This is a genomic window from Bradyrhizobium sp. BEA-2-5, from assembly GCF_032918025.1.
GTDB lineage: Bacteria > Pseudomonadota > Alphaproteobacteria > Rhizobiales > Xanthobacteraceae > Bradyrhizobium > Bradyrhizobium pachyrhizi.
In genome coordinates this window covers 1150667-1207500 of the sequence record NZ_CP136629.1, presented here as the reverse complement: position 1 = coordinate 1207500, position 56834 = coordinate 1150667, and the positions used below count along the sequence as shown (strand labels likewise).

Sequence of the window (56834 nt, the reverse complement as noted above, 5' to 3'; positions counted from 1 at the left end):
GGTTTCGGGTCTAATACAACGAACTTGACGCCCTATTCAGACTCGCTTTCGCTACGCCTTCGCCTATCGGCTTAAGCTTGCTCGTTAAATTAAGTCGCTGGCCCATAATACAAAAGGTACGATGTCACCCAGAACGTATCTTGGGCTCCATCTGTTTGTAGGTGTCCGGTTTCAGGTCTATTTCACTCCCCTCGTCGGGGTGCTTTTCACCTTTCCCTCACGGTACTAGTTCGCTATCGGTCGCTGAGGAGTACTTAGGCTTGGAGGGTGGTCCCCCCGTGTTCAGACAGGATTGCACGTGTCCCGCCTTACTCGTGGATACATCATCGCATTACTCGTACGGGGCTATCACCCTCTGAGGCCCAGCTTTCCTGACTGGTTCCGATTGTCTCTGATGTATCACTGGCCTGGTCCGCGTTCGCTCGCCACTACTAACGGAGTCTCTGTTGATGTCCTTTCCTCCAGGTACTTAGATGTTTCAGTTCCCTGGGTTCGCTTGAAACCTCCTATGTATTCAGAAGTCTCATACCTTCTCTTGATAACCGGAAATCCAAAACCTTGCGGTCATGGTCCCGATCATTTCTGGTCAAACCCCAAAACCTAAGGTCTTGGAGTTCCGGCTATCGAAGGTGGGTTTCCCCATTCGGAAATCCGCGGATCAAAGCTTCTTCGCAGCTCCCCACGGCTTATCGCAGCGTAGCACGTCCTTCATCGCCTCTCAGCGCCAAGGCATCCACCGAACACCCTTAAGGCACTTGATTGCTCTCATTATCAATGTCCACACACTCGGCAGAATGTTGTCTGCAGAATTGCCTTGCGGCACGCGCCCTCGATGAACGCTATTGCGCAGCCGGACATTGACTAGAAAGACCAGCTTGCTTCGTAAGATCGTTCCGATAGCGAGGCGGTCAAGCTTCGCTAAAAGGATCGTTTTACAACTCGCCCATCCCACTCATCTTGCGATGAGCCGCGATGCGCGAGCGCCGAAAACGATCTGGAGATTAGGAATGGCACCCGCGAATTGCTTCGCAGATCCAAACTCGGATCGATCTCCTCTTTACGATGTCAGAAATCACGCAGCTTACTGTCCATCCGGACTAGCAAGTGCGAAGTGATGTTTCGCGGACGAAATGAACAGAGCTTCCTGCACAAGGCGCATTCTCGAGCTTCAATTCCATCTGGTGGAGCCAGACGGGATCGAACCGACGACCTCATGCTTGCAAAGCACGCGCTCTCCCAGCTGAGCTATGGCCCCGTAACCAGAAGACGAATGCACACTCGATGAAAGTGGTGGGCCTGGGAAGACTTGAACTTCCGACCTCACGCTTATCAAGCGCGCGCTCTAACCAACTGAGCTACAAGCCCCCTAACACGAGAGACATGCCGGCGCGCAACCGACGTGAAGTCGATGCACCGCACAGCGCTCAGCCCCAGGCGCGTGTTCGTCCGCGAAGAAAGAGAAACGAAGACGGCGAAATCCCGCCAATGCAGCTCAACGATCTGGCGATCTGTTGGCCACTGATGTTTCTAAAACGATTCGATAGAAGCAAGCTTCTGAAGAACCATCCTTAGAAAGGAGGTGATCCAGCCGCAGGTTCCCCTACGGCTACCTTGTTACGACTTCACCCCAGTCGCTGACCCTACCGTGGCCGGCTGCCTCCCTTGCGGGTTAGCGCACCGTCTTCAGGTAAAACCAACTCCCATGGTGTGACGGGCGGTGTGTACAAGGCCCGGGAACGTATTCACCGTGGCGTGCTGATCCACGATTACTAGCGATTCCAACTTCATGGGCTCGAGTTGCAGAGCCCAATCCGAACTGAGACGGCTTTTTGAGATTTGCGAAGGGTCGCCCCTTAGCATCCCATTGTCACCGCCATTGTAGCACGTGTGTAGCCCAGCCCGTAAGGGCCATGAGGACTTGACGTCATCCCCACCTTCCTCGCGGCTTATCACCGGCAGTCTCCTTAGAGTGCTCAACTAAATGGTAGCAACTAAGGACGGGGGTTGCGCTCGTTGCGGGACTTAACCCAACATCTCACGACACGAGCTGACGACAGCCATGCAGCACCTGTCTCCGGTCCAGCCGAACTGAAGAACTCCGTCTCTGGAGTCCGCGACCGGCATGTCAAGGGCTGGTAAGGTTCTGCGCGTTGCGTCGAATTAAACCACATGCTCCACCGCTTGTGCGGGCCCCCGTCAATTCCTTTGAGTTTTAATCTTGCGACCGTACTCCCCAGGCGGAATGCTTAAAGCGTTAGCTGCGCCACTAGTGAGTAAACCCACTAACGGCTGGCATTCATCGTTTACGGCGTGGACTACCAGGGTATCTAATCCTGTTTGCTCCCCACGCTTTCGTGCCTCAGCGTCAGTATCGGGCCAGTGAGCCGCCTTCGCCACTGGTGTTCTTGCGAATATCTACGAATTTCACCTCTACACTCGCAGTTCCACTCACCTCTCCCGAACTCAAGATCTTCAGTATCAAAGGCAGTTCTGGAGTTGAGCTCCAGGATTTCACCCCTGACTTAAAGACCCGCCTACGCACCCTTTACGCCCAGTGATTCCGAGCAACGCTAGCCCCCTTCGTATTACCGCGGCTGCTGGCACGAAGTTAGCCGGGGCTTATTCTTGCGGTACCGTCATTATCTTCCCGCACAAAAGAGCTTTACAACCCTAGGGCCTTCATCACTCACGCGGCATGGCTGGATCAGGGTTGCCCCCATTGTCCAATATTCCCCACTGCTGCCTCCCGTAGGAGTTTGGGCCGTGTCTCAGTCCCAATGTGGCTGATCATCCTCTCAGACCAGCTACTGATCGTCGCCTTGGTGAGCCATTACCTCACCAACTAGCTAATCAGACGCGGGCCGATCTTTCGGCGATAAATCTTTCCCCGTAAGGGCTTATCCGGTATTAGCACAAGTTTCCCTGTGTTGTTCCGAACCAAAAGGTACGTTCCCACGCGTTACTCACCCGTCTGCCGCTGACGTATTGCTACGCCCGCTCGACTTGCATGTGTTAAGCCTGCCGCCAGCGTTCGCTCTGAGCCAGGATCAAACTCTCAAGTTGGACTTGAACTTTGAACCGGCTGATCACAACGTTTGACGAGGTCCCACCATTTTTCCGACGACCGAAGCCGCCGAGCTGCCCGCGATTCACATCGCTGGCAACGATGGTGTTTCCTTTAAAACGTGTACCGCCGAAGTCTTTCGTCCGGTCTCGATCAGAAAAGCCGAAACTTTTCAGAAGCGAGACCCGCAAGGACTCCGCCGTCCACGTTTCTCTTTCTTCATCTTCACTTGTCAAACAGCCCGGGATCCGATGACCCCACACCCTTAGAGGGTGGTTCTACCCCTCACCGACCGACAGTGAACCTCAACCGATTTATGTCGGCTGTTGTGTCACTCAACAAGGTGAGGAGCATCAGTGGCGCGTTCGCTCGCCTTGGTCAGTGACCCGGCGGCGCCGCGCTCAGTGGTTGGGGTTATAGTCCCCACCGATCGGGATTGTCAACGCCCATCGTCAACAAATCGTCGCACGCCCAAATCGCTTGTGCAGTGCGAAGAAATTGTCGTGCTTTCCGTGACTTAGGTCGGAGGTAAAAATTCGCCACCCAGCCCTCGCGGCAAAAAACTTTAAAAAAAGTTTGTCGCCGGGGAGCCCGTGAGGCCCTCCAAAACGGGTTCCAGCCGCCGCGAGGCCGGGCGGCGGGTATCGACCTGCTTTCAGGGAAGCTTTTCCACCTCAAATGCCGCACTTGAGCCACAATCCTGCGACGTTCTGGCTATAACGAATGCATTGAACCGCTCGTAACCTGTGGGGGCTGGGGCGGTTTTTCTGGGGGACCAGGCGATTTTCTCCAAGAATACGTCGCCTCTTCCCTTCGCGCGGCCGAGCAACATCGAGAGATCTGCACACCATTGACGTTCGAGATCGCGGCTAGCTAATGGCCATCGGCTTCTCGAATTCGATGCGTGTGGCTCGCCACACTGCCGAGATTCCTCTTCCGGGGATCAAGGTGGGGACGAGGATGAGCTGAGGACGATCGCAGTTGCCGGAATTTGGGGGGATATCGGGTTGAGCCAACGGGCGTCACGCGGAAGCGGCATTGGGCGTGAGACCGGGATCATCGATCTCGGCCACGAGCCGCCGCTGTCCGTCGATGGTTCTGAGGCCGCCGTGATCGACCGCCGCCGCGTCTCGGTGCAATGGTTCAGCGGCACAATTCTGACCGGACTCTGCGGCGCGGCCCTGATCGGCGGCGCCGTTTTCGCATCGCTCGACGGCGAGATGACCTTCGCCAAGGTGCCGGAGCGGGTCGAGGGCGCCTTGCGCGGCGCGTTCGGCGCCGCCGATCGCGCCGCCTCGCTGCACAAGAGCGACCGGCTGCCGCCGCCGAGCGAATCCACCGCCTCGCGCAACATCGTGCGCGTCTCGACGGTCGCCCGCGTCGGCAACCGCGACGTGATGCGGGTGCGCCCGTTCGTCCGCATCGCCGGCAACCTGTCGATGACGACGAGCGACCTGTCGGCGAAGATCCCGCCGTTCAACGCCCAGCGCCTGCTCACCGATGTCGGCTCCGACACGCCGGCGGCGGCCGAGGATCCGAATGCCGCGGCCGAGCCCGACGCCGAGGTCTCGTTCGTCACCAAGGATCTCGGCTCCGTGCTGCCGAAAGCCAAGCTCGCCGCCGTCGTCGCGCTCGACGACGTGCTGATGCGGGTCCGCGACGCCGCCAACTGGCGCGGCTCCGGCAATTCAGTGCGCTACGCTTCACTCGCCAATGCCACGGCTGACGCGAGCGGCGCCGGCCCCGACATGAGGATGGCCTACGCCGCCGAGGCACCTCCGATCCCTATGCCGGCTTCGAGACGCGCGTGGTGCCGGAGAACGTCACGCTGCTCCCCAAGACCAAGGAGCAGATCACCGGCGGCAATCCGGTCGGCGAACGGGTTCACGTCGTCAGGAAGGGCGACAGCATCACCTCGATCCTGCGCGATCAGGGCGCAACGCCCGACGAGGCGAAGGCGATCGCCGCAACGCTCGGTCCGCGCGGCCGCGAGGGCGGCCTGAAGGAAGGCCAGAAGGTACGAATCCTGATGGCGCCGGCCGCTCCCGGACCGAATGTCAGGCTGCAGCCCTATCGCGTGATCGTCGCCAACGAATCGGTCATCGAGGCCGTCGCTGCGCTGTCCGATCTCGGAAAATACGTCGCCGTCGACGTGCAAAGCATGAACACCGTCACCGAGACCGCCGACAATTCCAACGACGATGAGGAGGATGACGGCGGCGGCGTGCGGCTGTACCAGAGCATCTACGAGACGGCGATGCGCAACAAGGTCCCGATGCCCGTCATCGAGGACATGATCAAGATCTACTCCTACGACGTCGATTTCCAGCGCAAGGTGCAGCCCGGGGATTCCTTCGACGTGTTCTACGCCGGCGAGGACGAAGGCGTGACGTCGAGCGAAAAGAACGAGGTGCTGTTCGCCTCCCTCACCGTCGGCGGCGAGACCAAGAAATACTACCGCTACCAGAGCCCCGACGACGGCGTCGTCGACTACTATGACGAGACCGGCAAGAGCGCGAAGAAGTTCCTGGTCAGGAAGCCCGTCAACAACGCCATCATGCGCTCCGGCTTCGGCGGCCGCCGCCACCCGATCCTGGGCTACGTCAAGATGCATACCGGCGTCGACTGGTCCACCGCCTACGGCACGCCGATCTTCGCCTCCGGCAACGGCATGATCGAGAAGGCCGGCCCCGAGGGCGGCTACGGCAAGTACATCCGCATCAAGCACGCCAACGGCTACGAGACAGCCTACGGCCATATGTCGGCCTTCGCCAAGGGCATGGAGCCCGGCAAGAAGGTGCGGCAGGGCCAGGTGATCGGCTTCGTCGGCTCGTCGGGCCTGTCGACCGGCCCGCACGTCCATTACGAGATCCTGGTCAACGGCCGCTTCGTGGACCCGATGCGCGTGAAGCTGCCGCGCGGCCGTTCGCTGGAGGGCCCGATGCTGGCCAGCTTCGAGAAGGAGCGCGACCGGCTCGAGGCCCAGATGTCCAGCCGCGGCAGCTCGCGAATCGTCTCGGACGCCACGAGCTCGACCTCGCAGACGCGCTCCATCACCAATCGCTGATTATTCCCCAGGCCACACGGGCCGTCTGACGACGCCGCTGCGCTCCCTTCGGAAGCTGATTGCCGCGTCCAAACAGGCGCCGCCGGACATCGGCGGCGGCGGCGATTTCCGCCAAAATCCCCCGGAATCCACCAATTTCGCGGAACAAGACGGGAACTCGAATGGCGGTCATCCAGTTGATTCGAAGGTAAAACCTCCAATGGAGGGAGTCATGGAGAACTGGACAAACGCAAAACTGTGTGACGTCGCAAACCTGATCCTCGGCGCGATTCTTTTCCTGTCGCCGTGGCTGTTCACGTTCGACGGCGGAACGGTTTCCGCCAACGCCCACATCGTCGGCATTGCGATGGCGGTCCTTGCGATCGCCGCGCTCGCAGCCTTCGCGGTCTGGGAGGAGTGGCTGAACCTCATCGTCGGACTTTGGGCGCTGGTCTCGCCGTGGGTCCTTGGTTTCCAGGGAATCACCACCGCGATGACCGTGCACGTGGTCATCGGCATCGCAGTCGCGGTCCTTGCGGCGATCGAGCTCTGGGTCATGTCCCAGCATCCGCCCCGGCTCACCACTCACAGCTGACGCTTCGAGCTCATCGATTCCTTACCCGCTGGCCGGGATGGCCGGCGGGTAAGGGCATTTGCCCAATGAGGATATGCAACCATGACCCAACTCACCCGCGACGACGTGCTGAAAGCCGTCAGCCACGCCGACGACGTCACGATTGCGCGAATCATCGCATCCGGGGCAACGATCGCCGAGCTTGCCGAAGCGCAGGCGTGGCTCGCCAATGACGAGCCACTGATGAATGACGGCAGGCCGCTGGCCACGGGCCGTGCCCGCGAGCTGGTCGACATCCTCACAGAGCTCGAATCTGCCGAGGACGACGAACCCTCGCCGCCCATCGCCCCGCCGGAATGAAAGCTTACAGCGCGAGGCTGGCGCAGATCAGGAACACGATCCCGATTGCGGTCAACCCGAACGCGACGGCCGCGAGCGGCAGCAGCATGTCGATCGTCGCATGGGAGCTGTTGATCGTGCTGCCCCAGACCGCGAATTCGCCCCTCCGCCATTCGCCAAACGGAATCGGCCGCGCATGCGGATCGTGCCGATGGTCGTATCTCCGCCAGATCTGCGACAGCAGCCACGGCAGGAGCACCGCGACAAACAGCAACACCGTCACGAACATCAGCGACAGTTCCACCTCGCTCTGGCGGTCGAACAGAATCCAGGCCGACAGCACGAACCATCCGACCAGGCCTGCGGCCGTGCCGTAAACGCGCGGATGAAGGATCGTCATAGACGGGCCGGTTATGGGCAATGAGGTCTCTGCTCATGCAATTCGCCTTCTGCTGAGGGCGACCGGCGGTGTGGCTTTGCAGGATGATGCAACGTGGCGCGCGAATCAGCCATGCGATTCGGGCCGAATACTTCCCTTTGGAGCTGCGCGGGATGTTGCCACGCCAGCCGATCATTCAGGATGAAAACGAACGCTGTCCGCAGGCGGTTTCATTAATTCGGGCCCACAAAACGGGCCGCCAGACAGGAACTCCGTCGCGGGCGGCCCGTCGATTGTCGCGGATGCGGCCTGTCGCCAGGCCGCATCCAGTTTCGCTATCGAAACGCTCAGTTCAGCTTGCGCTTCGAGACCGGGGCCTCGAACTGCACGATCTCGGCGGTTTTGGGCACCTGACCGTTGAAGGTCAGCACGTTGCCCTTCTCCGAGATCACGACATGATCGCCGTCCTTGACCTCGCCGGCGAGGATCATCTCGGCCAGCGGATCCTGCACGCTGCGCTGGATCACCCGCTTCAGCGGGCGGGCGCCGTAAGCCGGATCCCAGCCCTTCTCCGCGAGCCAGTCCCGCGCCTTGGCGTCCAGCGTGAGCTCGATCTTGCGATCCTCGAGCAGCTTGGTCAGCCGTGCGAACTGGATCTCGACGATCCGGCCCATCTCGCTCCGCTGCAAGCGGTGGAACAGGATGATCTCGTCGACGCGGTTGAGGAATTCGGGGCGGAAGTGCGCCCGCACCATTCCCATCACCTGCTCGCGCACGGCCGAGGTGTCCTCGCCCTCCGGCTGGTTCACCAGGAATTCCGAACCGAGATTCGAGGTCATGATGATCAGCGTGTTGCGGAAGTCGACGGTGCGGCCCTGGCCGTCGGTCAGGCGGCCGTCGTCGAGCACCTGCAACAGGACGTTGAAGACATCAGGGTGCGCCTTCTCGATCTCGTCGAACAGCACCACCTGATAGGGCCGGCGCCGCACCGCTTCGGTCAGTGCCCCGCCCTCGTCGTAGCCGACATAGCCGGGAGGCGCGCCGATCAGCCGCGAGACCGAGTGCTTCTCCATGAATTCGGACATGTCGAGGCGGACCATCGCAGTCTCGTCGTTGAACAGGTATTCCGCGAGAGCTTTCGTCAGCTCGGTCTTGCCGACGCCGGTGGGCCCCAGGAACATGAACGAGCCTGTGGGGCGGTTCGGGTCCTGCAAGCCCGCGCGCGAGCGGCGCACGGCGGTCGCGACCGCACGCACGGCCTCGGCCTGGCCGACGACACGCTTGCCGAGCTGCTCCTCCATCTTGAGGAGCTTCTCCTTCTCGCCTTCCAGCATCTTGTCGACGGGCACGCCGGTCCAGCGCGAGACCACCTGCGCGATGTGATTGGCGGTGACCGCCTCCTCCATCATCTCGCCGGAGCCTTCACGCGCCTCGATATCCGCCAGCTGCTTCTCCAGCTCCGGGATCCGGCCGTAGGCCAGCTCACCGGCCTTCTGGAATTCGCCGCGCCGCTGCGCGTTGGCGAGCTCGACACGCAGGCCGTCGAGCTCGGCCTTCAGCTTCTGGGCATCGGAGAGCTTGTTCTTCTCCGCGCTCCAGCGCGCCGTCAGCCCAGCAGACTTCTCCTCGAGCTCGGCAAGGTCCTTCTCCAGGGTCTGGAGCCGGGTCCTGGAGCCGGGATCGCTTTCCTTCTTCAACGCCTCCTGCTCGATCTTGAGCCGGATGATCTCGCGGTCGAGCGAATCCAGCTCTTCCGGCTTGGAATCGACCTGCATCTTCAGCCGCGCCGCGGCCTCGTCCATGAGATCGATCGCCTTGTCCGGCAGGAAGCGGTCGGTGATGTAGCGGTTGGACAGGGTCGTGGCGGCCACGAGCGCGGAATCGGTGATCCGCACGCCGTGGTGCTGCTCGTACTTGTCCTTCAGCCCGCGCAGGATCGAGATGGTATCCTCGACCGAGGGCTCGCTGACGAAGATCGGCTGGAACCGGCGGGCCAGCGCCGCATCCTTCTCGACATGCTTGCGGTACTCGTCGAGCGTGGTCGCACCGATACAGTGCAGCTCACCGCGCGCGAGCGCAGGCTTCAACAGGTTGGACGCGTCCATCGCGCCGTCGGTCTTGCCGGCACCGATCAGCGTGTGCATCTCGTCGATGAAGAGGATGAAGGTGCCTTCGCTTCCGGTCACTTCCTGGAGCACCGCCTTCAGCCGCTCCTCGAACTCACCGCGATATTTCGCGCCGGCGATCAGTGCGCCGAGGTCGAGCGAGAGCAGCTTCTTGTCCTTCAGGCTCTCCGGCACGTCGCCGTTGACGATGCGCAGCGCCAACCCTTCCGCGATCGCGGTCTTGCCGACGCCGGGCTCACCGATCAGGACGGGGTTGTTCTTGGTCCGGCGCGAGAGCACCTGGATGGTGCGACGGATCTCCTCGTCGCGGCCGATGACCGGATCGAGCTTGCCGTCGCGCGCGGCCTGGGTCAGGTCGCGGGCATATTTCTTCAGCGCGTCATACGCGTTCTCGGCGGTCGCCGAATCCGCAGTCCGCCCCTTGCGCAGCGCCTCGATCGCCGCGTTGAGGTTCTGCGGGGTGACGCCGCCCTTATTGAGGATGGTGCCGGCTTCGCTGGACTTCTCCAGCGTGAGGCCGAGCAGCAGCCGCTCGACGGTGACAAAGCTGTCGCCGGCCTTGTCGGCGGCCTTTTCCGCCGCATCGAAGGCACGCGCCAGCTCCGGCGACAGATAGACCTGCCCGGCACCATTGCCCGAGACCTTCGGCAGCTTGTTCAGCGCCTCTTCGGTCGCTTTCAGGATTGCTCTGGAATTGCCGCCCGCACGGTCGATCAGACCGCCGGCGAGTCCCTCATTGTCGTCCAGCAGCACCTTCAACAGATGCAACGGCGAGAACTGCTGGTGACCGTCGCGCATTGCGAGCGACTGGGCAGACTGGATGAATCCGCGCGCGCGCTCGGTGTACTTCTCAATGTTCATTCGTTTTCCCTCGGCCTGCCATCGTCACCCATTCAGGCATGACAACGGCATCTTCATTGGGTTTCCGCGGGCCGCGTTGACGTTCCTCAACCAGCCTCTGGTCGTCGCCATCATTGTTCAGGCTTGCCGCAGATGTGGGCACTTGGTTCCAAAACGGAAGAGCCACAGTCTGCGATTTCACCCGATGAAGCTCAGCGCCGCACGATGGCGACAAGGTAGCGGCAGGGCTGAGCCGTTTCGTTACGGAAGGCGATGTCCGATGGCGGACCAAGCTCGACGCGGTCACCCGCAGCGAGCTCATGGCGCTCCGCCCCTTCCATCAACGTGAGGCGGCCACTGATCATCCAGACAACCTGGCGGACCAGGTGATAGGCGCTGGCGGGGAAGCCGGCTTCCTGCCCCGCAGGCAGTTCGATCTCCACCAGCTCCAGCGGATTGGCCGGATGCAGGAACACCTGCCGCCGCAGATAGGCCGCCTTCGGATCGCGCCAGACCGGCTGATCCTTGGCCCGCTGCAGGCGGGAATTGTGTGAGGCAACCTCGAACAGCGCGGCCATGGTCAGGCCATAGGCCGTGGCGATCCGCGACAGCGTCGCCGCCGTCGGGCTTGCCTCCGCCCGCTCGATCTTGCTCAGCATGGCCTTGGACACGCCGGCCCGCCCGGCGAGTTCCGCCAGCGACCAGCCGCGGCCCTCCCGTTCGGCGCGAACCCGCCGTCCGAGAGCCTCATCGGCCTTGTCCTCTATAATTGACATATCGTCTTATATAGTAGACGATGGCGGTTCGTTCAAGAGGCCCGTCAAGGAACCACCGATGATAATCCGCCCCGCCACCGAGCAGGACATCCCGGCCATCACCGCGATCTTCAACGAGGCGGTCGCCAACTCGAATGCGATCTGGACGGAGAAGCAGGATTCCGACGCCGAGCGGCTGGCTTGGATGACGGCGCGGCAGGCTCTGGGCTATCCCGTGCTGGTGGCCGTCGAGGGGGCGACGGTGCTCGGCTACGGCACATTCGGCGACTTCCGGGCCTTCCCGGGCTACCGCTACAGCGTCGAGCACAGCGTCTATGTCCATGCCGATCATCGCGGCCGCGGCCTCGGCCGGATCATCGTCGACGAACTGATCGCCGTGGCCACCGCGCTCGGCAAGCACGTCATGATCGCCGGTATCGACGGCGGCAATCCCGCCTCGCTGCGGCTGCACGCGCAGGCCGGCTTTGTCGAGGTCGCCCGGATGCCGGAGGTCGGACGCAAGTTCGGCCGCTGGCTCGATCTCGTGTTCATGCAGCGCCTGCTGGACGCTCCTGGAGCGGCGCGCGCCGACTAGTACCTTCCCGCGGGCGGCAGTTCTCCTCGCCCACCAAACAGGCTAGAGCGGGCGAATGGACAACACGCACGCTTCCTCCGCCCGGATCACCGGCATCTACCGCTACCCGGTCAAGGGTCTCACGCCCGAGCCGCTGCCGCACGCAGAGCTCAAGATCGGCGAGACGATTCGCTCCGATCGCCGCTATGCGATCGAGAACGGCCCGAGCGGCTTCGATCCCTCGGTGCCGAAATGGCTGCCGAAGCCGCATTTCCTGATGCTGCAGCGGGACGAGTGGCTGGCGCCGCTGCGCGCCCATTTCGACGATGACAGCCACGTGCTGACGCTGCGCCGGGATGGTGCGATGGTGGCCCAGGGCGACCTTGAGACCGCGGAAGGCCGCGCGGCGATCGAGCGCTATTTCGCCGATCGTCATACCGGCCAGATCAAGGGCCCGCCCAAGGTGCTGGTCAGCCCCGGGCATAGTTTCTCCGACGTGCCGCGCAAGGTGGTCTCGATCATCAATCTGGCCAGCCTGCGGGCGATCGAGGAGATGGTGCAGGCGCCGGTGCATCCGCTGCGCTTCCGCGCCAACCTCTATGTCGAGGGCTGGCCGGCCTGGCATGAAGCCAGCCTGCTCGACCAGACCATTGCGATCGGCAGCGCCCGGGCCAGGGTGGTGAAGCGCATCACCCGCTGCGCCGCTGTCAATGTCGATCCCGATACCGGCGCGCGCGACCTCTCGGTGCCGAACACGCTGATGCAGCGCTTCGGCAATAATGAATGCGGTATCTACGCCGAGATCATCAGCGATGGCGGTGCCGCCATCGGCGACACGATTGCCGCTCAGGGACCTGTAGCGTCGTAGGCCGGGGCGAGGCGCGTGCGCGCCCTGCCCCGCTTTCGAGCGATCAGTTGGTCGGCATCACATACGCATAGATCCGGCCGCGCGAGACCGGCGCTTCGCGGACGCGGTTGCCGCTGTTGCCGGAGATCATGATCGGATTGCCCTGCGCATCGACGCCGGTGATGATGCCGACATGGCCGCCCCGGCGGCCGCGCGACATCACCGCGATGGCACCGACCTGCGGACCGGAGATGCGCGTGCCGTAGCGCGCGAACGAGCTGGCCATGTCGGAGCCGGTGCCCTGATGGCCGGTGTGCTGCAGCACCATGTTCATGAAACGCGCGCACCACAGGCTGCCGCGCCCGGTCGGATTGCCGCCGAGATAGCGCCGCGCCTCGGCGACGATGCCGGACGAGCCGAAGCCGCTTGCCGCAATCACGCCGCCGGTGTTGGGCACGACGTCAGCGCTGCCGGGCAACGGCGCCGCGTTGGTTTCGACGATCCCGCCCGGCTGCGCGAGTGCGCGGCGCTCGGCGCGCGACAGCCGCGCTGCGTGCCGATAGTGATGACGGGCATAGTGACGCGCGTGATGGCCGGGATGGGCCGAATGCGCGTGACGTGGATGATGTGGACGGGCGGATGCCGGAGCGGCGGAGATCACGGCGAGAGTGAGCGAACACAGAGCCAGCGCCAAAACACGAAGCGACCGGCGACACGCAAGCAACTGAACCATACTTCACTAGATCCTCTGTAACGCCCCCCAACTCCCCGTCGCGTTCCCGGGGGAACACGGCGGTGGTTTTGAAAATCGGGATGGCGCGAGGAAGATTTCATGCGGCACTGCGGGAATAATTTCTGGGTCATTCCGCGATGATTCGATGACGAGAAAAGAACCGGAACTGCCGCATTGCGGCCTTGAAAATTAACTGCAAATCTGGAGGCGGCCAACGAGAGGAGAATTTCAATGCCCTACGCCACGACGAAAGATCATGTCCGTCTTTATTTCGAAGAAGCGGGTAGCGGCACGCCGATCATCTTCCTGCACGAGTTCGCGGCCGACTACACCAATTGGGAGCCGCAGATGCGCTACTTCTCGCGCGGCCATCGCTGCATCGCCTACTCGGCGCGCGGCTACACGCCTTCCGATGTGCCGCCGAGCGCCGACGTCTACACCTACACGCATTTCTACACTGATGCGCTCGCGGTGCTCGACCATCTCGGCATCGAGCACGCGCATCTCGTCGGCCTGTCGATGGGCGCCTATTCGTCGCTCCAGATCGGGCTCAACGCCCCGCAGCGCGCGTTGTCGATGACGCTCGCCGGCGTCGGCTCCGGCTCCAGCCTCGAGCATCTCGATGCCTTCCGCGCGCAATGCCGCGCCAATGCCGAGCAGTTCGAGACATCAGGCTCCGCCGAGGTCGCAAAGGTCACGCGCGAGGCGCCGAGCCGAATTTCCTTCCTGGTGAAAGACCCGCGCGGCCACGCCGATTTCTATGCCGCGCTGGCACGGCACGACGCCAAGGGTTCGGCGCGCACGATGCGCGGCTTCCAGGGCGGCAGGCCCTCGATCTACACCATGACCGACGCCATCAAGCGCGCCGCGACGCCGGCGCTGATCCTGTGCGGCGACGAGGACGACAATTGCATCGCCCCCAGCATGTTCCTGAAGCAGCATTTGCCGGCCGCCGGGCTCTCCTTCTTTCCGAAGTCGGGCCACGTGCTCAACCTCGAAGAGCCCGCGCTGTTCAACGAGAGCGTGGAGCGATTCGTCACGCTGGTGGAAGCCGGACGCTGGCCGGTGCGCGATCCGCGGTCGCTGGTGGCGGCGCCGGTTTGACGCGCCACCCACCGATTACTTGCCCCCACCCCGGCTCAGCAGGAACACCGCCTGTTCGCCGAACATGTTCCACACCCACCAGGGCAGGTTCAGCGGCACCGGGCGGCCGTAGAGATCGAGCGCGATGGAGCGCTCCATCTTGACGTTGATCTCGTCGCAGAGCTCTACGAAATCCTTGATGGTACAGAAATGGATGTTGGCGGTGTCGTACCAGGTCGCCGGCAGGTTCTCCGTGCGCGGCATGTGGCCACCGACCAGGAGTTGCAGCCGCATCTTCCAGAAGCCGAAGTTCGGGAACGAGACGATGGCCCGGCGGCCGATGCGCAGCAGGTTCTCCAGCACCACACGCGGCTGCCGCGTCGCCTGCAGCGTCTGCGACAGGATCACGTAGTCGAAGGCGTCGTCGGGATAGTTGACGAGGTCGGTGTCGGCGTCGCCCTGCACCACCGCGAGCCCCTTGGCAACGCAGCGGTTGACGCCTTCGCGCGACAGCTCGATGCCGCGCCCGTCGATGCCGCGGGTCTCAAGCAGCTGAAGCAGGTCGCCCTCGCCGCAGCCGACGTCGAGCACCTTCGAGCCCGGCTTGACCATCTCGGCGACTAGCAGATGATCGGTGCGATAGCCGCCGGTCCGCTCCGGCGCGACGCCCGGCAAGGGCAATGTCTGCTGCATGCTCATGACTGGCCGCCATCCTTCAGTCCGCGCGCCTTGCCTGCGGCCAGCAGGAAGGCGCGGGAGATGTCGAAGAATTCGGGCACGTCGAGCAGGAAGGCGTCGTGGCCGCGATCGGTTTCAATCTCCGCGAACGACACCCGCGCACTCGACGCGTTCAGCGCGTGCACCAGCGCGCGCGATTCCGAGGTCGGGAACAGCCAGTCGCTGGTGAAGGAGACCACGCAGAAGCGGGTCTGGATTCCCGCAAACGCCTTCGCCAGCACGCCGCCATGGTCGGCCGCGATGTCGAAATAGTCCATCGCGCGCGTCAGATAGAGATAGGAGTTGGCGTCGAAGCGCTCGACGAAGGACGAGCCCTGGTAACGCAGATAGCTCTCGACCTGGAAATCCGCGTCGAACGAGAAGGTCGGCAGCTCGCGGTCCTGCATGCGCCGGCCGAACTTGCGATGCAGCGCCGCGTCCGAGAGATAGGTGATGTGCGCCGCCATCCGCGCCACCGCGAGCCCGCGATGCGGATGGATGCCGCGATCGGCATAGCCGCCGCCGTGCCAATCGGGGTCGGCCATCACGGCCTGGCGCCCGAGTTCGTGGAAGGCGATGTTCTGCGCCGAGTGCCGCGTCGCGCAGGCAATCGCCAGCGCGGAGAACACGCGGGCGGGATAGGCCGAGGTCCATTGCAGCACCTGCATGCCGCCCATCGAGCCGCCGACGACGGCAAACAGCGTGTCGATGCCGAGCCGGTCGATCAGCATCGCCTGCGCGCGCACCATGTCGGGGATGGTGATGACGGGGAAATCCAGGCCCCAGACCTTGCCGGTGGCGGGATTGATCGACGCCGGCCCGGTCGAGCCCATGCAGCCGCCGATCACGTTGGAGCAGATGATGAAGTAGTGCTTGGGATCGATGGGCCGGCCGGGACCGACCAGCGTCTCCCACCAGCCGGGCTTGCCGGTGACGGGATGCACATTGGCGACGTGCTGGTCGCCGGTCAGCGCATGGCAGATCAGAACGGCGTTGGAGCGATCGGCGTTGAGTTCGCCATAGGTCTGGTAGGCGATCTGGAACGGGCTGAGATCGACGCCGCAATCGAGCCTGAGCGGCTGGTCCATCCCGAACTTCGCCACCAGTGACGACGGATGGTCGGCCTCATGGGCGCGATCATCGCTCGGGGTTTGTGGGCTCGGTATCGGACGCACGTTGCTCATCTAGGCGACCCTGCCTCCGCGCGGGAGGGCTCGACGGACCTCAGGCCATGAAAAACCCGGCCTGAACGATAGGTTCGGCCGGGATCGGAAGCGTCCCCGGCCTGTTTAGCGAGTTTTTTAACGTGGCTGCAAGCCGGCCGGCTCAAATGACCACGGGACGCAGGGAACGTAGTCCCCACGCCCCCCGCCGTCAAGACAGCCCTTTCCACGGCCGATTGGTTAACCGAATGCGCAAGGCACGCCTGCGACGTTTCTCTTTGCTTTCGCTGCCCGTCTTTCCTAATCAGGGACCCTGTCCGACGCGGCAACGGGCCGCCCCGACGACAAGGTTTGAGAGCATGTCCAACCGACCCCCGTCGCCGCCATCGCTGCAGGAACTGCGCAAGGAGATCGACGCGATCGACGAGAGCATGCATCGCCTGTTGATGCAGCGCGGCGACATCATCGACCGCCTGATCCAGGTGAAGCAGACCCAGGAGGTCGGCTCGGCGTTCCGCCCGGCGCGCGAGGCCGACATGATGCGCCACCTCGTGCAGCGCCATCGCGGCATCCTGCCGCTCGACACGGTCGAGAGCATCTGGCGCGTCATCATCTCGACCTTCACCTATGTGCAGGCGCCGTTCTCCGTGCATGCCGACATCTCGGTGAGCGAGCCTGCAATGCGCGATTCCGCGCGCTTCCATTTCGGCTTTACGGTGCCTTACGTCGCGCATTTCAGCGCGCAGGCCGCGGTCGAAGCGGCGGCGAAATCCAAGGGCGACCTGGCGCTCGTCTCGGCGACCTCCAGCCGCACGCCGTGGTGGCTCTCGCTGGAGGCAGCTGGCGCGCCGAAGATCATCGCGCGGATGCCCTTCGTCGAGCGCGCCGACCATCCCGCCGCGCTGCCGGTGTTCGTGATCTCGCGGGTCGCCGACGACGCAATGGTCACCGAAGTGCAGACCTGGAGCGTGCGCGTCTCCGGCTGGAACGCCGATGTCGCCCGGGCGCTGGCGCCGCTCGCCGAGATCGTCGCGGTCCCCGACACCGCCTTCGACGGCGCGGCGCTCCTGGTCTCGGTCACCGGACACGATTTCGAGGCCATCAAGCTCGCCCTGATCGAGGCGGGGGCCTCGGTACGCTCCACGGCTCTCGTCGGCAGCCACGCAACGCGCTATACGGTGCCCTCTAACGGATCGGCCAGGACCTGAGGTAAGAGCCAGCCGTCTGTCCAGGCTTTTGTTTTGACGCGTTTTCTTCACGCGAACCGGTAGCCACTTCGCTCGAAAACGCTCTGTTCGGAGTTGAAGATGTCCCGCCCCGTGCCGAATCCCGGCATTCTCGATATTGCGCCCTACACCCCCGGCAAGAGCCCGGTGCCGGAGCCGGGCCGCAAGGTGTTCAAGCTCTCGGCCAACGAGACGCCGTTCGGCCCCTCGCCCAAGGCGATCGAGGCGTTCAAGCGCGTGGCGGATCATCTGGAGGACTATCCGGAAGGCACCTCGCGCGTGCTGCGCGAGGCGATCGGCCGTTCTTTCGGGCTCGATCCCAACCGCATCATCTGCGGCGCCGGTTCGGACGAGATCCTCAACCTGCTCGCCCACACCTATCTCAGCCACGGCGACGAGGCGATCTCCACCACGCACGGCTTCCTGGTCTACCCGATCGCGACCATGGCGGTCGGCGCCAAGAACGTCGTCGCGCAGGAGACCAACCTCACCGCTGACGTCGACGCCATCCTGAAGGCCGTGACGCCGCGCACCAAGCTGGTCTGGCTCGCCAACCCCAACAATCCGACCGGCACCTACCTGCCGTTCGACGAGGTCAAGCGGCTGCGCGCCGGCCTGCCCTCGCACGTGCTGCTGGTGCTCGACGCCGCCTATTCCGACTACGTCTCGCGCAACGATTACGAGATGGGAATCGAGCTCGTCGCCACCACCGAGAACACGGTGGTGACGCACACCTTCTCCAAGATCCACGGCCTGGCTGCGCTGCGCATCGGCTGGATGTTCGGCCCCGAGCACATCATCGACGCGATCAACCGCATCCGCGGCCCCTTCAACGTGTCGACGCCGGCGATGTATGCCGCGGTCGCCGCGATCGAGGACACCGCGCATGTGCAGATGTCGCGGACCCACACCGAACACTGGCGCAACCGGCTCACCGAGGAGATCGGCAAGCTCGGACTGAAGGTGACGCCGAGCGTCGCCAATTTCGTGCTGATCCACTTCCCGACCGACAAGGGCAAGACCGCTGACGACGCCGACGCCTTCCTGACCAAGCGGGGCCTCGTGCTGCGCGCGCTGAAGAATTACGGCCTTCCGCATGCGCTGCGCATGACCATCGGCACCGAGGAGGCCAACCGTCTCGTGATCGAGGGGCTGCGCGACTTCCTGGCCGGAAAGTGACATCGTGACCACGGCTCCGCTCTTCAAACACATCGCGCTGATCGGCTTCGGCCTGATCGGCGGCTCGATCGCGCGCGCTGCGAAGCTCCAGGGCCTGGCCGGCGAGATCGTCACCACTGCGCGCTCGGAGAAGACACGCGCGCGGGTCGCCGAGCTCGGCATCGTCGATCAGGTCGTGGCGACCAATGCGGAGGCCGTGAAGGATGCCGATCTCGTCATCCTCTGCATTCCCGTCGGCGCCTGCGGTGCGGTGGCGCTGGAGATCGCCGCGCATCTGAAGCCGGGCGCGATCATCTCCGACGTCGGCTCGGTCAAGGGCGCGGTGGTCAGGGACATGGCCCCGCATCTGCCGAAAGGCATTCATTTCGTGCCGGCGCATCCGGTCGCAGGCACCGAGCATTCGGGCCCGGATTCGGGATTTGCCGAGCTCTTCATCAACCGCTGGTGCATCCTGACGCCGCCGGAAGGCACCGAGACGGCGGCCACGGAGCATCTGCGCGCGTTCTGGGCGGCGATGGGCGCCAAGGTCGAGATCATGACGCCGGATCATCACGATCTCGTGCTCGCGATCACCAGCCACCTGCCGCATCTGATCGCCTACACCATCGTCGGCACCGCCGACGAGCTGGCGCAGGTGACGGAATCCGAGGTGATCAAATTCTCCGCCGGCGGTTTTCGCGATTTCACCCGTATCGCCGCGTCCGACCCGACGATGTGGCGCGACGTCTTCCTCGCCAACAAGGAAGCCGTGCTGGAGATGCTCGGCACCTTCACCGAGGATCTCGCCAAGCTCACCCGCGCGATCCGGCGCGGCGACGGCGAGGCGCTGTTCGATCACTTCACCCGCACACGCGCCATCCGCCGCGGCATCGTCGAGATCGGCCAGGATTCGGCCGCACCCGATTTCGGCCGGCCGCACGCGAATTTGGAGAAGTAGCGATCAAGCACGCGGCATTCTCCACTTCGTCGTCCTGGCGAAAGCCAGGACCCATAACCACCGCAATTGATTGGGAACGGGATCATGGCCTCAGCGTCGCGCAACAATTGAGATTCGGGGTAATGGGTCCTGGCTTTCGCCAGGACGACGATGAGGATGGGTCTCGATTCAAGATGACAAACATCACCCGCGAAAGCGAAAGCGGGTGATCCAGTAGAGTAGCCCGGGGTCCTGTCCATTCGTCGTCCCGGCGCAGGCCGGGACGACGCAGAGTGTGTTGCGCTGCTTGTGGCCATAATTTCGCGTTCTCGCGACGTGATTTGTCCGAGCTTTGCATCTCGTTTCGCCTCTCTTGATCAGAGGGCGCAGAGCGCAGCGAAACCCATCATCGGCGTCCGCGGGTGTAATCGATGGGGTTTCGCTTCGCTCTACCCATCCTACAATCTGTACTCATGCTACAATTGGAGTTGCCCGTCCGGTTGCTTTGCCGCAGGGCCGACCCGCCTACCGGCAGATCGAACGAGCTGGTAGCCTCGCAGGAGGCAAGCCGGCGCGGCGCCGATGACAGGGAGCGATCAGATGATACTCAGTCCGGATCATGTGACTATCGCAGTGGCAGATGCTGGCCCAGCGATCGCCTTCTTCGCACTGCTCGGCTTCAGGAAGACTCACGTCGCGACCATCGACGGCGGCATTCCCGCCCGGTACATGGGCATGCCGGCCATGAGAGCGCAGCACATCACCCTCGCACTCGAGGGAGCGGATTTCGAAATCCAGCTGCTTCAGTTCGACCCGCCCCCGGGGACCGATCCGGGGGTACACCCGACCAATCTGCGAAAGCTGGGCTTCAATCACCTCGCCTTCCGCGTCGACGACATCGAGGCGGCCACCGCGCACCTGGTGGCCAATGGTGTGACCATGCTGAGCGAGGAGATGGACTACATCAGCCGGAAGCTCCGGCTGTTCGAGGGCCCGGAGGGCATCACCTTCGAGTTGGTGGAGCGGGACGCCTGAGACTACGCTGGCCAGGGCCGTTTGCATGGCCCCAAGCGGCGCGGAATGATGTCGGCCTTTGACTCGTGCGGACCCGGCCTCCGGCTAGCCCGGGCCGGTATCCCGCCCCATTATCAGGGGACCTCGGGCGCGCTATCATCCGGCCATTCTTTGGACAAGACTGAAGGGAGTGCTGGAGGCTGGTCGCCCCTGACGGATAGCCGAGTCGGCACTCTTGGGTGACATTGGACGGAAAGGGACACGTTAATGAACTCCACACCCACTCCGAACCCAGTTGGATCGAACGATAGCCTGAGCGCGCGCGCCGACGAAAGACTCGCGGAAGCCCAAAAGCAGATTGCGCGCGCCGATGAAGAACTCACGCGCTTGAGTGAACAGCTCGCAAGAATGGAGCGCGATGCCGCGTCCCACCCTCCGGCGCAGCCAAACCCGCCCTCGGTCGGACCCAACCCTGCTTCTTCCGGGCCGAGTCCTGCTTCTTCCATACCTGGCTCGCAATCGCCGCCGGGAAGACCGATATTCCGAGCCCTCACCGGCTTGTCGGTGGCAGCATGTATCGTTGTCGCGGCCCTGGCTTTGCAATCGTCATATGGCGGGGAAGCCAAGCTGCTTGTCGCCCGTTGGGCGCCGCAGCTCGTTTCAACTCCAGCATTGCCGCCGGATGATCCGCAGCCTCCGGCGCAGCCGGCTCCACCTGCCGTTCAGGTCGCCGCGGCGGACGCCGCTCCGCCCCAAGCGACGCCGTTGCCTCAGACCGCACCACCGCAGGACGCCGTGCCGACAGCCAACACAGCCCTTCCCGATCAGACGCAGCTGCTGCAGACGATCGCACGCGACCTCGCGAATGTTGAGCGAAACATCGAGCAACTAAAGGCGAACCAGCAACAGATGGCCCGCGAGAGCTCCAAAGCCATTGAGGAACTCAAGGCGAGCCAGGAAGAAATGAAACGGGCGCTCGCGAAGGCTTCCGAGCAGAAGGCGTCACCGCCTCCGGCGCAGCCGGCCCCGGCCGCCCGCAAGCCCGAGCGGACGTCTATCCCGCCATACGCAAGAGCGCGGCCTCGTATCCCGAGCGAGTGGTTCTACGACGAATGGTGACCGTCGATCCAGCCATCCTTCCGTTCCGGATCGCTTCAAGCCGGCGGCAGGCCGAGTGACTGCGCGGCCTCCATCCAGACCGGCAATTCGCGCTGATACAGCGCATTGCTGTCCTTGAAGCCGATCGCGGACTCGAGCACGAAAGTCGCGAGAACCTCCTTCACCTTCGCATCGCCGTTGGCGGCGACACAGAGCTCGGCGAGGCGATCGACCACCGGCTGCGGCGTCGCCTTCGGCACGGCCCAGCCGGTGAACCCGCTCACGGTGAAGAATTTCGACGTCGCGCCCTGTTCGGGCAACGTCTTCACGTTCGGGATCGCGTCGACCTTCTTCGAATGCACGGCGAAGACGGTGCCGCGGTCGCTTTGCAGGACCGACTGCGCGGCTGTGTAGCTGCCCATGGCGGCATCGAGCGTACCTTCGAGCATGCCCGTCCACATCGGCGCTTCGCCGCGATAATGGATCGGCTCGATGTTGAGGCCGTACTGCTTGTTGAGCTCGTTGATCGTCATGTGCGGGGCCGAGCCCGCGCTGTAGGTGCCGAAGTTCACCTTGCCGCTCTTGCGCGCGAAGGCGACGAAATCCTCCAGCGTCTTGACCCCGGTTTTCGGGTTCGCCACCAGCAGCAGGCCGGCGCCGGGAATGACGCTGACGAGCGTCAGATCCTTGTCCATGTCGTAGCCGGGATTTTTCATCACCACCCGATTCATGATGTAGGTGGTCGAGATCGAGCACAGGATGGTGTGGCCGTCGGGCTCGGCGCGGGCGACCTCGGCCGTGCCGATCGCGCCGGAGGCGCCGGGCTTGTTCTCGACGACGACGGTCTTGCCCGACTTGCCTTGCGATGAATTCGCCGAAGGCCCGCGCCAAAAGATCGGTCTGCCCGCCGGCGGGGTAGGTGCAGATCATGCGGATTTGCCGCGAGGGCCACGCAGCTTGCGCCGAGGCTCCGCGTGACAGGAAGGGCATCGCGGCGGCCGCGGCTCCGGCAGCGATGACGTGACGGCGGCTGAATTTCGCTGGCATGAGGTCCCTCCCCGATTTTTTGGTGAGGGTATCGCATCGGCCAGTCGCAGCTACGGGACAGATTGGCGCAGCGGGGCCGCAGGTCTACGACCGTGCTCACCGTCGCAGCCGCTGATCCCGGATCGGCCCCGCCGAGATCGCCGCGGTCTTCTGCGCCGGCCGCTGACGGCCGACGAGACCAGCGGTTGCCAGCATGATGCCGCCGCCGAACCACCAGGTGCCGATCACGAATTCCCAGGCGCGCGGCGGAATCTCGTCGAACACGATGCCATAGACCGACACCAGCGCAGCCAGCGCGGCGAGGAAGATGCCGCCTGCGCTCGTCAGCTCGGCGGCATCGATGCGCCCCGTGCCGCGCATCACCGGCTTGGGAACATCGATGCCGAGATAGAAGCCGACTGCCCCGATCACGATCGTCGTCGCGACGAAGAACAGCGTGCCGAAGACAGCGACATGGCCCTTGGCGAGCTGGGCGGCGACGAAGGTGCCGGCCATGGCACCGGCCATCGCGAGGCCAGTTCGCTGCAGCACATGCGCGGCGCGGCTGACCATCATCAATTCGCGCGCGATCACGGCCCTCCGCTTCGGTCTGGTCACGATCCTCATCTGACCTCTCCCTCCTCGCTGGTGATGAATCTAGACTGAGACGGCACCGCGAACTCTATTCACCTCTCCCATCGGGAGAGGTCGATTTGCGCAGCAAATCGGGTGAGGGGGCGCAGGTCCCACGAGAGAGAGTAACCCCTCACCCGGCGCTACGCGCCGACCTCTCCCGATGGGAGAGGTGAGCTGCCGTTGCCGCTCCAGCTCAACCTGATCTCCTCACGCCCTAGAACGGGTAGTAGCGGATCTGGGTCATGACGATGTGGTCGTCGGTCTTCGGCGCGCCGCCGACACCCTGGAAGGCGAAGCGCTGGGTGTAGGAATATTGCGCGCCGGCCTTGATGGTGCCGTAGGAGCCCTTGAAGATCGTGTCGTAGAAGCCCGCGGTGTACTGCCTCACCTCCGAAGTGTTGCCGTTACAGGTCGCGGCCGGCGAGTTCTCGATGTTGCAGCCGAGATTGTTGTAGAGCGGATTGCCGTAGCCGAACGGCACCGTGCCGACATCGGAGAAGGTCGCCCTGGTCTTTTCGAGCCCGGCATAGGCGTAGAGATCGAGCGACGGCGTCGTGTGCCAGACCGAGCCGACCAGGAAGGCCGTGATCGGCAGCGGCTGGATCGAGCCGTCCTGGCGCACGGTCGCATCCGGGAATGGCGTTGCGGTGAAGCGGCCCAGCGCACCGTAAGAGGCGGAAGCCTGCACCTCGAGCAGCTTCGGCACGATCTCGGCCGAGAGGTGGCCGCCGAAGCTCACCGTGTTGACGTCGTGATTGGCGAAGTTGAAGCGATCATAGAAGTCGCGGTAGAGCGCCCACGCCTCGACGTGCAGCTTGTAGGGCCCGAGCCGCGGATCCCACGCGCCCTTCACGGTGAAATCCGGAACGTGGTTGAGGCTGACATTGTTCAGGCTGTTGAAGAAGCTGCCGCCCGGACCGGTGAGATTGACCAGCAGGTTCGGGTTGAGCACGCCCTGCGGGCCAACCGCCGGCGTGCCGACCAGCGGATTGTTGCCGCCGAAAAAGGATGTCTGCGGGTTCTCCGCCGAGACCGCGAGCTTGAACTCCGGCCCGATATCCTGCCAGACCCGGACGCCTGGTTGACGCGCGCCGAGAAAGCCCGGCACCAGTTCGAAATCGATCACGCCCGGCGTATCGGCGCCTCGCGGATCGATGCCCGCCTTGCTTGGCGTGTTCAGCGACCATGATTGGCCGGCCAGGACATGCAAGCCGAGATCGCTGCGGTCGATCTCGATGCTGGCCTGCCGCAGCCGCGGATTGAACGAATTGGTCGCGACCGAATTGGCGGTCTGCGCCGCGCCCTCGAAGTCGAGCTCGCCATAGCCGGCGACGTGGATGTTCTCCGTGGCATTGGCTTCGGCGAGCACCGAGAAGCGGGTCTGGCGCGCGGTGAAGCGCGACTCGCCGGTGTTGTAGTTTTTGCTCTGCGGGAACGGGATGAAGTTGTAGACTGACCCCGAATCGGAGGCGAGGTTGCGGCTGCGATAGATGCCGGTGAGATCGACCCAGCCGCCGAAGGTGAAGGTGACGCCCTTGTAGCAGAGCTTGCCCGATGCACAGGGATCGAACGGCACCGGCGCCTTCGCCGTCATCTGCGCGTTCTGAATTGCGTTCTGTCTTGCGGCCAGCGCCTCCTCCTTGCGCGCCTGCGTCTCCATTTTCTGCTCGAGCTGCTTGAGCCGTGCCTTCAGCGCACGCAGCTCGGACGCATCGTCCTCCGCCAACGCCGGACCTGCCGACAGCAGCATGCTGCCGAGCAGAATTCCCCCGAGAATTCGCATCGCTTCTCCTCCACACGAGGTTGCTTCCTCAGGCGAGAGAGAGCGGTACTCGGGGAGTGATATTCGCGCCGGGGCGCATTATTCCGGTCACGTTTTTCTCATCGCGGCGGCGGGAATAGATTGCCGCGACGGACGATATCGCGCGAGGAACGCCCTGGGTGGTGGAGGCGTAACAACACCGGCCGCGATTTCGAATTGTGTTCGGGCGATGGTTTTCAACCTGCCACGGACATTGGATCGACGGAGGACTGCAACATGATCGGTGAAGTCATTGTCGTTGGTGACTTGAAGTTACGGGAGACCGCTCCGCTCGACGAATACAACCGGCTGGGCGAACGCATGTACGACATTGTCAGCCGCCTTCCGGGATTCCTTTCGGTCAAATCGTTCAAGGCGGCGGATGGCGAGGAGCTCACGCTGTTTCGCTTTGCTTCGGAGGAGGCGCTCGAAGCCTGGCGCAATCATCCCGATCATGTCGAAACCATGAGGCGAGGACATGCCGAGTTCTACGCCAGCGGCTTCCTGCAGATCTGCAAGGTGATCCGCGAGGTCGGCCCGCTTGAGCACGCCTGACAGTGCGTGGGCGAGCTCGCGTCAGCGCAATCCGCCGCGGCTCAGAACAGCGGCGGGATCTGCGCGACTTTCAGCGGGCCCAAGAACACCGCGCCGTCGGCGAAGCGCAGCGGGAAGCTTCGCGCCTTCCTGCCTTCGAGCGTGCTCTCGGTGCCGATCGAATTGATGCCGGCGGCGACGCCGGCATTGGCGTTCTGCTTGATGACCTTGCCGAGCCCGGGCACGGCGCGGTCGAGCGCGCCGAACAGATTGTTGAGGTCCTGCGACTTCACGCCGGGGGCGACGCGGTCGAGCGTTGCCTGTGGCACGCCCTCCTCCAGCATCTTCTCGATGCCGAGCGCTGGGATCACGCGCTCGAGGCCGGTCACCGTCATCTGCAATTCGCCGTCGAGGCGACCCTGCGCGTTGAGGCGGAGCGTGCCGGCCGCGACCGACAGCACATCGCCCTGCTGGATCCGCGATTGCACGATCTCGATATGGCCGCCGGCAGCCTGGATCTCGCGGAAGCGCTGCGGCCAGGGCTTCGGCGAGAAATCCTTCAGGCCGTTGAGACGCGCATGGATGTCGGCGTTGAACGGCTGGGCGAGCAGCGGATGCACCTCCTGCAAGGTGCCGCCGGCAATCTGCAGCACGGTCTCGATCGCCGGACTGTCCGGCGCCGGGCCGTCGACCTGCCTGCCGTGCAGCTCGATGTGATTGACCCGCGCCAGCGGCGCCGGCGCGGCACCGCCGGTGCGGTCGATGGCGAGATCGTCGAACACCAGCGAGGCGCGCTGCGGCACCGCCGGCAGCCCAACAACGCTGCTCCGTGCCTTGCTCCACCTCACCGACAGCGTCGGCTGCGCGCCGCGTTCGGCGATCGTGGCCGGGCCCTTGAATTCGGCGATCACGAGCTTGGGATCGTAGACCTGCGCCACGACCAGTATCTCGGCGAGCCGCGCCACGAACGCCATCTGCGGCGAGGCGGTCTGCGAGACCAGCATCACGCTCGGATCGGTGCAGCGGACCTCGAATCGGAACGGGTAGCCCGCCACCGAACGGTCGCCGCAATCATAGACCCGGCCGGCCTTCGCCTCCTGCGCGCGCCAGGCATCGGCCTGCACGCCGACCTGCGAGGCGGCGAAGAACCAGAAGGCACTCCACAGCACCGCGGCGATCAGGACCGCGACTGGGACGGCATAAAGGCCGAAGCGCGAGCGGCGGCGGGGGGCGGAGGTCTGATCCGACATGCAGGTCCTTTGGCGGGCGAATTTGTCAAAATCTAAGCGGCCGCGAGCCTTGAACAAGCCCCGAGCAACCCTTGAGCGAGCCTTCAGCAAGCCTTGGAAACATCACGGAATCCGCTTCGCTTCGACGGCCCGTTCTGCTAGCCCATCAGCGCGATGTCAGCAAATCCTCCCCATTCCGAAACCGACGGCGACCTCTGGGTGTTCGGTTACGGCTCGCTGATGTGGCGGCCGGGCTTCGACTTCGAGGAACGCGTCCCGGCCCGGCTGGTGGGCGAGCATCGTGCGCTGTGCGTCTACTCCTTCGTGCATCGCGGCACGCCCGAAAAGCCGGGCCTGGTGCTCGGGCTCGACCGCGGCGGCGCCTGCCGCGGCATCGCCTTCCGCGTCGCCGCCCGCCTGCGCCACGACACCATCGCCTATTTGCGCGGACGCGAGCAGACCACCAATGTCTATCGCGAGGTAATGCGCTCGGTGTGGCTGGAGAACGATGCGCGCCAGCGCGTCTCCGCGCTCGCTTACGTCGTCGACCGCGGCCATGCGCAATATGCCGGCCGGCTGTCGCTCGCCGAGCAGCAGCGCCTGGTGCTGCAGGGCCATGGCCGCTCCGGCAACAACCGCGACTATGTGCTCTCGACCGTGGCCTCGATCGAGAAGCAGGGCTTTCGCGACACGCAGCTGCACCAGCTCGCGGCAATGCTGCACGATGCGGGCACGCTGCATCGCGATGCGCGCGCGGCTGACAGGCTGGACCCGGGCTGAGGCGCGGAACCTCGCTCGCGCATTTTTCGCCACGGCGCGAACAACATTGTGGTCTCAATTTCCGGTCGCTGAATTGGAATGACCGGAATGCGCCTCTCATTGCCCAAGCTCGCCGCAATCGGCCTGCTGCTGCTGCTGAATTCCCCATCTTATGCAGGTCTGAGAGAGGATGGTGCGGCGTGCGACGCCAGGGATCCGGACCCGGAGCTCGCGATCCCCGCCTGCACCCGCCTGATCGCGGCCAATCCGAGGGGACGCGACCTTTCGATCACCTATTACAACCGGGCGCTCGCCTGGCATAACAAGAGCGATCTGGAGAAAGCCAGGGCGGACTACGATCAGTCGATCGCGATCAATCCGTCGTTTGCGCCCTCCTATGGCCAGCGGGCCAAGGTCTCCCTGCAGAACCAGGACTATGACCGCGCGCTGAGCGACTTCGATCAGGCGATCCGGCTGAAGCCAGCCGGCCCGTTCAGCGCCGGCTGGTTCAACAATCGCGCCGAGCTGTTCGTCGCCACCGGAGACTACGATCGCGCGCTGGCCGATTACGGCAGGTCCATCGAGCTCGATCCCAATTCCTGGTACGCCTATGTCAATCGCGCATTGGTCTACGATTTCCGCGGCAAGGACCGGCTCGCGGCGCTGCATTGCCAGGATGCGATCAAGGCCGCGCCGCGCGCAGGCGGCCCGTATTATTGCCGGGCGGTGGTCGAGATCAGCGCCGGCGACATCGACAATGCGTCGCGGGATATCGAACGCGCGATAGCAATCCAGGACGGGCAATCCGAGTTCTACTCGCTGCGCGGCCTGACGCTGGCCGGCAAGGGCGAGCTCGATCAGGCCATGCGCGACTACGACCGCGCCACGCAACTCAATGCGCAGGGCGCGCTGAATTACGCACGCCGAGGCCTCGCCGACGAGAAGAAGGGCGATATCGAGGGTGCGCGCGCCGACTTCCGCCACGCGCTCGAGGTCATCGGGCTCGATCAGTTCGACCGGACGCAGGGCCCGCGCATCGCCAAAGAAGGCCTGCAACGGCTGGACAAGGTCGCCACCACGGACAAGAGCGTGATCGCAGATCACGGTGCGGCGAAGCCAACCCCCGCGATCGCCGCGGTTGTGCCGATCGCGCCGATCGGCGCGGGTCAGAAGGCAGCAATGTCGGAGCGGCGCGTCGCCCTGGTCGTGGGCAATTCCGGATATCGCTCCGTGCCGGTGCTGCCGAACCCTGGCCAGGACGCAGCGGCGATTGCCAATACGCTGCGCGCCATCGGCTTTCAGGATGTCCGCCTCGTCAACGACGCCACGCGGGACAGCCTGGTCGAGGCGCTAAAGTCGTTCGCCAACGCGGCCGACGGCGCGGACTGGGCGGTGATCTACTATGCCGGGCACGGCATGGAGATGGCGGGCGAGAACTATCTGGTGCCGGTCGATGCGAAACTCGCCACCGACCGCGATGTGCCGTTCGAGGCGGTTGCCCTGACCCAGGTGCTGGGCGCGACCGAAGGTGCACGCAAGCTGCATCTCGTCATTCTCGATGCCTGCCGCGACAATCCCTTCGCCAACCAGATCAAGCGCACCGTCGCGTCGCGCTCGATCGGCAGGGGCCTGGCCCAGGTCGAACCCGACAGCGGCACGCTGGTGGTCTACGCCGCCAAGCACGGCCAGGTCGCGCTCGACGGCGACGGTGGTCACAGCCCGTTCGTGACGGCCCTGATCAAGCGCATGCAGACGCCGCGGATCGAGATCCGCAAGCTATTCGACCTCGTGCGCGACGATGTCATGGCGGCGACGGATCGCCGGCAACAGCCCTTCAGCTATGGTTCGGTGCCGGGAAGCGAGGATTTCTACTTCGTCGGCGCGAGCCAGAATGCGGCGAAGTAGCCCGCATCCGCGTCGTTGCAAACCACACGATCGGGAATGCGGCCGTCGTCGGGCGTTTGTTGCGGCCAGAGAAATCTCGGCGGACATATGGCACCGCCCTGTGACATTTAGGCTTTTGCATCGCGGCGCGGACGGATAGAAGCTGATCCGCAAACAGCGCTCGCAAATTCGATGAACCTCTCCGCCCCTTTTGTCCGACGGCCGGTCGGCACCACGCTGCTGTCGCTTGGCCTCGTGGTGGCAGGCATCATTGCGTTCTTCAAGCTGCCGGTGTCGCCGCTGCCCGACGTCGACATCCCGACCATCATGGTGCAGGCGACCCTGCCCGGCGCGAGCCCCGCCGACGTCGCCTCCACGGTGGCAAGCCCGCTCGAGCGTCACCTTGGCCAGATCGCCAGCGTCACCGAAATGACCTCGGTGTCCTCGCTCGGCTCCGCCCGCATCACGCTGCAGTTCGATATCGACCGCGACATCAACGGCGCCGCGCGCGACGTGCAGGCGGCGATCAACGCGGCGCGCGCCGACCTGCCGACCAATCTGCGCGCCAACCCCACCTACCGCAAGTTCAACCCGGCCTCGGCGCCGATCCTGATCTACACCTTGACCTCGGACACGCTGACGCCCGCCGAGCTCTATGACGCCGCCTCGACCGTGCTGGCGCAGAAGCTGTCGCAGGTCGAGGGCGTCGGCGAAGTCTCGGTCGGCGGCGGCTCGCTGCCGGCGGTGCGCGTCGAGCTGATCCCGCCGGCGCTGTACAAATACGGCATCGGGCTCGAGGACGTCCGCGCCGCGCTCAGTAGCGCCAATGCGCACAGCCCGAAGGGCGGCCTCGACGTCGGCAACCAGCGCTACCAGATCTACGCCAACAACCAGGCCCGCAAGGCGGCCGACTACAGGCCGCTGGTCGTCGCCTACCGCAACGGCGCGGCCGTGCGCCTGACCGATGTCGGCGACGTGATCGATTCCGTGGAGAATGTGCGCACGCTCGGCGTTTCCAACGGCAAGCCGGCCGTCGTGATGATCGTGTACCGGCAGCCGGGCGCCAACATCATCAAGATGGTCGACACCGTGAAAGGGCTGATGCCGCAGCTGAAGGCCTCGGTCTCGCCCGCGGTCGACATCACCCTCGCGATGGACCGCTCGAAGACGATCCGGGCCTCGCTGCACGACGTCGAGATCACGCTGTTGATCGCGGTGGCCCTGGTGATCCTGGTGGTGTTCGCCTTCCTGCGCAATGCGCGGGCGACGCTGGTCCCGGTGGTGGCGGTCGGCGTGTCGCTGATCGCGACCTTCGCCGTGATGTATTTGCTTGGCTATACGCTCGATATCTTCTCGCTGATGGCACTGACGGTGGCGACCGGCTTCGTGGTCGACGACGCCATCGTGGTGCTGGAGAACATCACGCGCCACATGGACGCCGGGCTGTCGCGGCTCGAGGCCACGCTGCTCGGCACCCGCGAGGTCGGCTTCACGGTGCTGTCGATGAGCGTGTCGTTGATCGCAGTGTTCGTGCCGATCCTGCTGATGGGCGGCCTGGTCGGCCGCCTGTTCCGCGAATTCGCCATGACCATCACGATCGCGATCGTGATCTCGCTGGTGGTCTCGCTGACCACGACGCCGATGATGTGCGCGGTGCTGCTGCGCAAGGAGGAGGGCCGGCCGCACGGCTGGATCTACCGGATCAGCGAACGCATCTTCGAGCTGATGCTGAACGGCTACCGCGCGACGCTCGGCCTCGCGCTGCGCCATCCGCTCCTGGTGATGCTGATCCTCGGCTCGACGCTCTATCTGAACTTCCATCTCTACAAGGTGGTGCCGAAAGGCTTCGTGCCGCAGCAGGACACCGGATTGCTGGTCGGCTCGATCCAGGCCGACCAGAGCACCTCGTTCCAGCTGATGCAGCAGAAGCTGACCCAGTTCATCGACATCGTGAAGTCGGATCCGGCGGTCGACACCGCGGTCGGCTTCACGGGCGGCGGCGGGGTGGGTCCCGGCGGCACCAACACCGGCACCGTGTTCGCCTCGCTGAAGCCGATGGCCGAGCGCCGGCTGCGCGCCGACAAGGTGATCGAGCGGCTGCGCGAGCCGCTGGCAAGCGTCGCGGGCGCCACCCTGTTCCTGCAATCGATCGGCGACCTCGGCGCCGGCGGGCGCTCGGGCAACGCGGCGTATCAGTACACGCTGAAGGGCTCGACCTACGAGGAGCTGAACGAGTGGACGCCGAAGCTCGTCGCGGCATTGCAGAAGGAGCCGACGCTCGCCGACGTCAACAGCGACCAGCAGAACAAGGCGCTGCAGGCCAATCTGATCATCGATCGCGATGCCGCCTCGCGGCTCGGGATCACGGTCAGCCAGCTCGACAACACGCTCTATGACGCGTTCGGGCAGCGCCAGGTCTCGACCATCTTCGTCGCGCGCAACCAGTATCACGTGATCATGGAGGTCGCGCCGCGCTTCTCGCAGGACCCGCAAACCCTGAAGGAGGTCTATATCTCGACCTCGGGCGGCTCGGCGAGCGGCACGCAGAGCACCAATGCGGTGGCCGGCACGATGGCCTCGTCCTCGCAAAAAAGCTCGGTCAGCGCGGTCGCCGCCAATGTGGTGCGCAACCAGGCCACCAATTCGATCGGTGCCACGGGCAAGGGCGTCGCATCGACCGGTACCGCGGTCTCCACCACCGCGGAGACCATGATCCCGCTGTCGAGCGTCGCGCGCTTCGAGCACGGCGAGACGCCGCTTTCGGTCAACCACCAGGATCTCCTGGTCTCGAGCACCATCTCGTTCAACCTGCCGCCGGGCGTCTCGCTGAGCATGGCGACAACCACGATCGAGAACGCGATGCACGCGCTCGGCATGCCCGCGGGCATTTCCGGCGGGTTTGCGGGCTCCGCGAAAATCTTCCAGCAGGCGCTGGCGAACGAGCTGTTCCTGATCCTCGCCGCGCTGGCGACGATCTACATCTCGCTCGGCATGCTCTACGAGAGCTACATCCACCCGCTGACCATCCTCTCCACTTTGCCATCGGCCGGCGTCGGCGCGGTGGCGGCCTTGATGCTGTCGCACACCGATTTCGACATCATCGGCATGATCGGGGTGATCCTCTTGGTCGGCATCGTGAAGAAGAACGCGATCATGATGATCGACTTCGCGCTCGATGCCGAGCGCCAGCGCGGGCTGTCGTCGCGCGATGCAATCTACGAGGCCTGCCTGATGCGCTTCCGGCCGATCATGATGACGACGCTGGCTGCCCTGTTCGGCGCGGTGCCGCTGATGATCGGCCTCGGCGAAGGCAGCGAGCTGCGTCAGCCGCTCGGCATCGCGATCTTCGGCGGGCTGATTCTGAGCCAGATCCTGACGCTCTACACCACGCCCGTCGTCTATCTCTATCTCGACCGCGCCAGGCTCTGGACCCAGCGCCGCCGCGCCGCGCGCCGCGCACGCCGGGCCGCGGCATCAAGCGCCGCCGGTCGTTGACAGACCCGCGCCGATCTTGCCACCCTGCCGCGAGGTGGCAGACGCAAGGAACCCAGCTGTGACTCCAGCACCCGAAATCGCCGCGTCGCGCTGGTTCAACACCAGCGAGCCACTGACCCTGGCTGGGCTGCGCGGCCGGCCGGTCCTGCTGCACGCGTTCCAGATGCTGTGCCCCGGCTGCGTCGCGCACGGCACGCCGCAGACCCAGCGCGCGTTCGAGCTGTTCAGGCATTCGGACCTGCAGGTGATCGGGCTGCACACCGTATTCGAGCACCACGCGGCGATGACGGAGGTGTCGCTGGAGGCCTTCATCCACGAGTACCGGCTGACCTTCCCGATCGGCGTCGACGAGGCCGGCGAAGGCACGCCGATCCCGGTCACCATGCAGCGCTACGGCATGCAGGGAACGCCGACCAGCATCCTGATCGGCCGCGACGGCAACATCGTGCATCACGGCTTTGGCCAGCAGAGCGACATGGCGCTCGGCGCGATCATTGCGGCCGAGCTGGCCGCGCCGCACGACCGATAGCGGCCCGCCCCGGCTGCAACCCGGCTCACGTGACTGCGTTATGACGGCGTCGCGCAATGCGTGATAGCGTTCCGCCAACCAGAACCATCGCCTTGCGGGAGGATGTCATGAAAACCTATCAGCTCTACATCAACGGCCAGTATGTCGACCCCGCCAATGGCGAATGGTTCGACAGCATCGATCCCTATCGCGGCGAGGCCTGGGCGAAGATTCCGCGCGGCACGGCCGCCGACGCCGACAAGGCGGTGAAATCAGCCAATGAGGCGATGTGGCGCGGCCCCTGGGCGAAGATGACGGCCTCCGCACGCGGCAAGGTGATGCGCAAGCTCGGCGACCTCGTCGCGGCCAATGCCGAGCGCCTCGCCGAAATCGAGGTGCGCGACAACGGCAAGCTGATGGCCGAGATGCTCGGCCAGCTGCGCTACCATCCGGAGTGGTGGTGGTATTTCGGCGGGCTCGTCGACAAGCTCGAGGGCGGCGTGGTGCCGATCGACAAGGCAGAGACCTTTGCCTACACGACCCATGAGCCGGTCGGGGTGGTCGCGGCGCTGACCGCATGGAATTCGCCGCTGCTGTTCGTCGCCTGGAAATGCGCCGCCGCGCTCGCCGCCGGTTGCGCCGTGGTCGTCAAGCCGTCGGAATTCACCTCGGCCAGCACGCTGGAATTCGCCGCGCTGACGAGGGAGGCCGGAATTCCCGACGGCATCTTCAACGTGGTGACCGGCTTCGGTCCCGAGGCGGGCTCCGCGCTGATCGCCCATCCCGGCGTCGCCAAGATCACCTTCACAGGATCGGACACGACCGGCGCAAAGGTCTACGAGACCGCGGCCAAGAGCCTGAAGCGCGTCTCGCTCGAGCTCGGCGGCAAGTCGCCCAACATCGTGTTCGAGGACGCCGACCTCACCGCCGCCGCGGCCGGCGCGATCTCCGGCATTTTCGCCGCCACGGGGCAGACCTGCATCGCGGGATCCCGCCTCCTGGTGCAGAGCTCGATCAAGGAGAAATTCGTCGCGCGGGTGCTGGAGCTGGCAAAGTCCGCCAAGATCGGCGATCCGATGCAGTCAGACACCAATGTCGGCCCGATCACGACGCCGGCGCAGTACAAGAAGGTGCTCGACTATATCGACATCGCCAAAGCCGAGGGCGCGCGCTGCCTGCTCGGCGGCAAGCCGGCCTCCGGCGACGGCATTAAGGGCGGCCAGTTCGTCGAACCGACCATCTTCACCGACGTCGACAACACCATGCGGATCGCGCGCGAGGAGGTGTTCGGGCCGGTGCTGTCGATCATCTCCTTCGACACCGAGGAGGACGCCATCCGGATCGCCAACGACACGATCTACGGCCTCGCCGCCGGCATCTGGACCAAGGATCTCGCGCGCGCCATCCGCGTGCCGAAGCAACTGCGCGCCGGCACCGTGTGGGTGAACACCTACCGGGCCATCAGCTACATGATGCCGTTCGGCGGCATGAAGCACTCCGGCGTCGGCCGCGAAAGCGGCATCGACGCGGTCCGCGAATATCAGGAGACGAAGAGCGTCTGGATCTCGACCGCGACGGACGTGCCGGCGAACCCGTTCGTGATGCGGTGACGGGGCTCAGCACCTCTCCCCGGCGGGAGAGGTGCACCAAGCCTGCGCAGTCATCGAATTCGCCATAGCTGCCGTCACACGGTCAGCAGCGTCTTGATCGCGCGGCGCTCGTCCATGGCACGATAACCCTGCGCCACCTGCTCGATCGGCGGCGTTAGATCAAAGACCTTGCCGGGCTGAATGCGGTCTTTGAGCACCCGGTCCATCAGGTCAGGCAGGAAACGGCCGACGTGGGCAGGACCGCCGAGCATGCGCCGTTGCCCGAAGAACAGGGCCTGCCTCTCGAACGACCTCGCTACCGACCTCAATGACAACGCCGCAATATTCATCTATTCGGCCGCAGTGCCAGCGCCATATTGTTCGTCGGTTACCCTCTCCATCCACTCGACCGGACTGCCATTGAGCGCTTCCTGAATGGCGATATGGGACATCGCCGTCGTCGGCGACGCACCGTGCCAGTGTTTCTCGCCGGGTTCGAACGACACCGCGTCGCCTGGACGGATTTCCTGGATCGGGCCGCCCCAGCGCTGTACGCACCGCGGCCGAACGTCACGATGAGCGTTTGACCAAAGGGATGCGTATGCCATGCGGTCCGCGCGCCGGGCTCAAAGGTGACGTGGGCGCCGGAGGCGCGCCCAGGGTCTGCGGCCTGGAACAAGAGATCAACACGGACGGTGCCGGTGAAATACTCGGCGGGGCCGCGGGCTGAAGGTTGTGAACCTGCTGGTCTGATTTGCATCGAATACCTCCTTGATGCTGTCGTTCCGACTGATGCCAATGACTTTGGGCCTGCATTCGTTTCCGATGACGTGGGGAAATCCCGCGAGGACGCTGCGTCACACAGCCCGACTTGCCGACGCACAAGAAGCGCATTGCGCGTCGGCCTTGCGACGGCGTGCTCCGACCAAAATCACCAACGACGACAGCGCGAGGATGACGGCGCTGAACAGAAAAGTGGCCTGATAGCCGCTGCTGTCGAAAAGCACGCCGCCACCCGCAGCACCTGCCGTGATCGCCAGTTGGACCACCGCGACCATCAGCCCGCCGCCTGCTTCCGCGTCGTCGGGCAAGGCCTTGCTCAGCCAGGTCCACCAGCCAACGGGTGCAGCCGTGCCGATGAAGCCCCACAGGAACATCAGCGCCGCCGTGGCGCCCAGTGACGAACCCGTCGCGATCAGGGCAACGGCAATTACGGCCATTGCGAACGGCATCAATACGAGGAACGTATAGAGGCGATCGCGGATGACTACACCGATCAGTGCAGTGCCGATCAGACCCGCGACGCCCATCACAAGCAACAGTGCCGAGATCGTCGTGACATCGACGCGCGTTACCGTTTCGAAGAATGGCCGTAAATACGTGAAAAGTGCGAATTGCCCGAGGAAAAACAGCGCCGCTGCGAGCATGCCGTAGGGAACTCCAGGCCGGCGCAGCACCTTGAATGCCGCTGCCGCACTCGCCCGCTCACGGCTCGGCATCCTGGGAAGCGTGACGAATTGCCAAAACAAGGTCAGCGCCGCGACCGGCACCACGCAAAAGAACGCGCCGCGCCAGCCGATATACTGACCGAGAAAGCTGCCGAGCGGCGCGGCAATCGTCGTCGCGAGGGCATTGCCGCCATTGAGAACCGCCAGCGCGCGCGGCACGTCCTTGCCCGGCACGATGCGGATCATCGTTGCGGCGGACATCGACCAGAATCCGCCAACGACCATCCCGACAAGCGCGCGCCCTGCCATGAAGACCGTATAATTGGGCGCGAACGCGACAACGACGCCGGAGATCAGCATGACACTGGTCAGCCACAACAAGACGGTGCGCCGGTCGACGCCACGCGTTGCGGCCGAGATGAAAAGACTGGTCAGGATTGCGAAGAAGCCGGACACGGAAATGGCTTGCCCGGCCTGTCCTTCGGTCAACTCAAGACCTGTTGCGATCGGCGTGAGCAGGCTCACCGGCATCCACTCGGACGCGATGAGGGTCGAGGCGCACAGCGTCATCGCGAAGACGGCGCTCCATGCGGCCATTGGCTGCGTTGTCTTTTGATTGATCGTGGCGTCCATCGGGCATCCATGTTCAGAGAAGCGCCCAGTTGGCGCTGTTCACAGCAACACATAGAGCCCGCCACGGTGTTCGATTAGCTGCCATAATTCGCTTGCATTAATCGACCTAGGCCATGAATATTGACGGGCCATGGCAAGCCGGGATTTCAATGACTTACTGGCCTTCGTGGCCGTCGCCCGCGAACGCAGCTTCACCAGGGCCGCGGCGAAACTGGGCATCGTGCAATCGACACTCAGCCATACGATCAAGCGCCTTGAATCCCAGATGGGCCTGCGGCTGCTCACGCGCACGACGCGCAGCGTCGGTCTGACCGAAGCGGGCGAGCGTCTTCAGCAGTCACTGGCGCCGCGCATCGAGGAAATCGAGCGTGACATCGCGGCGCTGATGTCGCTGCGCGACACGCCATCCGGCACCATCCGGATCACGCTCTCGGACCATGCGCTGGAAAAGGCCGTCTGGCCGAGGCTGTCGTCGGTCCTGAAAAAATATCCTGACATCAAGGTCGAGTTCAGTCTCGACACCGGGTTCCGCAACATCGTCAAGGACGGCTTCGATGCTGGAATCCGTCTCGGTGAGAGCGTGGAGAAAGACATGATCGCGGTGCGGATCGGCCCGGACTGGCGGCTGGTCGCGGTCGCCTCTCCCACCTATTTGAAAGAGCACCCCAAACCAAGGCATCCGAAAGATCTCATCAAGCACATCTGCATCAAGCGACGTCAGGCGGCGGGTGGTCACTACGTGTGGGAGTTCGCCAAGAACGGCGCCGAACTCCGGGCGCGCGTCGAGGGGCAAGTGACCTTCAATGACTCTCGCGCCATGATCGATGCCGCCCTGAAGGGTTTCGGCATCGCCTACGTTCCTGAGGACTTGGTGGCGCAACACGTCCAGTCGGGCGAGCTCGTCGTGGTGCTCGACGACTGGTCGCCGAAGTTCGAGGGCTACTTTATCTACTACCCGACATCCCGGCAGAACTCGGCCGCATTCAAGGTGGTCGTCGACGCGCTACGCCATCCTGAAGCAGGGCAAAGAAAGCGCGGCTAAATCAGTGCGACCAGCTCCATGATGCCGTTCGGCGGCATGAAGCCCGGCGTCGGCCGCGAAAGCGGCATCGACGCGGTCCGCGAATATCAGGAGACCAAGATCGTCTGGATCTCGACCGCGACGGACGTGCCGGCGAACCCGTTCGTGATGTGGTGAGTTTTCGGCACTGACATCGCTCGCTTCACCGCTCCCGGACGGACAGAGGTACGACGGCACCCGCGCGCCGAGCTGTCGCACTTGACGTGCAGGGTGGAGCAGCGATCATGAGCGTCAGGGCACACGCCGAAGAGCGTGGCCGATACTTGGGGAGATTCGCCATGACGTTTCGTTACTCGCGCGCAGTGTTCTGCGCGCTCATGCTTGCCGCCGCCCAGCCTGCCCTCGCCGACAAGAAATACGGCCCCGGCGTCACCGATAGCGAGGTGAAGATCGGCCAGACCATGCCCTATAGCGGCCCGGCGTCCGCCTACGGCACCCAGGGGCGTCTCGAAGAAGCCTACTACGCGATGATCAACGCGAAGGGCGGCGTGAACGGCCGAAAGATCAAGCTGATTTCACTCGACGATGCCTATTCGCCGCCCAAGACCGTGGAGCAGACGCGGCGCCTCGTCGAACAGGACGAGGTGCTGGCGATCATCGGTACCATCGGCACGCCGACCAATTCAGCGATCCAGAAATATCTGAACCAGAAGAAGGTCCCGCAGATCTTCATTTCGACGGGCGCGGCAAAATGGGACGACCCGAAGAACTTCCCGTGGACCACCCAGCTTTATCCGCCCTACCAGATGGAGGGCATGATCTTCGCCAAATATCTGTTGAAGAACAAGCCCGACGCGAAGCTCGGTGTGTTCTCGCAGAACGATGATGCCGGAAAGGATTACGTCAAGGGGCTGAAGGATGGCCTCGGCGACAAGGCGAAGACGATGATCGTCAAGGAAGTGACCTACGAGGTCTCCGATCCCACGGTCGATTCGCAGATCGTCTCGCTGAAAGCCTCCGGCGCCGACACGCTGTTCACGATGGCGACGCCCAAGTTCGGCGCGCAGGCGATACGCAAGGTCTACGAGCTCGGATGGAAACCGCTGAATTACGTGGTCAGCGTCTCCTCATCGATCAAGGGCGTCATGGAGCCGGCGGGCATAGAAGCTTCGAAGGGATTATTGACCGCGCTCGCGTTCAAAACGCCGACCGATCCCACCTGGGAGAACGCGGCCGACGTGAAGGAGTTCAAGGATTTCCTGGCAAAGTGGTACCCGCAGGGCGACATCGCCGACGGCAGCAATGTCACCGGCTACATCTCGGCCTATATGACGGTGAAGGTCATCGAGATGTGCGGCGATGATCTGACGCGCGAGAATTTGCTGAAGCAGGCAACCAACCTCAACAAGGTGGTCGCGCCGCTGCTGCTGCCCGGCATCGCCATCTCGACGCGGCCGGACCGCTATGCGCCGTTCACGCAGATGCAGATAGCGACATTCGACGGCAAGAGTTGGGTGCCGCAAGGCGAGACCTTCAACACCGACGCGGCGGCCGGTCAGTAGTGGCGACCCCGTTCGCGATACGGTAACTCTCCGCATCGTCATGGGCCGGGCACAGCCGTCCGAAGGACGGCGTCGCTTCGGCTTGCCTGTGCCCGGCCATCCACGTCTTGCTTCGGGCCAAACCAAAAACGTGGATGCCCGGGACAAGCCCGGGCATGACGATTTCTGTAAGGACCGACGAAACGCGGGCACGAAATTCGCGGCAGCAACCGCACCAAAGCTTGTGCTGCGCCTACCCTTTTGCCGCGTTCGGCACAACGCCGAACAATTTCGCCTGCTCGGCGCGGCCGGCCTCGACGATGCGGGTGGTGGCGGTTTCGATCTGGTCGCGCAAGCGGGTCATGAACTCATCGCGCGGCAGGCCCGGCGGCAGCGGTTCGAGAAATTCCACAACCAGCGTGCCGGGATAGCGCATGAAGGTGCGGCGGGGCCAGAACAGGCCGGAGTTGAGCGCGACCGGCAGGCACGGCACGCCGCACGACGAATAGATCTGCGCAAAACCGGTCTTGTAGTCGGGCGGCGCGCCCGGCGCGCGGCGCGTGCCTTCCGGAAAGATCACGAGCTGGCGGCCGAGCTTCACCTCGGCCGCGGCGCGCTTCAGCGTCTTGATCAGCGAGCGCGGGCCGCCGCCGCGCTCGACCGAGATCATGCCGACCTTCTTGAGGTACCAGCCGAACACCGGGATCATCATCAGCTCGCGCTTGAGGATGAACAGCGGATGCTCGAAGAAGCGCACCAGCGCGAACGTCTCCCAGAACGACTGGTGCTTGGAGGCGACGATCAGCGGCCCGCTCGGAATCTTCTCGATCCCGCGAAACTCGATCCTGATGTTGCAGATCACGCGCATCAGGAACAGGCTGATGTTGGCCCACGCGGCTTCGAGCGCCATCAACGCCCCTCGCGGCAGCAGCAGCGCCGGTAGCGCGATGACGCAGAGCGCCACCAGCACGAGATAGAACAGCACGTTGAAGATCAGCGAGCGCAGGAAGATCGAAGTCATTCTCTCAACACTATCCTTTACACCGTCATTCCGGGATGGTGCGTCAGCACCGGACCCGGAATCTCGAGATTCCGGGTTCGATGCTGCGCATCGCCCCGGAATGACGGTGCCTGATACATCAATTCGCCTGCGCCGTCGCCGGGCGGCGTGGCGCGGCAGCCGGCTCGGCGAGCTCGGAGGTCAGGTCAAGGCCGAGATCGGCCAGCCGCACCCGCATCTCCGCGGCGACATATTTGGCGTATTCCGATAGCAAGAGACGGAACGTCGCGCCACTCGTCCACCACGGCTCCTCGCGCCATTTGTCGCCGACCACCGCGAACGGGATCAGCGTCATCTGTGGCATCGCATGCGAGAATTCCACCAGCGCGCGCGGCATGTGATAGTTGGAGGTGACCACGATCAGCGATTTGAACCCGCGCTCGCGCGCCCAGCGCCGCGTCTCCGCCGCGTTGCTGCGGGTGTTCAGCGCCGAGCGGTCGAGATCGACGCAGCAGCTCATCAGCCCCTTGCTGTCCGGCACAGAGCGGGAAATGTCGCTGGCGTCGTTGGTCGGATGCACGCCGGAGATCAGGAGCCGCCTGCCGTAGCCCGCAGCGAGCAGCTCCATCGCGTCCGATACCCGCGAGGAGCCGCCGGTCAGCACCACGATGCCGTCGGCCTTTTGCGGCGGGTCGGTCTCGACGCCGCGCAATTGCGAGAGGAAGCCGACAAAGCCGACCGCCGCGGCGACGAAGGCAACCGCCAGCGGCGCGACGATGACGGCGCGCAGCCAGCCGCGCGGGCGCGCGGCAAAGCCATTCGGCGACGTATCGTCGGACTGCAAACTCATGTGATGCGGTTATCCTTCCCCCCGGGGATTTTAAAGCATGATCCGGAAAAGTGGAAACCGGTTTTCCGCGGGACCAGTGCCGCGTGCACGCGCGCGAAATCACACTTGGGCGACGAAATGCGATCACGAGGCAGCGCCATGATTTCGAGTTTCGCGGCGCCGTCAGTCGATGTCGTCGAGCGTGGCAAACAGGGTGCGCCGCGATGCCCACGCGGTGATCGCCGCGATCAGCACCGCCTGCATCGCCAGCACCAGATAGCCCGACGGACGCAGCGAGAACGTGCCGAGCAGGGCCGCGAACTGGTCGCCCACCGGCGTGCCGGAGAACCAGTTGGCGATCGAACTCGGAGAAGCCGAACGCCAACATCGCCGCACCGCCACCGATCAGCCCGCCTTGGAGGCCCAGCCTGAGGAAATGGCGCAGGAAGTGATTGGCGATGTAACGGTCGCCGGCGCCGACGAAATGCAGGACCTCGACGATCGGACGGTTCGCCGCCATGGCGCCGCGGGTCGCGAACGAAACCGAGATGATGGTGGCGATGATGACGAGCGCGAGAATGCCGAGGCCGGCCAGCACGATGGCGTTGGTCATCGAGCGCATGCGCTCGATCCAGGCGCGGTGATCGTCGACGCTGGCGCCCGGCGCGACCTGCGTCACGCGCGCGCGCAAGGCGCCGAGATCGAGCGGCGTTCCCGGCTGCACGCGCGCGATGATCATGCGCGGCACCGGCAGATCGTCCATCGACAGGCCGGTGCCGAGCCACGGCTCCAGCAGCTTGGCGGATTCCTCCTTGCTGAACGGACGGACCTCGAGAATGCCGGGCTGCGCCCGCATCGCCTCCACCGCGGCCTGCGCGTCGCGATCGAGATCGCGGCCCGGCGAGGGGCGAACCTGGATGGTGATTTCGCTCGCGACGTCCGACTGCCATTCGGCGGCGGAGGCACTCACCAGCAGCACCGTGCCCGTGGCCATCGAGGCGAGGAAGCTCATGATGGCGACGACGGCGACCAGCGCTCTGCCATGGATCGAGGCGCGCGGCACGATCGGCGACATGTTGCGTGCCCTGGCCGGAAGCTGCGGACGCTCCTGCCCGAGATCGACCAGCACGCCGCGCTCGTCGGTCCTACTCATAGACGTGCAGCCGTCCCTGGTGCAGCACCAGCCGCCGTGCTTCGTACTGGTCCATCAGGCCGATGTCGTGAGTGGCGATGATGACGGCGGTGCCTGACTTGTTGAGCTCGATGAAGAGCCGCAGTAGGCGGCGGCCGAGCGTCGGGTCGACGCTGCCGGTCGGCTCGTCCGCGAGCAGCAGCTGCGGCCGCGAGATCACGGCGCGTGCGATCGCCGCGCGCTGCTTCTCGCCGCCCGACAGGATCGGCGGCAGCGCATCCATGCGGTCGCCGAGGCCGACCCAGCGCAGGAGATCGATCACCTCCTTGCGGTAGCTCGACTCGCTGCGGCCCATGACGCGGAACGGCAGCGCGACATTCTCATAGGTCGTCATGTGGTCGAGCAGGCGGAAATCCTGGAGCACGATACCGATGCGCTTGCGCAGGTCCGCGATCTCGTCCTTGCTCAGCAGCGAGACGTCCTTGCCGAACAGATTGACCAGCCCACGGGTCGGCCGCAACAACAGGAACAACAGCCGCAGCAGCGAGGTCTTGCCCGCGCCCGACGGCCCGGTGAGGAACTGGAACGAGTGCGCCGGGATCATGAACGAGAGGTCGCGCAAAATCTCCGGGCCGAGCCCGTAGCGCAGACCGACATTTTCGAACCGAACCAATGCGCTAGCTCCGTTCGAGAGGGCCGATGGCCCGATACCCCACACCGACGGCGAAGACGGCCCGACCCCCGGCCGAGCGCCCGCGAACCGCACAGAAAGCTTGTGCTTCGATTATGGTTTCCGATTCGTTAACGGTCGCAAAGTAGCATCCGGGCATCCACACGGTGGAGATTCGGCCTCCATGCATATTGTTTGCCCGCATTGTACAACATCCTACGCCATCAATCCGGCCACCCTTGGCGAGGCCGGACGTACCGTCCGTTGTTCCCGCTGCCGGGAGGTCTGGCTGGCCCGGCCGGAGGACGCCATCGGGGCAACCGCGCCCACTCTGGCCTATCAGTCCGCCGGATCCGACCTCGCCGCCGAATGGGAGGCCATGGGCCGGGAGGAGGCTGACGCGCCCCCGATGGTCGAGAGCCCCTCGATTTCGGCCGATTTGCCCGCCGAGGGCAGCGACGCCGCCACGGAATGGCCGGCGCTGGCCGAGGCGGATGCCGCGGCCCATGCCGACGCCGGGGACGCGGGAACCAGGGGCCGCTTCCGCCTGCCCCGGCTTCCCCGCCTGTTCCGGCTGCCCGCCCTGCCCCGAATTCCGTTCATGCCCGTGATCGGCGCCCTGCCGACCACCTGCGGCGCCATGGCCGCGCTGATCATCGCGCTGTTCGTCTGGCGCAACGACGTCGTGCGGCTGCTGCCCCAGACGGCGGCATTCTACAAGGTGGTCGGGCTCGAGGTGAATCTGCGGGGCCTGGCCTTCAAGGACGTCAAGCTCTCCAGCGAGACCGTAGACGGTAAGCAGGTGCTGGTGATCGAGGGCGTGATCGTCGGCCAGACCAGGAAGCCGGTCGAATTGCCTCGGCTGCGCTTCTCGGTCCGCGACGCCCAGGGCGCCGAAATCTATGCCTGGAACGCCGTGCTGGAGCAGCCGGTGCTCAATCCCGGCGAGCGGGCCTTCTTCAAGTCGCGCCTCGCCTCGCCGCCGCCCGAAGGCCGCAATATCGACGTACGCTTCTTCAACAAGCGTGATCTCACCGGCGGCCGCGCGTGAGCCGCCGGCCAACTCTATCGGGAACCGACCAATCACCATGACGCGTGTCCTGATCGCCGACGACGAGGATTCGATGCGCCAGCTGGTGGCGCGCGCCATCGCCATGGACGGCCACGAGACCGTCACCGCCCAGGACGGCGCCGAGGCGCTGGAGATCCTGATCCGCGAGGACGGCGCTTTCGATCTGTTGCTCACCGACATCCAGATGCCGGTCATGGACGGCATCGCGCTGGCCCTCTCCGCCGCCCGCGATTTCCCTGATCTGACCATTTTGCTGATGACCGGCTTTGCCGACCAGCGCGAGCGCGCCTCCGGCCTCGAGGCGATCGTGCATGACGTGGTGACGAAACCGTTCTCGGTGGCCGATATCCGCACCGCAGTCGCGGACGCGCTGGCGGCGCGGAAGGCCGGCTAGGGTTACGAGTTCAACTCGGAAAGCATGCCCGGGCGGTCAGCGTCACCGGGGACAGATTGAGAAACTGTGCAAATTGAAATGAATAACTCGCGCTGACGATGTTGCCGCAGGCTGACGTGGAATAGCTGAATGTCTGCGCTGGGAGCGTGAGGCCGTATGCCTGCTGCGCGGCGTAATTCGTGATGGCGCTGCCGCTTGGACAGAGCGTGCTGTTGACGGTCGCGCAACGCGCCGCCATTTCGGTGCCGTGCTGCAGCCCGAGCTGAGTCCAGAACAGCAGTCCGAATTCGACGATGCCGAATATGAACAGGAAGAACACGGGAGCGGTCAGGGCGAATTCCAGCGCGGAGGCCCCTCGATCGTCCCGCCATAGCGGTGTGAGTTTCACTGCAGCCTCGCAGTGGACTGGGCGCTATAGGTGTATGTGGCTGCCACAATCTGATAATTGATCAGCGTGTAGTACGTCCCTTGCGCCGAAACCATCGCATATGTTCCGGCCTGCGCGCCGCCGGGGCAGACCGCACCGCAACTGACGGTGCTGACCCCCGAACTGGTCGGGCACCCGCAAAACTGGTACGGCTTGGGCGAAGCATTGATGGCTGTGGAATTCGTGGCGGCTGTTACGGCGCTGGTGACGCCGGTCTCGTCAAAGCCGCGCACGATGGCGTATTGCGCTCCCGCCTGCGCGGCATTCTCGACCTGCATCTTGCGATAGAGCGCGAGTCCGATGTCGGTTACCGAGACGACCATCAGGGACAACAACGGGATCATGATGCCGAATTCGATGGCCGCGACGCCGCCCCTGTCGTGAACGGCGGTGCGCACAAGCCGCGTCAGGGAGAAAACCAATCGACCACGGCTGTTGGATGAGGATCTCTGGATTTGCATCGGAGCCAACCTCACTCGATGAGTTGCGCGGTTTGCGTGCCTATCGTCGCGGTGCCGAGCGCCGAACAATTGACCTGAAGGTTCGACGTGCCGGAGAGCGTCAAGGTATCCACAATGATCTTGGTGCATGATGTGCTCGTACCGTTGCCACCGCTGAAGCTGAGGTTGGCCCTAGGTAGGTAGATGGCACCGCCGAAGTTCTGGGTGGCGCCACCCGTAAGATTAAAGGCGGTGCCGACCGGCATGTTGCGATCGCCATACATGACGATACCCTTCGTTGCGCCGGAGGTCGGCGCCGTCAGATCGATAATCGCGTTGCTGCCGATTGAAGCGGTGCCCCAGTTGCTGCCCGAGCCCGTAAACACCAGGGTCACGCCGCTGCCCGTGATCGTTGCGTTTCCCGCGACGCTCAAATTGGCGCCGTCCAGATAATAGATACCTGGATCAAGGCTCAGGGTGGCACCTGCATTGACCGTTATGTTGCCCTTATAGCAGCCGGGACTGAGCGAGTTTGTCTTTCCGTTGGAATTGACCGTGATCTTGGCGTTCGTGCAGCTCGGCTCCGATGGGGGTGAGACATTGGCATACGGATCGGCGATCGGCCGGATGTGCGTCTTGATGCCGTTGGTGGCCGTGATGTTGCTCGCGCCGGAGACCTCGCCGACAACCCCGACCAGATTCGCGGAGACCGCCGCACTGCCGGCCACGTTGAGCGATGGGCTTGCGCTCGAGTTGCTATAGAGATTGCACTTGATCAAGTTGAGCTGGTTGCTGCCGCTCACATTGACGGCGGGGCTGGCGCTGGCGTTGAGCGCAAGTACGCAGCCCGTCCCGGAATTCGGCAGGGCGACCGCGCGCGCGGTGACCGGCACCGGGGCCGAGCCGAACAGGGCCGACAGCAACCGCTGTTGCGGTTGGCTCACGATGACTTCGATCGCCTGCAGGTTCGACGTCTGACTGCCGGTCTTCGGCGGTTGATTCACCGTGACCGTGACGTTGTTCGCCCCGTTCGCGTAACCGTAGTTTGCCGTGACCGCATTGGCTTCGGACAAAAGGTCGGCGCCTGCACTTGCCGCCGTTGCGGCGCTTACCGCGCCAGAGTCGGCGGCACTCTGCATGTTCTTATGTTTGTAGTACCACCACCCCACTTCGGTACCGAGCCCTGCCGTGCCGACCAGGACCGGCATGAGCAGCGCTGAAATGATCACATAGCTGCCCGACTGGTCCCGAACGAATTGTCGAACCAAGCGGGTCTGATGTTGGTGCCGGCGAGTAATACCCAATGGCCGGTATGACGAAGCAATGAATAAACGGCTGTGCCTCATGTGCTCTCCTGAGACGCTTGCCAATTTTCAGAAGTAAGGTGACGCAAGCGACTTAAATGCGCACCAACGGGAACTCGACAATTTTAAAGAAATTGTGCGAAACCGGCGGCTCCCGCGGACCCGACCACACCGATCGGAACGCGAGGCGCGTTGCCCGCAGAAGCTGACGTCTGCCGGCTTACGACCGTCGTGCGGATTCCGCGTCATGCCCGCGAAAGCGCGGCATCCAGGTTGCCACGGCCGTTCGATTAAGGCGCTGATGTCTCTTGAACGCTGTCACCAGCTTTCGCGGCTGACGACAGTCGAGGACGAGGTGCAGACCTCAAAACTCCTTCAGCAGCCGCTCGATATAGTCGAGCTCGATCTGCGGGCGCGAGGGATCGCCGAGACGACGGCGGAGCTCCTCGAGAATGCGGCGGACACGCTGGGTGTCGATCTCGCCGGGAATCTTGACCGTATAATCGTCGCCATATTCGCGCCCATGCAGCGGACGGCCCAACGGGTCGGTCTGGTTGCCGCCGCTCTGCTGACGACCGGCGCGCTGGCCGGGGCCGTCGCCCTGGCCGTCGCCATCGCCCTGCTGCATCGCCTCGGCGAGGCTCTGGGCGCCCTTGCGCAGCGCGTCCAGCGCACGGCCCTGCGAATCCACCGCGCCGTCGGCATTGCCCTCGCCGAGCCGCCCGGAGGCATCGCCCATCGCGGAATCGGCCTGGTCGAGCCCGTCGCCGTCATCGCCCTGGTCGCCGCCTTGATCGCCCTGCTGCGCCTGATCGCCCTTCTGACCCTGGCCTTTCTGGCCGCGCTGGTCCGGTCCCAGGCCGCGCTTGGCAAGCTCGTCCTGCAGCTTCTTTAGGCGGTCGCGCAGTCCCTGCTGGTCCTGCTGCAGCTCCGACATGGACTGATCATCGCCCTGCTTGCCGCGCGAGCGTTCGCGCCGGGAATCCTGGCCCTGCTTGAAGGTCTTGTCGCGCAATTGCTGCTGCTTGCGGATCATGTCGCCGAGCTCGTTGAGCGCCTGCTCCATGTCGCTCTCGCCGGACTGCCCCGGCTGCGCCATCTGGAGGCCTTCCAGCATCTGCTGGAGCTGCTCGAGCAACTGCTTGGCGGCATCCTTGTCGCCGGAGCGCGACAGGCGCTCCATCCGGTCGATCATGTTCTGCAGGTCCTGCTGGCGCAGGACCTTGGTGTTCGGGTCGAGCGGCCGCGCCAGCTGCTGCGGGTCATTGTTGTTGCGGAACTGCTCGACCATCTGGCGCAGGAAATTGTCCAGCGCCGCGCGCAGATTGTCGGTCAGCTTCTTGATCTCTTCGTCGCTCGCGCCGCGCTCCAGCGCCTGCTTCAGCGCGTCCTGAGCCGCGCGCAGCGCCTTCTCGACGTCGGAGATCTTGCCGTCCTCGATCGTGACGGCGAGTGACCACAGGCTGGCGACCACCTCGCGCAATTGGTCGTCGGTGCGCGCCGCCTCGAGCTGCCGGCTCACGGTGTGCAGGCCAAGGTAATAGCCGGGCTCCGGCGTGAACATCTCGGGCGCGATCATCAGCGCGTCGAGCGCGGCATACACGTCCGAATTCTTGTTGGCGTCGAGCGCGAGAATGCGGCGCTGCTCGATCAGTGCACGGGCCAGCGGCTTGGTGAAGAGCCGTTCGGGCAGACGCATGTTAAACGGTTCGCTCTTGCCTTCATTGCCGGCCTCGTCCTTGGCCGTCAGCGTCAGGGTCACGTCGGCGCCGGCATAGGGGTCTTCGCTGAGGTCCTTCACGGTCTGGCCGACGCCGTTGCGGGTGCGCGCATTCGGCAGCACCAGCGCGAATTGCGGCGGCTCGAACAGCGGCCGCGGCTGCGCCGCCTTGCCGTCGGCATCCTTCTTGCCGTCAGCCTCCTTCGGCGCATCGGTCGGCCGCACCGCGAATTGCGCGCGCGCTTCGCTGACGCCGTAGTCGTCCTCGAGCCGGTAGGACATCTGCAGCGCGCCGCGCGCCTGCCGCTCCGGATCCTTGGCGAGCGCAATCGACGGCGGGCGGTCCGGCGTCGCGGTGAATTTCCACTGCGGCTGGCCGGCCGGCGCACGGACATGCGCGGTGCCGTCGCCGGTGATCTTGAAATGCCGCTCGTTGGTGCCCTTCGGCGCCTGCCCGTCCGGCGCGACCTCGGCAACGCCGCCACCGACGACGACGTCGATGCTGCCGCCGCTGGAGCGCACCAGGAGTGTGCTGCCGGCCGGAACCGCGAGCGGGGTGGTGTCCGCCGCGTTGGCGTCCTTGTTGGCGTTGGACAGGATGATCGGCGGCTTGCCGGTGTAGTTCGGCGGCGTCACCCAGGCATCGACCCGGACATTGGCCGGCGCCATGATGCCGTTCCAGTCGAATGCCGAGGCAACCCGCAGGCCGCGCTCGTCGCCGGCGGCGAAGAAGGTCGCAACCAGCATCACCATGACCAGCGCGCGCAACGCCCAGGGGTCGTGAAGCGCGAGCCGCGGGTGCGGCAGACCAGCGCGGATGCGCTTGAGGGAAGCCAGCGTGCGCTCGCGCTGCGCCTGCCACAGCGCCAGCGCAAACGGGTCCTTGTTGGTAAGCGTGTCGGAGAGCGTGGTCGCCGGGCGATGGCGAATGCCGGCGCCGCGGTCGAGCCGGCTCAGGCCCTCCTCGCGGCTCGGCCAGCGGAAGCGCACCAGCGGCGACAGCGCCACGAGCGCGGCAATCGCGAACAGGCCGGCGCCGGCCACGCGTGCGACAAACGGCAGCACCAGCCACAGCCCGGCCCAGGACGCGACCAGGAACAATCCTGCGACCGTCAGGAACCGCGCCAGATGCGGCCAGGCTCGTTCCCACCCAATCGCGAACCTTGCCTGCTGCAGAGCCTCTGTCAGTTTCAGCCGCGCGACCGCATCGCTGTCGTGGACGGCGCGTGACGGGTCAGAGGGCTCGATGTTGGCTCCGCTCAATAAAATCTCCGGGGTAGCCGGCAGGTCAGCCTAGCACGGCGGCGGCTTTGAGGCACCCGTTCCAGGGCGTAACCCACACCGGGAAATACGCATAACACGAAGGCGTGACTGCGGCGGTTCGACCCCGTAACGTCGCGGCCGAACCATCGCATTAACGCATGAGGAACGCGATATGGACCAAAAAATGCACGACAAGGGCCTGGAAGTCCGCAAAGCGGTGCTGGGCGAAGCCTATGTCAACAACGCCCTGAAGAATTCGGACAGCTTCAACAAGCCATTCCAGGAACTCGTCAACGAATATTGCTGGGGCACGGTGTGGGGCCGCGAGGAGCTGCCGCGCAAGACCCGCAGCATGCTCAACATCGCCATGATCGCGATCCTCAACCGCCAGCACGAGTTTCGCGCGCATCTCAAGGGTGCGCTGACCAATGGCGTGACGCGCGAGGAGATCCGCGAGATCCTGATGCAGGTCGCGATCTACGGCGGCATGCCGGCCGCGGTGGACAGCTTCCGGATCGCGCGCGAGGTGTTCGCCGAACTCGACAACAAGGCGTGAGACGCTGCTGCCTCACACGCAATGTCGTCCTGGCGAAAGCCAGGACCCATAACCACAGGCCTTCGTGGTGGGAACACGCTGGGGCTCCAGCGGAGCACAGCAATCAACCGCGGTGGTAATGGGTCCCGGCCTTCGCCGGGACGACAGCGAATGTGGGGTGCGCGGCTCCGCACATAACGACATAGAGGAAACGACTCATGGAAATCGGATTCATCGGCCTCGGGAAGATGGGCTTCCCGATGGCGCGCCGACTGATCGAGGCCGGCCACAAGCTCACCGTGTTCGACACCAGCAAGGACGCGCTCGACAGGCTGGTTGCGCTCGGCGCGGTGGCCGCAACCTCGCCCAAGGACATCGCCGACCGCGTCGAGACCGTGATGGCGAGCCTGCCTTCGCTGCAGGCCTCGCTCGAGGTGGCGACCGGCGCGGGCGGCGTGATCGAGGGCACGCGCGTCAAACGCTTCATCGACCTCTCCACCGTCGGCTCGCGGATGGCGGTGAAGATCCACGAGCTGTTGGCCAAGAAGAACATCGTGCAGGTCGACTGCCCCGTCTCCGGCGGCGTCGGCGGCGCCGAGAAGGGCACGCTGGCGGTGATGGTGTCAGGACCGAAGGCCGAGTTCGAGCTGCTGAAGCCCGCGCTCGACGTCATCGGAAAAGTGTTCTTCATCGGCGAGAAGCCCGGCGCGGCGCAGACCATGAAGCTCGCCAACAATTTCCTGTCGGCTACAGCGATCGTGGCGACCTCGGAAGCGGTGGTGATGGGCGTGAAGGCGGGGCTCGATCCCGCCGTGATGATCGACGTCATCAATGCGGGCTCCGGCATGAACACGGCGAGCCGCGACAAGTTTCCGCGCGCGGTGCTGCCGCGCACGTTCGACTTCGGCTTCGCCACGGGGCTGATGGTCAAGGACGTGCGGCTGGCCGTCGAGGAGATGCGCGCGCTCGGGCTGTCGATGGAAGTCGCCGAAGCGGTCGGCCGGCTCTGGGAAGTCGTCATCCGCGACGAGGGACCGGAGTCGGACTTCACCGCGGCAATCAAGCCGATCGAGAAGGCCGCGGGCGTGATCGTCGGCGGCGGCGGTAAAGGCGGTAGTCACGCCGCGAAGTAAAGGCCGTCGACAAATTGGCACTGTCGTCCCGGGCAAGCGAAGCGCGACCCATAACCACAGGCGTTCGTGGTTAGCTGAGCCGGGGCCCCAGCTCACTGCAACGATCAAGAGCGGTGGTTATGGGCGCTGGCCTTCGCCAGGACGACACCATTGATGTGGCACGCCAGTGCCTCACAGCCACGGCGCCGGCTTGTCCATCGCGATCAGGGCGTCGACGTCGATGCGCGGGCGGACCACCGCGTACTGGTCGTCCTTGACCAGCACTTCCGGCACCAGAGGCCGCGTGTTGTAGGTGCCGGATTGCACCGCGCCGTAGGCGCCGGCGGTCATGATCGCCAGGAGATCGCCGGCCTTCGGCTGCGGCAGCGAGCGGTCGAGCGCGAGGTAATCGCCGGTCTCACAGACCGGGCCGACTACATCCGCGACCATGGTCGGGGTGCCGGCCGCGGGCTGACTCACCGGCAGGATGTCGTGATAGGCCTCATACAGCGTCGGGCGGATCAGATCGTTCATCGCGGCGTCGATGATCACGAAATTCTTGCCGTCGCCATGCTTCACATAGATGACCTTGGCAACCAGGATGCCGGCATTGCCGACGATCATGCGGCCGGGCTCGAACATCAGCGTGCAGCCGAGATTGTGGCTCACGCGCTTGACCATGGCGGCATAGGCGTCGGGCGCCGGCGGCGCCTCGCGGTCCATGTAATACGGAATGCCGAGACCGCCGCCGAAATCGACGTGGCTGATGTCGTGGCCGTCGGCGCGCAGCGTCTGCACGAATTCGGCGAGGAGCCGGAAAGCAACCTCCAGCGGCCCGAGGTCGGTGATCTGGCTGCCGATATGCACGTCGGTGCCGGTCACTTCGATGCCGGGCAGCCTGGCGGCGCGTGCATAGACCTCGCGCGCATGCGCGATCGGGATGCCGAACTTGTTCTCGGACTTGCCGGTCGAAATCTTGGCATGCGTGCCGGCATCGACATCGGGATTGACCCGCACCGAGATGCGGGCCGTCTTCTTCATCTCGACCGCGAGACGCGACAGCATCTCGAGTTCCGGCTCGGACTCGATATTGAGGCAGAGGATGTCGGTGGCAAGCGCGGCGCGCAGCTCCTCTTCCGTCTTGCCGACTCCGGAGAACACGATCTTGCTGGCCGGGAAACCGGCAGCCAGCGCGCGCTTCAATTCACCGCCGGAGACGACGTCGGCGCCGGCGCCGAGCTTGGCCAGCGTGCGCAGCACCGACTGGTTGGAGTTCGCCTTCATGGCGTAGCAGACCAGCGCCTTCTCGCCGGCGAAGGCATCGGCGAAGACGCGGTAGTGCCGCTCCAGCGTCGCGGTCGAATAGCAATAGAACGGCGTGCCGACGGCGGCGGCCAGCTCGGACAGATTCACCGCCTCGGCGTGCAGTACGCCGTTGCGATAGTCGAAATGGTTCATGGCACGCTAGATTGTTTGAACATGATTCTTTTCGGAAAACCGCTTCGCACTTTTCCGGATCATGCTCGAGATATTAATTGCCGAGCAGCGGATCGAGGATGAAGGGCCGTTTATTGCCTCGCGGCGCGGCCGGCGCGGCCTCCGAGCCATAGGTCGGATTGAACACGCTGGGCTGCGCCGCCCGCTCGGTCTCGGTGTCGCTCGGTGCCGCGCCCGGCGCGACGTTCGCGGTCGGCGGCAGGTCGAGCGGTCCCTTGCGGCCGCAGCCGCCGAGCGCCAGCGCTGATACGCCCAGCACAATGATGGCCCATCCCGAGGGGGTCAGGCGGTTCTTGCTAATCACGACGAATTCCCCAATTCGGGCGGCACCATACAAACATTGCCGTGCTCTGGCGAGAGGCGGAGCGCCATGAAATCACGGCCAAATTTTCCGGTTCAGCCCAATTTTCGCTCTTTTTCCAGCCGCTTCGCCCAGGCCTTGGCCTGCGCCATCACATTCTTCGGCGCCGTGCCGCCGAACGAGGTCCGGCTCCGCACCGAGGATTCGACGCTCAGCACCTTCAGCGCGTCGGCCGTGATATCAGGCTCGACCTCCTGCATGGCCTTGAGCGGCAGCTCGTGCAGCGCCACACCCTGCTTCGAGGCCAGGCCGACGATGCGCCCGGTAACGTGGTGGGCGTCACGGAACGGCATTTTCAGGGTGCGTACCAGCCAGTCGGCAAGATCGGTCGCGGTGGCGTACCCCTCGCCCGCGGCCGCTTTCATCTTGGCTTCATCCGGCACGAGGTCGCGGACCATGCCGGTCATGGCGCGGATCGCCAGCGACAGCGCGGCAAAGCCCTCCATGGCACCCTGCTTGTCCTCCTGCATGTCCTTTTGATAGGCGAGCGGCAGGCCCTTCATGACGATCAGGAGGCCGTTGAGCGCGCCGATGACGCGGCCGGTCTTGGCGCGCACGAGCTCGGCGGCATCCGGGTTGCGCTTCTGCGGCATGATCGAGGAGCCGGTGGTGAACTTGTCGCTGAGGCGGATCAGGCCGACCAGCGGCGAGGTCCAGATCACGATCTCCTCGGCAAAGCGCGACATGTGCACGGCGCAGATCGAGGCCGCCGACAGCGTCTCCAGCACGAAGTCGCGATCGGAGACCGCGTCGAGCGAATTCGCCATGGGGCGGTCGAAGGCAAGCGCCTTGGCGGTGGCGTGGCGATCGATCGGGAACGAGGTCCCGGCGAGCGCGGCCGCGCCGAGCGGGGATTCGTTCAGCCGCTTGCGCGCATCCTGGAAACGGCCGCGGTCGCGCGCGGCCATCTCGACATAGGCGAGCAAATGGTGGCCGAAGGTGACGGGCTGCGCGGTCTGCAGATGCGTGAAGCCGGGCATCACGGTGCCGGCATGCTCCAGGGCACGCGCGACCAGCGCCTGCTGGAACGCGGCGAGCGCGGCATCGGTCTCGTCGATGACGTCGCGGACGAACAGGCGGAAATCTGTCGCGACCTGGTCGTTGCGCGAACGCGCGGTATGCAGGCGGCCGGCGGCGGGGCCGATCAGCTCCGACAGGCGGCTCTCGACATTCATATGGATGTCCTCGAGCGCGCGCTTGAACGCGAAGCCGCCCTTGCCGATCTCTGACAAAATCGTGTCTAGACCCTTGCCGATATTTTTCGCATCAGAGGCCGTGATGATGCCCTGCGTGGCCAGCATGGCAGCGTGAGCCTTGGACGCGGCAATGTCCTGGGCGAAGAGGTGACGATCGACGTCGATGGAGACGTTGATCTCTTCCATGATCTCGTCGGGACGTTCCGAGAACCGGCCGCCCCACATCTTGTTGCTCATGATATCTCGCTCACGAATTTGTATTTCAGGCCGAGCTGTTGCATTCGCCGGAGCGGCGAAACAGCGTGGCGGTTCCGATCGTATTCCCGGCACTGCTTAGCCACATCGACCCAGGAAGACAACGATATGCCCGAGACGACCCCACCCAACCCGACCGCCAGGCCGACCGCCAAGTGGCGCATCCCGCTGGTGATCGGCGCCGTGCTGGCCGGGGCCGTGATCGGCTATGTCGGGGTCTCCAGCCTCAAGCATCCCGCGGGCGATATCGCCTGCAACAGCGCGGTGGCTCTGGCGAAGAGGATCGCCCCGCTCGCCCATGGCGAGGTGGCGGCGCTGACCATGGCGAGCGCCCCGTTGAAGCTGCCCGACCTCGCCTTCGAGGACGCCGACGGCAAGCCGAAAAAACTGTCCGACTTCCGCGGCAAGACGCTGCTGGTAAATCTCTGGGCGACGTGGTGCGTGCCCTGCCGGAAGGAAATGCCGGCGCTCGACAGCCTGCAGACCAAGCTCGGCGGCAAGGATTTCGAGGTGGTGGCGATCAATATCGACACCCGCGACCCGGACAAGCCCAAGAGCTTCCTGAAAGAGGCCAACCTGACCCGGCTCGGCTATTTCAGCGATCCCAAAGCAAAGGTGTTCCAGGACCTTAAGGCCATAGGCCGGGCGCTGGGCATGCCGACCTCGGTGCTGGTCGATCCTCAGGGCTGCGAGATCGCGACGATCGCGGGGCCGGCGGAATGGGCGAGCGAGGACGCGCTCAAGCTGCTGAAGGCCGCGCTACAGCCGGCCGCAGCCGGGTTCTGATCAGGCGACGGTGTTGAGGTTGTCGCCGATGCCGGGCGACAAATTCGCGGTGGAAGGCGTGCCGAGCAGGGTCTGAACCGCGAACTTCTCGGCGTCGAGGTTCTGCTTGGTCACGCGGGTTGCGATCTCACCCTGCAAATTGCCCTGCTGCATCGACAGGATGCTGGTGACCATGCTCATCATGTCCATACGCGGCACTCCCAAAACTGGGATTTGAGGTATCGCGCGAAAGTTAATGGTTGGGTAATCGATGGCCGCGTCAGGCTGACGCATCGGCCTCGAAGCTCCCGGCAGCGCGATGATCCGCGTCTCAGGCCGCGTTCGCCGCGAAGGCTGCGCCGAGGGTACGCAGCGCCTGCCGTGTCCGCGCATCTGACAGCTTCGAGTGCAGGATGACGTCACGGGACGGCAGCGGCGGCAAGCCAAGCCGTGGCCCGAGGTCGACGGTATCCGCGGGCGCGACCCGGCGCGCCAGCGCTGCGACCGCAAGGCCCGCGGAGATCGCAGCTCCGATCGTCGACAGCCCGCCGCCGACGAATGCCTCGGTCCAGGCGATACCGGCGGCGTCGAGCGCTTCAACCGCCATGGCACGCACGCTGCACGGCTCGGCTTGCGTGGCGAGGCGCAACGGCTCGCCCGGCCGATGGTGAAAATCAGGCGCGGCCATCCAGCCGAACGCTTCCTCGAACAGCACGTCGCCATCGCGGCGCTTGGCGTCGTGACGAAGCACGATCGCAGCATCAAGCTTCCCGTCGTCGAATGCGCTGAGCACCGAACGCGACGTATCGACGTGCAGCTGAATCACCAGCCCGGGATCGGTGCTGCTCATCCGCTTCAGCAGCGAGGCGAGCTCCGATCCGACGATGTGGTGGCTGATGCCGACGACCAATCGCCGATGCTCGACGGCAAACGAGCTGATCGCCGATTGATGCGCAGCCACCAGATTGCGCGCGGCGCCGAGGAAAGCGGCACCTTCGGCTGACAGCCGAACCTGCCGCGGCGTTCGCTCCAGCAACCGTCGGCCGAGGCCGTCCTCCAGCCGCCTGATCTTCAAGCTGACCGCG

The 56834-nt window shown here is 64.6% G+C and carries 47 protein-coding genes, 2 tRNA genes, 2 rRNA genes, 5 pseudogenes and 1 riboswitch (2 of these 57 running past the window's edge); of the genes and pseudogenes, 25 read left to right on the top strand and 31 right to left on the bottom strand.

Translation table 11 applies throughout. The features are described 5' to 3' along the window. From RX327_RS05515 to RX327_RS05500, 4 genes are all read right to left on the bottom strand, one after another. Positions 1-761: ribosomal RNA gene (locus tag RX327_RS05515) — 23S ribosomal RNA — on the bottom strand; it reaches 2085 nt to the left of the window's first position. A 418-nt stretch (positions 762-1179) separates the two neighbouring features. Then, positions 1180-1255: transfer RNA gene (locus RX327_RS05510), tRNA-Ala, on the bottom strand. A 33-nt stretch (positions 1256-1288) separates the two neighbouring features. Further along, positions 1289-1365, bottom strand: a tRNA-Ile gene (locus tag RX327_RS05505). A gap of 207 nt (positions 1366-1572) precedes the next feature. After that, positions 1573-3063: ribosomal RNA gene (locus RX327_RS05500) — 16S ribosomal RNA — on the bottom strand. The 16S and 23S rRNA genes sit together here with 2 tRNA genes alongside, the layout of an rRNA operon. 1008 nt (positions 3064-4071) lie before the next feature. Here RX327_RS05500 and RX327_RS05495 point away from each other — a divergent pair. After that, positions 4072-6131, top strand: a pseudogene (locus RX327_RS05495) (M23 family metallopeptidase). On the opposite strand, the gene RX327_RS05490 reads toward RX327_RS05495, so the two are convergent. Beyond that, the gene (locus RX327_RS05490; protein ID WP_152977717.1) at positions 6118-6303 is read right to left on the bottom strand and encodes a hypothetical protein; all 186 of its coding nucleotides are present in this window, start codon (positions 6301-6303) and stop codon (positions 6118-6120) included. The pseudogene RX327_RS05495 and the gene RX327_RS05490 sit on opposite strands and share 14 nt — an antisense overlap. Positions 6304-6342: 39 nt before the next feature. On the opposite strand from RX327_RS05490, the gene RX327_RS05485 reads away from it, so the two are divergent. After that, positions 6343-6705 carry an SPW repeat protein gene (locus RX327_RS05485; RefSeq protein WP_050385647.1) on the top strand — a complete coding sequence of 121 codons (363 nt, stop codon included), beginning with the start codon at positions 6343-6345 and terminating at the stop codon, positions 6703-6705. An 81-nt stretch (positions 6706-6786) separates the two neighbouring features. Continuing rightward, positions 6787-7044: a hypothetical protein gene (locus RX327_RS05480; protein WP_028333573.1), complete on the top strand. Its 258-nt coding sequence runs from the start codon at positions 6787-6789 to the stop codon at positions 7042-7044. A gap of 4 nt (positions 7045-7048) precedes the next feature. Here RX327_RS05480 and RX327_RS05475 read toward each other — a convergent pair whose 3' ends face one another. The 3 genes from RX327_RS05475 to RX327_RS05465 all read right to left on the bottom strand — a co-directional run bounded on the left by RX327_RS05475 (position 7049) and on the right by RX327_RS05465 (position 11144). Continuing rightward, the gene (locus tag RX327_RS05475; protein WP_050385648.1) at positions 7049-7423 is read right to left on the bottom strand and encodes a hypothetical protein; all 375 of its coding nucleotides are present in this window, start codon (positions 7421-7423) and stop codon (positions 7049-7051) included. A gap of 326 nt (positions 7424-7749) precedes the next feature. Then, positions 7750-10389, bottom strand: a complete 2640-nt coding sequence (gene clpB / locus RX327_RS05470) for an ATP-dependent chaperone ClpB (protein WP_317249692.1) — start codon at positions 10387-10389, stop codon at positions 7750-7752. A gap of 191 nt (positions 10390-10580) precedes the next feature. After that, on the bottom strand, positions 10581-11144 hold the full coding sequence (locus RX327_RS05465; protein ID WP_050385649.1) for a helix-turn-helix domain-containing protein: 564 nt from the start codon (positions 11142-11144) through the stop codon (positions 10581-10583). Positions 11145-11202: 58 nt separating this feature from the next. On the opposite strand from RX327_RS05465, the gene RX327_RS05460 reads away from it, so the two are divergent. Both RX327_RS05460 and RX327_RS05455 read left to right on the top strand, forming a co-directional pair. Then, positions 11203-11718, top strand: coding sequence for a GNAT family N-acetyltransferase (locus RX327_RS05460; RefSeq protein ID WP_050385650.1), 516 nt, complete (start codon positions 11203-11205; stop codon positions 11716-11718). 55 nt (positions 11719-11773) lie between these two features. Then, positions 11774-12565: an MOSC domain-containing protein gene (locus tag RX327_RS05455; protein ID WP_050385651.1), complete on the top strand. Its 792-nt coding sequence runs from the start codon at positions 11774-11776 to the stop codon at positions 12563-12565. Between the two features lie 43 nt (positions 12566-12608). On the opposite strand, the gene RX327_RS05450 is transcribed toward RX327_RS05455, so the two are convergent. Further along, a complete protein-coding gene (locus tag RX327_RS05450; RefSeq protein WP_317249691.1) occupies positions 12609-13277 on the bottom strand; it encodes a TIGR02594 family protein in 669 nt (222 codons plus the stop codon). 231 nt (positions 13278-13508) lie between these two features. On the opposite strand from RX327_RS05450, the gene RX327_RS05445 reads away from it, so the two are divergent. After that, positions 13509-14381 carry an alpha/beta hydrolase gene (locus RX327_RS05445; RefSeq protein WP_317249690.1) on the top strand — a complete coding sequence of 291 codons (873 nt, stop codon included), beginning with the start codon at positions 13509-13511 and terminating at the stop codon, positions 14379-14381. A 15-nt stretch (positions 14382-14396) separates the two neighbouring features. Here the strand turns inward: RX327_RS05445 and metW are convergent, their stop codons facing one another. Together metW and RX327_RS05435 are read right to left on the bottom strand one after the other, a co-directional pair. Next, positions 14397-15059: a methionine biosynthesis protein MetW gene (metW, locus tag RX327_RS05440; protein WP_317249689.1), complete on the bottom strand. Its 663-nt coding sequence runs from the start codon at positions 15057-15059 to the stop codon at positions 14397-14399. Further along, complete coding sequence (locus RX327_RS05435; protein WP_317249688.1) at positions 15056-16261, bottom strand: homoserine O-acetyltransferase MetX; 1206 nt, start codon at positions 16259-16261, stop codon at positions 15056-15058. The genes metW and RX327_RS05435 overlap by 4 nt, the downstream gene beginning before the upstream one ends. Before the next feature lie 84 nt (positions 16262-16345). After that, positions 16346-16425: riboswitch (SAM riboswitch) on the bottom strand. Between the two features lie 174 nt (positions 16426-16599). Between RX327_RS05435 and RX327_RS05430 the strand changes: the two genes are divergently transcribed. From RX327_RS05430 to RX327_RS05410, 5 genes are all read left to right on the top strand, one after another. Beyond that, the gene (locus RX327_RS05430) at positions 16600-17448 is read left to right on the top strand and encodes a chorismate mutase (protein ID WP_317249687.1); all 849 of its coding nucleotides are present in this window, start codon (positions 16600-16602) and stop codon (positions 17446-17448) included. A gap of 99 nt (positions 17449-17547) precedes the next feature. Further along, positions 17548-18645, top strand: coding sequence for a histidinol-phosphate transaminase (gene hisC, locus RX327_RS05425; protein WP_317249686.1), 1098 nt, complete (start codon positions 17548-17550; stop codon positions 18643-18645). Between the two features lie 4 nt (positions 18646-18649). Continuing rightward, positions 18650-19582, top strand: a complete 933-nt coding sequence (locus RX327_RS05420) for a prephenate/arogenate dehydrogenase family protein (RefSeq protein ID WP_317249685.1) — start codon at positions 18650-18652, stop codon at positions 19580-19582. A 579-nt stretch (positions 19583-20161) separates the two neighbouring features. Continuing rightward, positions 20162-20596, top strand: a complete 435-nt coding sequence (locus tag RX327_RS05415) for a VOC family protein (RefSeq protein ID WP_050385682.1) — start codon at positions 20162-20164, stop codon at positions 20594-20596. A 246-nt stretch (positions 20597-20842) separates the two neighbouring features. Continuing rightward, positions 20843-21694 (top strand): hypothetical protein, encoded by an 852-nt coding sequence (locus tag RX327_RS05410; RefSeq protein WP_152977718.1) that lies wholly within the window; start codon positions 20843-20845, stop codon positions 21692-21694. Positions 21695-21729: 35 nt separating this feature from the next. Here RX327_RS05410 and RX327_RS05405 read toward each other — a convergent pair. From RX327_RS05405 to RX327_RS05395, 3 genes and pseudogenes are all read right to left on the bottom strand, one after another. Next, positions 21730-22720: pseudogene (locus tag RX327_RS05405) on the bottom strand (Bug family tripartite tricarboxylate transporter substrate binding protein). A gap of 96 nt (positions 22721-22816) precedes the next feature. Further along, positions 22817-23326, bottom strand: a complete 510-nt coding sequence (locus RX327_RS05400; protein WP_283089339.1) for a hypothetical protein — start codon at positions 23324-23326, stop codon at positions 22817-22819. A 223-nt stretch (positions 23327-23549) separates the two neighbouring features. Then, positions 23550-25118 carry a hypothetical protein gene (locus RX327_RS05395; RefSeq protein WP_244482302.1) on the bottom strand — a complete coding sequence of 523 codons (1569 nt, stop codon included), beginning with the start codon at positions 25116-25118 and terminating at the stop codon, positions 23550-23552. A 255-nt stretch (positions 25119-25373) separates the two neighbouring features. Between RX327_RS05395 and RX327_RS05390 the strand changes: the two genes are divergently transcribed. Continuing rightward, positions 25374-25691: an antibiotic biosynthesis monooxygenase family protein gene (locus RX327_RS05390; RefSeq protein WP_050385660.1), complete on the top strand. Its 318-nt coding sequence runs from the start codon at positions 25374-25376 to the stop codon at positions 25689-25691. A gap of 41 nt (positions 25692-25732) precedes the next feature. Here the strand turns inward: RX327_RS05390 and RX327_RS05385 are convergent, their stop codons facing one another. Then, a complete protein-coding gene (locus tag RX327_RS05385) occupies positions 25733-26920 on the bottom strand; it encodes a DUF2125 domain-containing protein (RefSeq protein WP_317249684.1) in 1188 nt (395 codons plus the stop codon). A gap of 153 nt (positions 26921-27073) precedes the next feature. On the opposite strand from RX327_RS05385, the gene RX327_RS05380 reads away from it, so the two are divergent. From RX327_RS05380 to RX327_RS05360, 5 genes are all read left to right on the top strand, one after another. Beyond that, a complete protein-coding gene (locus RX327_RS05380; RefSeq protein WP_317249683.1) occupies positions 27074-27679 on the top strand; it encodes a gamma-glutamylcyclotransferase in 606 nt (201 codons plus the stop codon). A gap of 87 nt (positions 27680-27766) precedes the next feature. After that, positions 27767-29563 carry a caspase family protein gene (locus RX327_RS05375; protein ID WP_160321771.1) on the top strand — a complete coding sequence of 599 codons (1797 nt, stop codon included), beginning with the start codon at positions 27767-27769 and terminating at the stop codon, positions 29561-29563. Between the two features lie 171 nt (positions 29564-29734). Further along, complete coding sequence (locus RX327_RS05370; protein WP_317249682.1) at positions 29735-33037, top strand: efflux RND transporter permease subunit; 3303 nt, start codon at positions 29735-29737, stop codon at positions 33035-33037. 58 nt (positions 33038-33095) lie between these two features. Beyond that, entirely contained in the window at positions 33096-33566 is a 471-nt protein-coding gene (locus tag RX327_RS05365; RefSeq protein WP_050385664.1) for a peroxiredoxin family protein, read from the top strand. A 107-nt stretch (positions 33567-33673) separates the two neighbouring features. Then, complete coding sequence (locus tag RX327_RS05360) at positions 33674-35155, top strand: aldehyde dehydrogenase (RefSeq protein WP_050385665.1); 1482 nt, start codon at positions 33674-33676, stop codon at positions 35153-35155. Positions 35156-35229: 74 nt separating this feature from the next. Here the strand turns inward: RX327_RS05360 and RX327_RS05355 are convergent. The 3 genes and pseudogenes from RX327_RS05355 to RX327_RS05345 all read right to left on the bottom strand — a co-directional run. Continuing rightward, positions 35230-35445, bottom strand: a pseudogene (locus tag RX327_RS05355) (IMP dehydrogenase); the annotation flags it as partial. 39 nt (positions 35446-35484) lie between these two features. After that, positions 35485-35894, bottom strand: a pseudogene (locus tag RX327_RS05350) (cupin domain-containing protein). A 97-nt stretch (positions 35895-35991) separates the two neighbouring features. After that, complete coding sequence (locus RX327_RS05345) at positions 35992-37215, bottom strand: MFS transporter (protein ID WP_050385666.1); 1224 nt, start codon at positions 37213-37215, stop codon at positions 35992-35994. Between the two features lie 130 nt (positions 37216-37345). Between RX327_RS05345 and RX327_RS05340 the strand changes: the two genes are divergently transcribed. The 3 genes from RX327_RS05340 (at position 37346) to RX327_RS05330 (ending at position 39798) form a co-directional block, all read left to right on the top strand. Next, positions 37346-38257, top strand: a complete 912-nt coding sequence (locus RX327_RS05340) for a LysR family transcriptional regulator (protein ID WP_050385667.1) — start codon at positions 37346-37348, stop codon at positions 38255-38257. Positions 38258-38275: 18 nt separating this feature from the next. Continuing rightward, on the top strand, positions 38276-38413 hold the full coding sequence (locus RX327_RS05335) for a hypothetical protein (protein WP_317249681.1): 138 nt from the start codon (positions 38276-38278) through the stop codon (positions 38411-38413). A 161-nt stretch (positions 38414-38574) separates the two neighbouring features. After that, positions 38575-39798, top strand: a complete 1224-nt coding sequence (locus RX327_RS05330) for an ABC transporter substrate-binding protein (protein WP_028333601.1) — start codon at positions 38575-38577, stop codon at positions 39796-39798. 232 nt (positions 39799-40030) lie between these two features. Here RX327_RS05330 and RX327_RS05325 read toward each other — a convergent pair whose 3' ends face one another. The 4 genes and pseudogenes from RX327_RS05325 to ftsE all read right to left on the bottom strand — a co-directional run bounded on the left by RX327_RS05325 (position 40031) and on the right by ftsE (position 43411). Continuing rightward, a complete protein-coding gene (locus RX327_RS05325; protein WP_317249678.1) occupies positions 40031-40798 on the bottom strand; it encodes a lysophospholipid acyltransferase family protein in 768 nt (255 codons plus the stop codon). 118 nt (positions 40799-40916) lie between these two features. Then, positions 40917-41627: a YdcF family protein gene (locus RX327_RS05320; protein WP_317249677.1), complete on the bottom strand. Its 711-nt coding sequence runs from the start codon at positions 41625-41627 to the stop codon at positions 40917-40919. A gap of 162 nt (positions 41628-41789) precedes the next feature. Beyond that, positions 41790-42759: pseudogene (locus RX327_RS05315) on the bottom strand (cell division protein FtsX). Beyond that, the gene (gene ftsE / locus RX327_RS05310) at positions 42752-43411 is read right to left on the bottom strand and encodes a cell division ATP-binding protein FtsE (RefSeq protein ID WP_317249676.1); all 660 of its coding nucleotides are present in this window, start codon (positions 43409-43411) and stop codon (positions 42752-42754) included. The pseudogene RX327_RS05315 and the gene ftsE overlap by 8 nt, the downstream one beginning before the upstream one ends. Positions 43412-43592: 181 nt before the next feature. Between ftsE and RX327_RS05305 the strand changes: the two genes are divergently transcribed. Next, a complete protein-coding gene (locus tag RX327_RS05305; protein ID WP_317249675.1) occupies positions 43593-44459 on the top strand; it encodes an MJ0042-type zinc finger domain-containing protein in 867 nt (288 codons plus the stop codon). A gap of 37 nt (positions 44460-44496) precedes the next feature. Continuing rightward, entirely contained in the window at positions 44497-44874 is a 378-nt protein-coding gene (locus RX327_RS05300) for a response regulator (RefSeq protein ID WP_317249674.1), read from the top strand. Between the two features lie 10 nt (positions 44875-44884). Here RX327_RS05300 and RX327_RS05295 read toward each other — a convergent pair whose 3' ends face one another. The 4 genes from RX327_RS05295 to RX327_RS05280 form a co-directional block, all read right to left on the bottom strand. Next, on the bottom strand, positions 44885-45262 hold the full coding sequence (locus RX327_RS05295) for a TadE/TadG family type IV pilus assembly protein (RefSeq protein ID WP_244482305.1): 378 nt from the start codon (positions 45260-45262) through the stop codon (positions 44885-44887). Then, on the bottom strand, positions 45259-45762 hold the full coding sequence (locus RX327_RS05290; RefSeq protein ID WP_244482307.1) for a TadE/TadG family type IV pilus assembly protein: 504 nt from the start codon (positions 45760-45762) through the stop codon (positions 45259-45261). The genes RX327_RS05295 and RX327_RS05290 overlap by 4 nt, the downstream gene beginning before the upstream one ends. A gap of 11 nt (positions 45763-45773) precedes the next feature. Continuing rightward, positions 45774-47087, bottom strand: coding sequence for a TadE/TadG family type IV pilus assembly protein (locus tag RX327_RS05285; RefSeq protein WP_244482308.1), 1314 nt, complete (start codon positions 47085-47087; stop codon positions 45774-45776). Positions 47088-47409: 322 nt separating this feature from the next. After that, positions 47410-50028, bottom strand: a complete 2619-nt coding sequence (locus RX327_RS05280) for a TIGR02302 family protein (RefSeq protein ID WP_317249673.1) — start codon at positions 50026-50028, stop codon at positions 47410-47412. Between the two features lie 172 nt (positions 50029-50200). Between RX327_RS05280 and RX327_RS05275 the strand changes: the two genes are divergently transcribed. Both RX327_RS05275 and RX327_RS05270 read left to right on the top strand, forming a co-directional pair. Then, the gene (locus RX327_RS05275) at positions 50201-50584 is read left to right on the top strand and encodes a carboxymuconolactone decarboxylase family protein (protein WP_317249672.1); all 384 of its coding nucleotides are present in this window, start codon (positions 50201-50203) and stop codon (positions 50582-50584) included. Between the two features lie 197 nt (positions 50585-50781). Then, the gene (locus RX327_RS05270; protein WP_317249671.1) at positions 50782-51696 is read left to right on the top strand and encodes an NAD(P)-dependent oxidoreductase; all 915 of its coding nucleotides are present in this window, start codon (positions 50782-50784) and stop codon (positions 51694-51696) included. A 171-nt stretch (positions 51697-51867) separates the two neighbouring features. Here RX327_RS05270 and lysA read toward each other — a convergent pair whose 3' ends face one another. From lysA to argH, 3 genes are all read right to left on the bottom strand, one after another. After that, entirely contained in the window at positions 51868-53133 is a 1266-nt protein-coding gene (gene lysA, locus RX327_RS05265; protein ID WP_317249670.1) for a diaminopimelate decarboxylase, read from the bottom strand. A 73-nt stretch (positions 53134-53206) separates the two neighbouring features. Next, complete coding sequence (gene lptM / locus RX327_RS05260; protein ID WP_028333612.1) at positions 53207-53476, bottom strand: LPS translocon maturation chaperone LptM; 270 nt, start codon at positions 53474-53476, stop codon at positions 53207-53209. Positions 53477-53568: 92 nt separating this feature from the next. Further along, positions 53569-54966 (bottom strand): argininosuccinate lyase, encoded by a 1398-nt coding sequence (gene argH / locus RX327_RS05255; RefSeq protein WP_317249669.1) that lies wholly within the window; start codon positions 54964-54966, stop codon positions 53569-53571. A gap of 126 nt (positions 54967-55092) precedes the next feature. Here argH and tlpA point away from each other — a divergent pair, with 126 nt between their 5' ends. After that, positions 55093-55770, top strand: a complete 678-nt coding sequence (gene tlpA / locus RX327_RS05250) for a thiol:disulfide interchange protein TlpA (RefSeq protein ID WP_317249668.1) — start codon at positions 55093-55095, stop codon at positions 55768-55770. Here tlpA and RX327_RS05245 read toward each other — a convergent pair whose 3' ends face one another. Next, positions 55771-55959, bottom strand: coding sequence for a putative motility protein (locus tag RX327_RS05245; RefSeq protein WP_028333615.1), 189 nt, complete (start codon positions 55957-55959; stop codon positions 55771-55773). It abuts the gene before it with no gap. 121 nt (positions 55960-56080) lie between these two features. Next, a protein-coding gene (locus RX327_RS05240) for a LysR family transcriptional regulator (protein ID WP_028333616.1) crosses the window boundary here: on the bottom strand, positions 56081-56834 show its 3' portion. 98 nt of this gene lie beyond the right edge of the window; 754 of the gene's 852 nt are visible here — the last part of the coding sequence; its start codon lies beyond the right edge, outside the window; it ends in the stop codon at positions 56081-56083.

Bases quoted from the DNA above. Each gene is read 5' to 3' on its own strand.
- RX327_RS05380 (WP_317249683.1), top strand. From the start codon at position 27,074: ATGTCAGCAAATCCTCCCCATTCCGAAACCGACGGCGACCTCTGGGTG.
- RX327_RS05410 (WP_152977718.1), top strand. From the start codon at position 20,843: ATGAACTCCACACCCACTCCGAACCCAGTTGGATCGAACGATAGCCTG.
- hisC (WP_317249686.1), top strand. From the start codon at position 17,548: ATGTCCCGCCCCGTGCCGAATCCCGGCATTCTCGATATTGCGCCCTAC.
- RX327_RS05430 (WP_317249687.1), top strand. From the start codon at position 16,600: ATGTCCAACCGACCCCCGTCGCCGCCATCGCTGCAGGAACTGCGCAAG.
- RX327_RS05460 (WP_050385650.1), top strand. From the start codon at position 11,203: ATGATAATCCGCCCCGCCACCGAGCAGGACATCCCGGCCATCACCGCG.
- clpB (WP_317249692.1), bottom strand. From the start codon at position 10,389: ATGAACATTGAGAAGTACACCGAGCGCGCGCGCGGATTCATCCAGTCT.
- RX327_RS05370 (WP_317249682.1), top strand. From the start codon at position 29,735: ATGAACCTCTCCGCCCCTTTTGTCCGACGGCCGGTCGGCACCACGCTG.
- RX327_RS05445 (WP_317249690.1), top strand. From the start codon at position 13,509: ATGCCCTACGCCACGACGAAAGATCATGTCCGTCTTTATTTCGAAGAA.
- lysA (WP_317249670.1), bottom strand. From the start codon at position 53,133: ATGAACCATTTCGACTATCGCAACGGCGTACTGCACGCCGAGGCGGTG.
- RX327_RS05330 (WP_028333601.1), top strand. From the start codon at position 38,575: ATGACGTTTCGTTACTCGCGCGCAGTGTTCTGCGCGCTCATGCTTGCC.
- RX327_RS05390 (WP_050385660.1), top strand. From the start codon at position 25,374: ATGATCGGTGAAGTCATTGTCGTTGGTGACTTGAAGTTACGGGAGACC.
- RX327_RS05345 (WP_050385666.1), bottom strand. From the start codon at position 37,215: ATGGACGCCACGATCAATCAAAAGACAACGCAGCCAATGGCCGCATGG.
- RX327_RS05415 (WP_050385682.1), top strand. From the start codon at position 20,162: ATGATACTCAGTCCGGATCATGTGACTATCGCAGTGGCAGATGCTGGC.
- RX327_RS05285 (WP_244482308.1), bottom strand. From the start codon at position 47,087: ATGAGGCACAGCCGTTTATTCATTGCTTCGTCATACCGGCCATTGGGT.
- RX327_RS05480 (WP_028333573.1), top strand. From the start codon at position 6,787: ATGACCCAACTCACCCGCGACGACGTGCTGAAAGCCGTCAGCCACGCC.
- RX327_RS05340 (WP_050385667.1), top strand. From the start codon at position 37,346: ATGGCAAGCCGGGATTTCAATGACTTACTGGCCTTCGTGGCCGTCGCC.
- RX327_RS05360 (WP_050385665.1), top strand. From the start codon at position 33,674: ATGAAAACCTATCAGCTCTACATCAACGGCCAGTATGTCGACCCCGCC.
- RX327_RS05465 (WP_050385649.1), bottom strand. From the start codon at position 11,144: ATGTCAATTATAGAGGACAAGGCCGATGAGGCTCTCGGACGGCGGGTT.
- RX327_RS05395 (WP_244482302.1), bottom strand. From the start codon at position 25,118: ATGCGAATTCTCGGGGGAATTCTGCTCGGCAGCATGCTGCTGTCGGCA.
- RX327_RS05450 (WP_317249691.1), bottom strand. From the start codon at position 13,277: ATGGTTCAGTTGCTTGCGTGTCGCCGGTCGCTTCGTGTTTTGGCGCTG.
- RX327_RS05455 (WP_050385651.1), top strand. From the start codon at position 11,774: ATGGACAACACGCACGCTTCCTCCGCCCGGATCACCGGCATCTACCGC.
- RX327_RS05300 (WP_317249674.1), top strand. From the start codon at position 44,497: ATGACGCGTGTCCTGATCGCCGACGACGAGGATTCGATGCGCCAGCTG.
- RX327_RS05435 (WP_317249688.1), bottom strand. From the start codon at position 16,261: ATGAGCAACGTGCGTCCGATACCGAGCCCACAAACCCCGAGCGATGAT.
- tlpA (WP_317249668.1), top strand. From the start codon at position 55,093: ATGCCCGAGACGACCCCACCCAACCCGACCGCCAGGCCGACCGCCAAG.
- RX327_RS05275 (WP_317249672.1), top strand. From the start codon at position 50,201: ATGGACCAAAAAATGCACGACAAGGGCCTGGAAGTCCGCAAAGCGGTG.
- argH (WP_317249669.1), bottom strand. From the start codon at position 54,966: ATGAGCAACAAGATGTGGGGCGGCCGGTTCTCGGAACGTCCCGACGAG.
- RX327_RS05475 (WP_050385648.1), bottom strand. From the start codon at position 7,423: ATGACGATCCTTCATCCGCGCGTTTACGGCACGGCCGCAGGCCTGGTC.
- RX327_RS05305 (WP_317249675.1), top strand. From the start codon at position 43,593: ATGCATATTGTTTGCCCGCATTGTACAACATCCTACGCCATCAATCCG.
- RX327_RS05320 (WP_317249677.1), bottom strand. From the start codon at position 41,627: ATGAGTTTGCAGTCCGACGATACGTCGCCGAATGGCTTTGCCGCGCGC.
- RX327_RS05400 (WP_283089339.1), bottom strand. From the start codon at position 23,326: ATGAGGATCGTGACCAGACCGAAGCGGAGGGCCGTGATCGCGCGCGAA.
- RX327_RS05375 (WP_160321771.1), top strand. From the start codon at position 27,767: ATGCGCCTCTCATTGCCCAAGCTCGCCGCAATCGGCCTGCTGCTGCTG.
- RX327_RS05385 (WP_317249684.1), bottom strand. From the start codon at position 26,920: ATGTCGGATCAGACCTCCGCCCCCCGCCGCCGCTCGCGCTTCGGCCTT.
- metW (WP_317249689.1), bottom strand. From the start codon at position 15,059: ATGAGCATGCAGCAGACATTGCCCTTGCCGGGCGTCGCGCCGGAGCGG.
- RX327_RS05270 (WP_317249671.1), top strand. From the start codon at position 50,782: ATGGAAATCGGATTCATCGGCCTCGGGAAGATGGGCTTCCCGATGGCG.
- RX327_RS05490 (WP_152977717.1), bottom strand. From the start codon at position 6,303: ATGACCGCCATTCGAGTTCCCGTCTTGTTCCGCGAAATTGGTGGATTC.
- RX327_RS05245 (WP_028333615.1), bottom strand. From the start codon at position 55,959: ATGGACATGATGAGCATGGTCACCAGCATCCTGTCGATGCAGCAGGGC.
- RX327_RS05290 (WP_244482307.1), bottom strand. From the start codon at position 45,762: ATGCAAATCCAGAGATCCTCATCCAACAGCCGTGGTCGATTGGTTTTC.
- RX327_RS05325 (WP_317249678.1), bottom strand. From the start codon at position 40,798: ATGACTTCGATCTTCCTGCGCTCGCTGATCTTCAACGTGCTGTTCTAT.
- RX327_RS05485 (WP_050385647.1), top strand. From the start codon at position 6,343: ATGGAGAACTGGACAAACGCAAAACTGTGTGACGTCGCAAACCTGATC.
- RX327_RS05335 (WP_317249681.1), top strand. From the start codon at position 38,276: ATGATGCCGTTCGGCGGCATGAAGCCCGGCGTCGGCCGCGAAAGCGGC.